General features: G+C 44.4%; 48 protein-coding genes, 7 tRNA genes and 1 rRNA gene (1 of these 56 running past the window's edge). 39 read left to right on the forward strand and 17 right to left on the reverse strand.

What is annotated here, in order from left to right; all coding sequences use genetic code 11:
* The first annotated feature begins 7 nt into the window (after positions 1-7).
* The 3 genes from rrf (at position 8) to HC752_RS16400 (ending at position 386) form a co-directional block, all read left to right on the forward strand.
* Positions 8-124, forward strand: a 5S ribosomal RNA gene (gene rrf / locus HC752_RS16390).
* A gap of 39 nt (positions 125-163) precedes the next feature.
* A tRNA-Asp gene (locus HC752_RS16395) sits at positions 164-240 on the forward strand.
* Between the two features lie 69 nt (positions 241-309).
* Positions 310-386 (forward strand) — tRNA-Trp (locus HC752_RS16400).
* Positions 387-500: 114 nt separating this feature from the next.
* Here the strand turns inward: HC752_RS16400 and ilvY are convergent.
* Positions 501-1,370: an HTH-type transcriptional activator IlvY gene (gene ilvY / locus HC752_RS16405; protein ID WP_190336251.1), complete on the reverse strand. Its 870-nt coding sequence runs from the start codon at positions 1,368-1,370 to the stop codon at positions 501-503.
* 160 nt (positions 1,371-1,530) lie between these two features.
* Between ilvY and ilvC the strand changes: the two genes are divergently transcribed.
* Positions 1,531-3,015, forward strand: a complete 1,485-nt coding sequence (gene ilvC / locus HC752_RS16410) for a ketol-acid reductoisomerase (protein WP_190336252.1) — start codon at positions 1,531-1,533, stop codon at positions 3,013-3,015.
* 225 nt (positions 3,016-3,240) lie between these two features.
* Here ilvC and ubiK read toward each other — a convergent pair whose 3' ends face one another.
* Positions 3,241-3,492, reverse strand: coding sequence for a ubiquinone biosynthesis accessory factor UbiK (gene ubiK, locus HC752_RS16415; protein WP_190336253.1), 252 nt, complete (start codon positions 3,490-3,492; stop codon positions 3,241-3,243).
* A gap of 183 nt (positions 3,493-3,675) precedes the next feature.
* On the opposite strand from ubiK, the gene rep reads away from it, so the two are divergent.
* Positions 3,676-5,691 carry a DNA helicase Rep gene (rep, locus tag HC752_RS16420; protein ID WP_190336254.1) on the forward strand — a complete coding sequence of 672 codons (2,016 nt, stop codon included), beginning with the start codon at positions 3,676-3,678 and terminating at the stop codon, positions 5,689-5,691.
* A 125-nt stretch (positions 5,692-5,816) separates the two neighbouring features.
* Here the strand turns inward: rep and HC752_RS16425 are convergent, their stop codons facing one another.
* The gene (locus HC752_RS16425; protein ID WP_190336255.1) at positions 5,817-6,230 is read right to left on the reverse strand and encodes a c-type cytochrome; all 414 of its coding nucleotides are present in this window, start codon (positions 6,228-6,230) and stop codon (positions 5,817-5,819) included.
* A gap of 365 nt (positions 6,231-6,595) precedes the next feature.
* Between HC752_RS16425 and HC752_RS16430 the strand changes: the two genes are divergently transcribed.
* The 10 genes from HC752_RS16430 (at position 6,596) to HC752_RS16475 (ending at position 14,532) form a co-directional block, all read left to right on the forward strand.
* Positions 6,596-6,672 (forward strand) — tRNA-Arg (locus HC752_RS16430).
* A 40-nt stretch (positions 6,673-6,712) separates the two neighbouring features.
* Positions 6,713-6,788 (forward strand) — tRNA-His (locus HC752_RS16435).
* Positions 6,789-6,873: 85 nt separating this feature from the next.
* Positions 6,874-6,950: transfer RNA gene (locus HC752_RS16440), tRNA-Pro, on the forward strand.
* Between the two features lie 43 nt (positions 6,951-6,993).
* Positions 6,994-7,069 (forward strand) — tRNA-His (locus HC752_RS16445).
* 52 nt (positions 7,070-7,121) lie between these two features.
* A tRNA-Pro gene (locus HC752_RS16450) sits at positions 7,122-7,198 on the forward strand.
* 835 nt (positions 7,199-8,033) lie between these two features.
* Positions 8,034-9,749 (forward strand): dipeptide ABC transporter ATP-binding protein, encoded by a 1,716-nt coding sequence (locus HC752_RS16455; protein WP_190336256.1) that lies wholly within the window; start codon positions 8,034-8,036, stop codon positions 9,747-9,749.
* Between the two features lie 77 nt (positions 9,750-9,826).
* Positions 9,827-11,377, forward strand: a complete 1,551-nt coding sequence (locus HC752_RS16460) for an ABC transporter substrate-binding protein (protein WP_190336257.1) — start codon at positions 9,827-9,829, stop codon at positions 11,375-11,377.
* Between the two features lie 188 nt (positions 11,378-11,565).
* Positions 11,566-12,543: an ABC transporter permease gene (locus HC752_RS16465; RefSeq protein WP_190336258.1), complete on the forward strand. Its 978-nt coding sequence runs from the start codon at positions 11,566-11,568 to the stop codon at positions 12,541-12,543.
* Between the two features lie 2 nt (positions 12,544-12,545).
* The gene (locus HC752_RS16470) at positions 12,546-13,484 is read left to right on the forward strand and encodes an ABC transporter permease (protein WP_190336259.1); all 939 of its coding nucleotides are present in this window, start codon (positions 12,546-12,548) and stop codon (positions 13,482-13,484) included.
* A 127-nt stretch (positions 13,485-13,611) separates the two neighbouring features.
* A complete protein-coding gene (locus HC752_RS16475; RefSeq protein WP_342029487.1) occupies positions 13,612-14,532 on the forward strand; it encodes an SPOR domain-containing protein in 921 nt (306 codons plus the stop codon).
* On the opposite strand, the gene HC752_RS16480 is transcribed toward HC752_RS16475, so the two are convergent.
* Together HC752_RS16480 and HC752_RS16485 are read right to left on the reverse strand one after the other, a co-directional pair.
* Entirely contained in the window at positions 14,529-15,059 is a 531-nt protein-coding gene (locus HC752_RS16480) for a phosphatase PAP2 family protein (RefSeq protein WP_190336260.1), read from the reverse strand. The two genes, HC752_RS16475 and HC752_RS16480, sit on opposite strands and share 4 nt — an antisense overlap.
* A gap of 164 nt (positions 15,060-15,223) precedes the next feature.
* Positions 15,224-15,844, reverse strand: coding sequence for an acyl-homoserine-lactone synthase (locus HC752_RS16485; RefSeq protein WP_190336261.1), 621 nt, complete (start codon positions 15,842-15,844; stop codon positions 15,224-15,226).
* A 155-nt stretch (positions 15,845-15,999) separates the two neighbouring features.
* On the opposite strand from HC752_RS16485, the gene HC752_RS16490 reads away from it, so the two are divergent.
* The 8 genes from HC752_RS16490 (at position 16,000) to HC752_RS25475 (ending at position 22,267) form a co-directional block, all read left to right on the forward strand.
* Positions 16,000-16,401: a hypothetical protein gene (locus HC752_RS16490; RefSeq protein WP_190336262.1), complete on the forward strand. Its 402-nt coding sequence runs from the start codon at positions 16,000-16,002 to the stop codon at positions 16,399-16,401.
* Between the two features lie 755 nt (positions 16,402-17,156).
* A complete protein-coding gene (locus HC752_RS16495) occupies positions 17,157-18,398 on the forward strand; it encodes an HlyD family secretion protein (RefSeq protein WP_190336263.1) in 1,242 nt (413 codons plus the stop codon).
* A complete protein-coding gene (locus HC752_RS16500; protein ID WP_190336264.1) occupies positions 18,395-20,536 on the forward strand; it encodes a peptidase domain-containing ABC transporter in 2,142 nt (713 codons plus the stop codon). The genes HC752_RS16495 and HC752_RS16500 overlap by 4 nt, the downstream gene beginning before the upstream one ends.
* 275 nt (positions 20,537-20,811) lie before the next feature.
* Positions 20,812-20,931 carry a bacteriocin gene (locus HC752_RS16505; RefSeq protein ID WP_190336265.1) on the forward strand — a complete coding sequence of 40 codons (120 nt, stop codon included), beginning with the start codon at positions 20,812-20,814 and terminating at the stop codon, positions 20,929-20,931.
* A 132-nt stretch (positions 20,932-21,063) separates the two neighbouring features.
* Positions 21,064-21,180 carry a bacteriocin gene (locus HC752_RS16510; RefSeq protein WP_190336266.1) on the forward strand — a complete coding sequence of 39 codons (117 nt, stop codon included), beginning with the start codon at positions 21,064-21,066 and terminating at the stop codon, positions 21,178-21,180.
* A 345-nt stretch (positions 21,181-21,525) separates the two neighbouring features.
* Positions 21,526-21,645, forward strand: coding sequence for a bacteriocin (locus tag HC752_RS16515; RefSeq protein WP_190336265.1), 120 nt, complete (start codon positions 21,526-21,528; stop codon positions 21,643-21,645).
* A 132-nt stretch (positions 21,646-21,777) separates the two neighbouring features.
* Entirely contained in the window at positions 21,778-21,894 is a 117-nt protein-coding gene (locus HC752_RS16520; RefSeq protein WP_190336266.1) for a bacteriocin, read from the forward strand.
* A gap of 253 nt (positions 21,895-22,147) precedes the next feature.
* Positions 22,148-22,267: a bacteriocin gene (locus HC752_RS25475; protein WP_190336267.1), complete on the forward strand. Its 120-nt coding sequence runs from the start codon at positions 22,148-22,150 to the stop codon at positions 22,265-22,267.
* Between the two features lie 414 nt (positions 22,268-22,681).
* Here HC752_RS25475 and HC752_RS16530 read toward each other — a convergent pair whose 3' ends face one another.
* Both HC752_RS16530 and HC752_RS16535 read right to left on the reverse strand, forming a co-directional pair.
* Complete coding sequence (locus HC752_RS16530; RefSeq protein WP_190336268.1) at positions 22,682-23,389, reverse strand: helix-turn-helix transcriptional regulator; 708 nt, start codon at positions 23,387-23,389, stop codon at positions 22,682-22,684.
* A gap of 232 nt (positions 23,390-23,621) precedes the next feature.
* The gene (locus HC752_RS16535) at positions 23,622-24,536 is read right to left on the reverse strand and encodes a LysR family transcriptional regulator (RefSeq protein WP_190336269.1); all 915 of its coding nucleotides are present in this window, start codon (positions 24,534-24,536) and stop codon (positions 23,622-23,624) included.
* Positions 24,537-24,686: 150 nt separating this feature from the next.
* On the opposite strand from HC752_RS16535, the gene HC752_RS16540 reads away from it, so the two are divergent.
* The 5 genes from HC752_RS16540 to HC752_RS16560 all read left to right on the forward strand — a co-directional run bounded on the left by HC752_RS16540 (position 24,687) and on the right by HC752_RS16560 (position 32,081).
* A complete protein-coding gene (locus HC752_RS16540) occupies positions 24,687-25,604 on the forward strand; it encodes an aldo/keto reductase (RefSeq protein WP_190336270.1) in 918 nt (305 codons plus the stop codon).
* 195 nt (positions 25,605-25,799) lie between these two features.
* A complete protein-coding gene (locus HC752_RS25480) occupies positions 25,800-26,732 on the forward strand; it encodes a PAAR domain-containing protein (protein ID WP_190336271.1) in 933 nt (310 codons plus the stop codon).
* A gap of 644 nt (positions 26,733-27,376) precedes the next feature.
* Entirely contained in the window at positions 27,377-30,382 is a 3,006-nt protein-coding gene (locus HC752_RS16550; RefSeq protein ID WP_190336272.1) for a hypothetical protein, read from the forward strand.
* A 2-nt stretch (positions 30,383-30,384) separates the two neighbouring features.
* Positions 30,385-31,908 carry a leucine-rich repeat domain-containing protein gene (locus tag HC752_RS16555; RefSeq protein ID WP_190336273.1) on the forward strand — a complete coding sequence of 508 codons (1,524 nt, stop codon included), beginning with the start codon at positions 30,385-30,387 and terminating at the stop codon, positions 31,906-31,908.
* Entirely contained in the window at positions 31,905-32,081 is a 177-nt protein-coding gene (locus HC752_RS16560; protein WP_190336274.1) for a hypothetical protein, read from the forward strand. Before HC752_RS16555 ends, HC752_RS16560 begins: the two co-directional genes overlap by 4 nt.
* A 59-nt stretch (positions 32,082-32,140) precedes the next feature.
* Here the strand turns inward: HC752_RS16560 and HC752_RS16565 are convergent, their stop codons facing one another.
* The 7 genes from HC752_RS16565 to glnA form a co-directional block, all read right to left on the reverse strand.
* The gene (locus HC752_RS16565) at positions 32,141-32,956 is read right to left on the reverse strand and encodes a hypothetical protein (protein WP_190336275.1); all 816 of its coding nucleotides are present in this window, start codon (positions 32,954-32,956) and stop codon (positions 32,141-32,143) included.
* Between the two features lie 166 nt (positions 32,957-33,122).
* Positions 33,123-34,124, reverse strand: a complete 1,002-nt coding sequence (gene add / locus HC752_RS16570) for an adenosine deaminase (protein WP_190336276.1) — start codon at positions 34,122-34,124, stop codon at positions 33,123-33,125.
* Between the two features lie 96 nt (positions 34,125-34,220).
* Positions 34,221-36,746: a bifunctional diguanylate cyclase/phosphodiesterase gene (locus HC752_RS16575; RefSeq protein ID WP_446751446.1), complete on the reverse strand. Its 2,526-nt coding sequence runs from the start codon at positions 36,744-36,746 to the stop codon at positions 34,221-34,223.
* 127 nt (positions 36,747-36,873) lie between these two features.
* The gene (glnG, locus tag HC752_RS16580) at positions 36,874-38,283 is read right to left on the reverse strand and encodes a nitrogen regulation protein NR(I) (protein ID WP_190336278.1); all 1,410 of its coding nucleotides are present in this window, start codon (positions 38,281-38,283) and stop codon (positions 36,874-36,876) included.
* A gap of 28 nt (positions 38,284-38,311) precedes the next feature.
* Positions 38,312-39,367, reverse strand: a complete 1,056-nt coding sequence (glnL, locus tag HC752_RS16585; protein ID WP_190336279.1) for a nitrogen regulation protein NR(II) — start codon at positions 39,365-39,367, stop codon at positions 38,312-38,314.
* A 106-nt stretch (positions 39,368-39,473) separates the two neighbouring features.
* Positions 39,474-40,040 (reverse strand): DUF4124 domain-containing protein, encoded by a 567-nt coding sequence (locus HC752_RS16590; protein ID WP_190336280.1) that lies wholly within the window; start codon positions 40,038-40,040, stop codon positions 39,474-39,476.
* A gap of 192 nt (positions 40,041-40,232) precedes the next feature.
* Entirely contained in the window at positions 40,233-41,642 is a 1,410-nt protein-coding gene (gene glnA, locus HC752_RS16595) for a glutamate--ammonia ligase (protein WP_190336281.1), read from the reverse strand.
* Between the two features lie 513 nt (positions 41,643-42,155).
* On the opposite strand from glnA, the gene typA reads away from it, so the two are divergent.
* The 3 genes from typA to HC752_RS16610 all read left to right on the forward strand — a co-directional run bounded on the left by typA (position 42,156) and on the right by HC752_RS16610 (position 47,861).
* The gene (typA, locus tag HC752_RS16600) at positions 42,156-43,985 is read left to right on the forward strand and encodes a translational GTPase TypA (RefSeq protein WP_190336282.1); all 1,830 of its coding nucleotides are present in this window, start codon (positions 42,156-42,158) and stop codon (positions 43,983-43,985) included.
* 383 nt (positions 43,986-44,368) lie between these two features.
* The gene (locus HC752_RS16605) at positions 44,369-46,279 is read left to right on the forward strand and encodes a M4 family metallopeptidase (RefSeq protein WP_190336283.1); all 1,911 of its coding nucleotides are present in this window, start codon (positions 44,369-44,371) and stop codon (positions 46,277-46,279) included.
* Between the two features lie 370 nt (positions 46,280-46,649).
* A complete protein-coding gene (locus HC752_RS16610) occupies positions 46,650-47,861 on the forward strand; it encodes a M20/M25/M40 family metallo-hydrolase (protein ID WP_190336284.1) in 1,212 nt (403 codons plus the stop codon).
* Between the two features lie 134 nt (positions 47,862-47,995).
* Here the strand turns inward: HC752_RS16610 and HC752_RS16615 are convergent, their stop codons facing one another.
* The 3 genes from HC752_RS16615 to HC752_RS16625 form a co-directional block, all read right to left on the reverse strand.
* Positions 47,996-48,724: an SDR family oxidoreductase gene (locus HC752_RS16615; RefSeq protein ID WP_190336285.1), complete on the reverse strand. Its 729-nt coding sequence runs from the start codon at positions 48,722-48,724 to the stop codon at positions 47,996-47,998.
* 31 nt (positions 48,725-48,755) lie between these two features.
* Positions 48,756-49,487, reverse strand: a complete 732-nt coding sequence (locus tag HC752_RS16620) for an SDR family oxidoreductase (protein ID WP_190336286.1) — start codon at positions 49,485-49,487, stop codon at positions 48,756-48,758.
* 114 nt (positions 49,488-49,601) lie between these two features.
* Positions 49,602-50,585, reverse strand: a complete 984-nt coding sequence (locus HC752_RS16625) for a sugar-binding transcriptional regulator (RefSeq protein WP_202987904.1) — start codon at positions 50,583-50,585, stop codon at positions 49,602-49,604.
* A gap of 220 nt (positions 50,586-50,805) precedes the next feature.
* Here HC752_RS16625 and HC752_RS16630 point away from each other — a divergent pair, with 220 nt between their 5' ends.
* From HC752_RS16630 to HC752_RS16665, 8 genes are all read left to right on the forward strand, one after another.
* Positions 50,806-52,245: an extracellular solute-binding protein gene (locus HC752_RS16630; RefSeq protein WP_190336287.1), complete on the forward strand. Its 1,440-nt coding sequence runs from the start codon at positions 50,806-50,808 to the stop codon at positions 52,243-52,245.
* Positions 52,246-52,368: 123 nt separating this feature from the next.
* Complete coding sequence (locus HC752_RS16635; protein WP_190336288.1) at positions 52,369-53,244, forward strand: carbohydrate ABC transporter permease; 876 nt, start codon at positions 52,369-52,371, stop codon at positions 53,242-53,244.
* A 5-nt stretch (positions 53,245-53,249) separates the two neighbouring features.
* A complete protein-coding gene (locus HC752_RS16640; protein ID WP_190336289.1) occupies positions 53,250-54,086 on the forward strand; it encodes a carbohydrate ABC transporter permease in 837 nt (278 codons plus the stop codon).
* Positions 54,087-54,090: 4 nt separating this feature from the next.
* Positions 54,091-54,342, forward strand: a complete 252-nt coding sequence (locus tag HC752_RS16645; protein ID WP_190336290.1) for a DUF2160 family membrane protein — start codon at positions 54,091-54,093, stop codon at positions 54,340-54,342.
* Between the two features lie 2 nt (positions 54,343-54,344).
* Positions 54,345-55,397, forward strand: coding sequence for an NAD(P)-dependent alcohol dehydrogenase (locus tag HC752_RS16650; protein WP_190336291.1), 1,053 nt, complete (start codon positions 54,345-54,347; stop codon positions 55,395-55,397).
* An 11-nt stretch (positions 55,398-55,408) separates the two neighbouring features.
* Positions 55,409-56,470, forward strand: coding sequence for an ABC transporter ATP-binding protein (locus HC752_RS16655; RefSeq protein ID WP_190336292.1), 1,062 nt, complete (start codon positions 55,409-55,411; stop codon positions 56,468-56,470).
* 40 nt (positions 56,471-56,510) lie between these two features.
* Entirely contained in the window at positions 56,511-57,212 is a 702-nt protein-coding gene (locus HC752_RS16660; RefSeq protein WP_190336293.1) for an HAD family hydrolase, read from the forward strand.
* Positions 57,209-57,671, forward strand: the 5' end (the start) of a protein-coding gene (locus HC752_RS16665; RefSeq protein WP_190336294.1) for a mannitol dehydrogenase family protein. It continues 1,010 nt past the right edge of the window; the window shows 463 of its 1,473 coding nt (coding positions 1-463); the start codon lies at positions 57,209-57,211; its stop codon lies beyond the right edge, outside the window. The genes HC752_RS16660 and HC752_RS16665 overlap by 4 nt, the downstream gene beginning before the upstream one ends.

Genomic DNA, 57,671 nt, shown 5'->3' on the forward strand with positions numbered 1-57,671 from the left:
GAATTTGCTTGGCGACCATAGCATTGTGGACCCACCTGATTTCCATGCCGAACTCAGAAGTGAAACGCAATAGCGCCGATGGTAGTGTGGGGTCTCCCCATGTGAGAGTAGGACATCGCCAGGCTTTGATTTTGAACACTTGCTAAGGCAAGTTTTCCACTGCGGAGTGGTAGTTCAGTTGGTTAGAATACCGGCCTGTCACGCCGGGGGTCGCGGGTTCGAGTCCCGTCCACTCCGCCATTTATTTAAGAAGCCTCACCTTGTGTGAGGTTTTTTTGAATCTGATCATTGAAGGTTCAATGCCGTTTTAGGGGTGTAGCTCCAATTGGCAGAGCAGCGGATTCCAAATCCGCGTGTTGGGAGTTCGAATCTCTCCACCCCTGCCATCTTCAAAGCTCTGACTTCGGTCAGAGCTTTTTTGTTTTGGTGCTTTTACAAAGTGTGCTATTGGGAGTTGGGGGGCTAACCTAATTGAATGGTTGTTTTTTGTATACCAAGATTTAGACCAAATCCCAAAGTGCTTTGATGAGCGGATTTGATATCTGTGCTTGCTGGCAGCACACGCCTAGCTGCAAAGGTTTGAGAGGCATAACTTTTAAACGTTCGACTTTGTCTCGCACTGGGCTATTGTTGATCACTACGTCAGGTGCGAAGCCGACACCACACCCTAATGCGACCATGCTGACGATGGCTTCATGCCCAGCGACTTGGGCGTAGACATTAGGCTTGAGTTTCATTTTTTTAAACCAGTGATTCGCTCTGTCTCTGGCGGTGCCTGCCTCTGGGACGATAAAGGGAATCTTAGACCAGTCTGGACTTTCACGGTTTAACTGGGAAGCGAAGCTGCTGATGCCAGAAGGCGCAATAACCGATAAAGGAATATCGCAGATGGTTTCGAACATCAATCGTGAAGGAAGCTGATCGGGCTTAGCCGAAATGGCGATATCGGCTTCATCATTCAAAACTTTATCAATAGCTTGGGCAGGATCCCCTGTAGAAAGCTTTAATTCGATATTAGGGTACTGCACTCGAAAGTCGCTGAGCAAATCCGGTAAATGTGAGTAGCTTGCCGTTACCGAACAGAATAACCTCAGCTCTCCCGCCAGCGAATCCGACTCCTCCGATATCGAAGAGCGAAATTGATTCCACTCCCCTATCATCTGAAGCGCGACAGGTAAGAGTTTTTTCCCTGCTGGCGTAACATCAACACTACGATTGTCTCTTAGAAACAATGTTTGCTCAATTTCGTCTTCTAGTTTTTGTATTTGACGGCTGAGGGCAGACGGACTGATATGCATCGCCGAGGATGTTTTGCTAAAGCTACGACTGTCGCAAAGGTGGACAAAGTATTGAAGGTTCTTGATGTTCATAATGGTGCCATTGAAGCGATATTAAGATAGCAATGTTGCATTTTATGCAACTACTGATTGTGAATATATCACTTTGAGCAATTAAATGTCTGAATTAGTATAAGGATATTCGACGTTATACCGTCGACCTAATGGATAAATTACACAGGAGCTCCGGAAAATGGCTAACTACTTCAACACTTTAAACTTGCGTGAGCAGCTAGACCAATTGGGTCGCTGCCGTTTTATGGATCGTAGCGAATTTGCTACAGAAGCGGATTACCTAAAAGGCAAGAAAGTGGTCATCGTTGGTTGTGGCGCACAGGGTCTGAACCAAGGTCTGAACATGCGTGATTCTGGCTTGGACGTTTCTTATGCGCTTCGTCAAGCAGCCATTGATGAGCAGCGCCAATCGTTCAAAAATGCAAAAGACAACGGTTTTGAAGTCGGCAGCTACGAGACGCTTATCCCGCAGGCAGATTTGGTTGTTAACCTGACTCCAGACAAGCAACACAGCAATGTTGTTGAGACGGTAATGCCTCTAATGAAAGAAGGCGCGGCATTGGGCTACTCTCATGGTTTCAACGTCGTTGAAGAGGGTATGCAGGTACGTAAAGACTTAACGGTTGTGATGGTTGCACCTAAGTGCCCTGGTACAGAAGTTCGTGAAGAATACAAACGTGGCTTTGGTGTACCGACCTTGATTGCTGTTCACCCTGAAAACGATCCGAAGGGCGAAGGCTGGGATATCGCAAAAGCTTGGGCTGCGGCAACGGGTGGTCACCGTGCAGGTTGTCTGGAGTCTTCATTTGTAGCGGAAGTGAAATCCGATCTTATGGGCGAGCAAACGATTCTGTGTGGCATGCTTCAAGCTGGTTCGATTGTCTGTTACGAGAAAATGATTGCTGATGGTATTGATGCTGGTTACGCAGGTAAGCTTCTGCAGTACGGTTGGGAAACCGTGACAGAAGCACTTAAGTTCGGTGGTATCACTCATATGATGGATCGCCTATCTAATCCTGCAAAAGTGAGAGCGTTTGAACTGTCTGAAGAGTTGAAAGATCTTATGCGTCCGCTTTACAACAAGCACATGGATGACATCATTACTGGTCACTTCTCTAGCACGATGATGGCAGATTGGGCAAATGATGATGCGAACCTGCTTGGTTGGCGTGAAGAGACAGGCGAAACCGCCTTTGAAAATTACCCTGAGTCTGACATTGAAATCCCTGAGCAAGAGTACTTCGACAACGGTATTCTCATGATTGCCATGGTACGTGCGGGTGTTGAGCTGGCTTTTGAAGCAATGACCGCGTCTGGCATTATTGATGAGTCTGCTTACTATGAATCTCTACACGAGCTCCCATTGATTGCGAACACTATCGCACGTAAGCGTCTGTACGAAATGAATGTCGTTATTTCAGATACAGCGGAATACGGTAACTATCTGTTTGCTAACGTAGCGACTCCGCTTTTACGCGAGAAATTCATGCCGTCAGTCAACACTGATGTTATCGGAAAGGGGTTAGGTGAAACTTCTAACCAAGTGGATAACGCTCGTTTAATTGAAGTGAATGACGCGATTCGTAACCACCCTGTTGAATACATCGGTGAAGAGCTACGCGGTTACATGACCGACATGAAACGCATTGCTGTTGGGGGTTAATGGGTGAATTAGGCTTCCAAACTCGTGTTGAAGGTGGGCATAAGTTTCAAACTGTGCACCTTCACCTAGAAGAGTGGATCTATTTCTACATAATCGACAACACTTATTCTTGCGATGAACTCCAGAAGACTGGAGTCGATACTACAAAAAGTCAACACAACACATAATAAAAGGCTTGCTTTGTCGTTAGAGCAAGCCTTTCTTTTTGCCTGAAGGAAGTGCTTTCTATTGATTGGTCAGCTTTTCTTCTAAATCCGCCAGTTTTTGCTCCATCTCTGTCAGCTTTTGGCGAGTGCGCAGCAATACTTGAGTTTGCACATCAAACTCTTCTCTGCTGACCACATCCAGCTTGTTGAGTTGACCTTGGATAACTTGGCGAACCTTTTGTTCTACGTCCGTACCGAGCTCTTTAACGGGTTGAGGCATTGACTCATGAATTTGTTTGGCGATTTGTTCGAGTTTCTTGGGATCAAACATGGGGGAACTCCTTTCAATTTAACCTCATTTTATGTAATTCGCTGGTCGTTGTCGTTAGTCTTTAGCAAGAAAGATGCATGCGACAATGAATTTCCAATCTTTGCTGAACGATTTCTTGTTGGTATAAAAACAAGGAGAGAATTACACTATGCTTCCTGAGATTGCATTTGAACGAGAGCCACAATGAAGCTGAACCCCAGACAAGATGAAGCCGTGAAATACGTATCAGGTCCCTGCTTGGTACTGGCAGGTGCAGGTTCTGGTAAAACTCGCGTGATCACTAACAAAATTGCTTACTTGGTTCAGCAGTGTGACTACAAAGCGCGGAATATTGCGGCGGTGACCTTTACCAATAAAGCGGCTCGTGAAATGAAAGAGCGAGTGGGTCAAACTCTGGGGAAGCAAGAGTCTAAAGGACTGATGGTTTCGACATTCCATACGTTGGGTTTGAATATCATTCGCCGTGAATACAAGGCGCTGGGTTTAAAAGCGGGTTTTTCTCTGTTTGATGATCAAGACCAGTTAGCATTGTTAAAAGAGCTTACTGAAAAGCAGCTTGATGGCGATAAGGACTTATTACGTTCTTTATTGAGCCATATTTCTAACTGGAAGAACGATATGCTTTCGCCAGCCCAAGCCATCGAGCGAGCGAGAGGCGAGCAGGAACAATTGTTTGGCCATTGCTTCGAGCTGTATCAGAAGCAAATGCAAGCCTACAATGCCTTAGACTTTGACGATCTCATTGCGTTGCCCGTTTTTCTACTGAAATCGAATGAAGAGGTGCGTCAACGTTGGCAAAGTCGCATTCGCTATTTGTTGGTCGATGAATATCAAGACACCAACACCAGCCAGTACGAGCTGGTTCGGTTAATCGTAGGGGAGCGTGGTCGATTGACCGTTGTCGGAGACGATGATCAGTCTATCTACTCTTGGCGCGGGGCTAAGCCTCAAAACCTTGTCTTGCTCGGGGAAGATTACCCCAATCTTCGTCTTATCAAACTCGAACAAAACTACCGTTCAACCAGCCGTATTTTGCGCAGCGCGAATATTTTGATTGCCAACAATCCGCATGTTTATGAAAAAAAACTGTTTTCTGAAATTCCAGATGGCGAAATGCTGAAAGTGTTGACCGCAAAGAATGAAGAGCATGAAGCGGAAAAAATCACCGGTGAGCTGATTGCGCATAAGTTCCTTAATCGGACAGAGTACAAAGACTACGCGATTTTGTACCGAGGCAATCATCAATCTAGATTGATTGAAAAGTCACTCATGCAAAACCGAGTGCCTTATAAAATCTCTGGTGGCACCTCCTTTTTTGCTCGTTCAGAAATTAAAGACATCATGGCTTACCTTCGTATTCTGGTGAATCCGGATGACGACAATGCATTCTTGCGAATCGTAAACACACCAAGGCGAGAAATTGGTCCTGTTACGTTGGAAAAGCTCGGCAGTTACGCCAATATGCGAGGAAAAAGTTTATTTGAAGCCAGCTTTGAGCTGGGGCTTGAGCAGCATCTTACTGGACGGGGGTTAGAAAACTTGCGTAAGTTTGTTCAGTGGGTTGTCGCGATATCCGACAATGCAGAAAGAGGCAATACGGTCGAAGCGGTTCGTTCATTGGTGAGAGACATTCACTATGAAGACTGGTTGTACGAAACGTCGCCAAGCCCGAAAGCGGCTGAAATGCGCATGAAAAACGTGTCGGACTTATACAGTTGGATAGTGGCGGATCTCGAAGGAGACAACTACGACAATGAAGAGAAAACATTAAAAGAAGTGGTTCAGCGACTGACGCTACGCGACATGATGGAGCGAGGTGAAGATAACGATGATGCCGATCAAGTCCAATTGATGACATTGCACGCGTCTAAAGGGTTGGAGTTTCCTTATGTCTACTTACTTGGTGTAGAAGAAGGTATCTTGCCCCATCAAACCAGTATTGATGAAGAAAACGTAGAAGAAGAAAGGCGTTTAATGTACGTAGGTATTACACGTGCGCAGCGAGAGCTCACGTTTACCATGTGTCGTGAACGTCGCCAGTATGGAGAGTTGATCAAGCCTCAGCACAGTCGCTTTCTCGATGAACTGCCATTCGACGATGTCGAGTGGGAACAAGCCAAAAAGAAAATGTCACAAGAAGAAAGAATGGAAAAAGGTCAGGCGCACATCGCTAATTTGAGGGCGATGTTTAAAAAGTAGATTATGGTTGTATCAATGATGCTCATGGTACACATGGTATCTGAGCCACGATTGTGGCTGTGTTCATGCAAAAAGAGCAACCGCTTGTCGCGCGTTGCTCTTTTTACTGAGATTCTCTTCGTTCGTTATAACCCTTCGATCATGTAGTTGATAGCCGCAACGATCTCTTCATCGGAACAATCCATACAAGCCCCTTTCGCTGGCATTGCGTTGAAACCATTGATGGCGTGATCCGTCAGGACATCCATTCCTTGCGCAATACGCGGAGCCCATTGCCCGGCATCTCCTTTGATCGGAGCACCGCTGACTCCCGTTCCGTGACAAGCGGTACAAAATACATTGTAAACCGAAGCGCCATCTCGAGGCCCTTTGGGCTCTGCTGAAACAGGCTCGCTCCCAGCAAGGTACACCTGGCCAACAGGCTTAATGCGATCTGAAATCGCATCGTATTCTTCTTGGCTGACTTTGGCTGCAAAAGAGAAATTTGAGAAGGTGATTGTAGCAGCCAATAGGCCAATAATTCGACGTGACATATCCATTACTCGCTATACATTTCCAGGCATTGATAAATACGATGTTTATCTCTAATTGGTTTATTATTCATCTAAGTCATTGACAGAGAGCCTTCACCGACGCACGGTTTATCAAAAAATACCGCAAATGATGCCTTTCTCTGTCGAAACTTACGTATTTTGATTGTCTAGGTGTAAAACACCTGTTAATTCATTATAAATAATAGGTGATTATAGCGACTCAAGTTGTTGCAATAAACAACAACTTGTTCGCGACATGGGTTTAATCACATCTCAATTGCCGAAAAAGGCAACAATCAATAAAAAAACTGCAAAAAACACTAGACGACACTTTGTGATATACGTATTATTCCACTCCGCCGATAGGGCATGCGCCCGTAGCTCAGCTGGATAGAGCGTTGGCCTCCGGAGCCAAAGGTCGAAGGTTCGAATCCTTTCGGGCGCGCCATCCGGATGCTTATGTAAATAGGTAATATTGGCAAGTAGTGGTGGCTATAGCTCAGTTGGTAGAGCCCTGGATTGTGATTCCGGTGGTCGCGAGTTCGAATCTCGTTAGCCACCCCATTATTTTGGTAGCTAAATCATTTAGTGATAGATTTGGTTCCCAGTTTTGATTGAGTTCGAAACAAAACACTCCTTGGAGTATCGTCGGTGAATAGCGCAGCTTGGTAGCGCATCTGGTTTGGGACCAGAGGGTCGGGGGTTCGAATCCCTCTTCACCGACCACTATTTCAATAGTTGTTGCTAACAGCTATGTAAAAAATTAGTGGTGGCTATAGCTCAGTTGGTAGAGCCCTGGATTGTGATTCCGGTGGTCGCGAGTTCGAATCTCGTTAGCCACCCCATTAATTTGGTAGCCTATAGGGTTCCCTGTTTTGACATCAAAACAAAATGTGTCGGTGAATAGCGCAGCTTGGTAGCGCATCTGGTTTGGGACCAGAGGGTCGGGGGTTCGAATCCCTCTTCACCGACCACTATTAAGAAGCCTCGTCAGAAATGACGAGGCTTTTTTGCGTTTCAACTTCACCAAATCTCAGAGCATAGGATCGTAGCTTGGGGGATCAGTCCGCAGGACGCCCTGTGTTGTATCCAACCCCTCTTCACCGATCACTATTTAGAAGTTTGTCAGAAATGACACGCTCAAGATATTGAGACCATCGCCGCTTCAAAATAGACCATACTTATTTTTTACTAAACATCAAAGTAACGTTGAAATGAACCTAAGTTCTTACTGAAAAATGGGCTACCTAACTTAATTTATGAGATTAAATACTTTTTAACTAGGTTTATTTGCTGAAAATAAGTTATGGAGCAATGAAAAATGCTTTTAATTTTGGAAGCTTAAAAACCACTTTGGATTTAAATGCCGTTATATCTGGTTTATTTGGTGTTCTGTGCTGTTCAATGGGTTTTTATATAGAGTTTGGATCTGAAAAACTGTGATTACTCGGATTATGTTTTTTATTTGTTAAAAAAGTAAGCGAATAAAAATTCCAAAATATGAATTGAGAATGTCTGATTAGTTAGCATATTTATGGTCGATACATTAGCATACCTTAATGAAATGCAAATAATAATTCTATTTCACATGGTTATTCACCTAGACTTACTAGTTTATTTTTTTGAATTATTATGCATTAATTCTGCTTTCTAACCTAGAATTTGCGCACATTTATGCTTTGTTTGTTGCTTTTGTGTGAAATTTTTGCCAAATTATTCGCCTGTTAAAAGCCGGATATAAAGCCGGATAGAGAATGGAATCAACTTACAGACAGGGCAGAAAACTGCCATAGCAGTAGAGGTCTGGTGATGTCACTATTAGAAGTTAAAAATCTTCGAATCGAATACCCGTCACGACATGGGGTTCATGCCGCCGTCAAATCGCTTTCTTTCAATATAGAGAGGGGAGAGATTGTGGGCGTTGTAGGCGAATCTGGTGCAGGTAAGTCTACCGTAGGAAACGCCGTTATTGACCTACTTAGCCCTCCTGGTGTGATTGCCAGTGGTGAGGTATTCCTTGATGGGAAAAAAGTGTCGGGGTTAAGCCCTGAGCAAATGCGCGGTGTGCGCGGATCAAAAATTGGATTTATCTTCCAAGATCCAATGACGTCACTTAATCCGTTATTTACGGTTGAACAACAACTGAAAGAAACCATTCATGCCAACATGAATGTCTCGGACACGGAAGCCTATAAGCGTGCGCTGTCTCTGATGAAACAGGTTGGTATCCCTCAACCTGAGAATCGCTTAAAGCAGTACCCTCACCAGTTCTCGGGTGGCATGCGCCAGCGCGTTGTGATCGCCATTGCTTTGGCGGGTGAGCCCGATTTGATCATCGCTGATGAACCCACCACCGCGTTAGATGTTTCGATTCAAGATCAAATCCTTAGCCTTATCCGTGATCTTTGCGTTGAGAAAAACGTGGGTTGTATGTTGGTTACGCATGATATGGGTGTGGTGTCGAACGTGACGGATCGAGTGGCGGTAATGTACCGTGGTGATCTGGTTGAGTTTGGGAAAACATCGAAAGTCCTTGGTGACCCAGACCATTCTTACACACGCAGTTTGATTTCTGCGGTTCCCCGTTCTGATGTGAAGCTGGATCGTTTTCCTTTGGTGAGCTACATCGAAGAAGCGCACGAGATGGCGCCATTAGACGTGAAAAATCACTGGTTGGGTCAAAGCCAAGACCACCGTGATTATAATGGACCGCTACTCAATGTGGAAAACGTCAACCTACGATTTGTTACCAAAGACTCTTTCTTTGAAAGTCGCCGTGAATACGTGCAAGCCTCTAATAATGTCAGCTTCGAAGTATTCGAGGGGGAAACATTTGGTCTTGTGGGCGAATCCGGTTCAGGTAAGTCGACCATTGCACGCATTATTGCGGGCTTGTACGCTCCTAACTCAGGTAAAGTTACGTTTGAAGGCATTGATTTAACCTCTCTAAAATCTGAAAACGAGCGTCGCCCTCTGCGTCGCCAGATGCAAATGGTCTTCCAAAACCCGTATACGTCAATGAACCCAAGGATGAAAATCTTTGACATTATTGCGGAGCCCATTCGCTTCCATAAACTGACGAGAAATGAGTCAGAAACGAAGCAGATAGTGGAAGATCTGCTTGAACATGTCGGCTTAGGTAAGATGGCTGGCGTGAAATACCCACATGAATTTTCCGGTGGGCAAAGACAACGAATTTCCATTGCACGAGCCTTGGCAACTCGCCCTAGGCTGCTTATTTGCGATGAACCCACTTCTGCATTGGATGTATCCGTGCAGGCACAGATTCTCAACCTCCTCAAAGATCTTCAAGATGAACTCAATTTGACAATGCTATTTATTAGCCATGATTTGCCGGTGATCCGCCAGATGTGTGACCGAATTGGTGTCATGCAAATGGGGACTTTGCTCGAAGTTGCTCCGACGGAACAGCTCTTTACTGATCCGCAGCATGAGTACAGTAAACAATTGATATCTTTGATGCCTGAGTTTACAGGCTTAAGAGAAGACATTAAATCCGCTTAACGGATTGATGAAAATGCAATAACACAACACAGACAACAACAAATAGGGATTTGGATTCCCGCATAAGGAGTTATGCAATGAAAACCATAAAGACTAAGTTAGCGATAGCCCTAATGGCTGCAGGCTTAAGTTTCAGTGTTGCGGCGGCAGACATTACCGTCGCTTATGATGCCGATCCAGTATCCTTGGATCCGCATGAGCAGCTGTCTGGCGGTACTTTGCAAATGTCTCACATGGTATTTGACCCTTTGGTACGCTACACACAAAGCTTGGATTTTGAAGCGAGATTGGCGGAAAAATGGGAGCGTGTTGATGACACAACATTCCGCTTCTCTATTCGTAAAGGTGTGAAGTTCCATTCGGGCAATGAGCTTTCTGCTGATGATGTAGTATGGACATTTGATCGTTTAAAAATTTCTCCAGACTTTAAAGCGATTTTTGAACCGTATGAAAAAATGGTAAAAGTGGACGATTACACGGTAGAAATTATTTCTAAAGGTGCGTATCCACTTGTGCTTCAAACGGCAACGTACATTTTCCCAATGGATAGCAAGTTCTACTCAGGTCAAACTGACGATGGAAAGGACAAAGCTGAAGTGGTGAAGCATGGTAACTCCTTTGCGTCAACTAACGTGTCAGGTACAGGTCCGTTTGTTGTTACTTCACGCGAGCAAGGTATAAAGGTCGTATTTGAGCGTTTTGATGACTACTGGGATAAAGATACAGGCAATGTAGACAAGCTAACCTTGGTTCCTATCAAAGAAGATGCAACGCGAGTGGCGGCTCTACTTTCTGGTGATGTGGACATGATCGCACCGGTTGCACCGAATGATCACGATCGTGTCGAGAAGGCTGATGGTGTGGATTTGGTGACTCTACCAGGTACGCGTATCATCACGTTCCAAATGAACCAAAACAGCAATGAAGCGCTGAAAGATGTGCGGGTTCGTCAGGCGATTGTTCACGCCATTAACAACGAAGGTATCGTGAAGAAAATCATGAAGGGCTTCGCGACGGCGGCTGGTCAGCAAGGACCTGTTGGTTACGCAGGCTATGATGCCAATTTGGTTCCACGCTATGACCTGAAAAAAGCGAAGCAGTTAATGAAAGAGGCGGGTTACGAAAACGGCTTTAGCCTTTCGATGATGGCTCCAAATAACCGCTATGTGAATGATGCAAAAATTGCTCAGGCTGCCGCCGCCATGCTTTCAAAGATTGGTATAAAGGTTGACCTGAAGACCATGCCTAAAGCGCAATATTGGCCCGAGTTCGATAAGTGTGCGGCAGATATGCTGATGATCGGTTGGCATTCAGATACAGAAGATTCAGCAAACTTCTCTGAATTCCTAACAATGACGCGTAACGAAGAAACGGGTCGTGGTCAGTACAACTGTGGTTACTATTCAAATGCGGAGGTGGATAAGTTGATTGAAGCCTCAAATGTTGAAACGGATCCTGCTAAGCGTGCAGCTATGCTCCAGAAAGTTGAAGCGACATTGTATAACGACGCGGCTTTTGTTCCTTTACACTGGCAAAACCTTGCTTGGGGTGCAAAGTCTAACGTAGATATCGCTCCAATTGTCAATGCGATGAATTACCCTTACTTTGGCGATCTAGTCGTTAAGTAAACGGAATGTTCACCACTTACGCCAGATGAGCATTGGCTTGTCTGGCGTATCATTAAAACAACCAACAGTCGGTGAATTTGAATAGATTCGTCTATTTGGTGCTTGGCTTTTTCTTTCGGTCGAGCCTAGTACCACTTTTGAGGCTGAAGGGTATTACATGAAAGTCATGGAAAGTTAAGGGGCAAGGAATGTTTACGTTTCTCGTCAAGCGCCTGTTTCAGGCACTGATAGTGATGTTTGTGATCAGTTTGGTGGCGTTTGCCATTCAGGATAACCTTGGCGACCCGTTACGGGAACTGGTCGGTCAATCCGTTTCGGAATCAGAACGACAAGTCTTGCGTGATGAGCTGGGGTTAAACGATCCTTTCATCACAAAATATACACGCTTCGTCGGTAATGCACTGCAAGGTGATTTAGGGACATCGTACTTCTTCAAGCGCCCTGCACTTGAAGTCATTTTAGATAAATTGGTCGCAACGCTAGAGTTGGTATTCGGCGCAACGCTGATCATCATTTTCTGTTCGATTCCACTCGGAGTGTATTCGGCGATACATCCAAAGAGCTTTTTCACTAAAGTTGTGATGGCGGGGAGTAGTATTGGTATCTCGGTCCCTGTTTTCTTAACGGCCATTATGCTGATGTATGTGTTTTCCATTGAATTGGGGTGGTTGCCCTCTTATGGACGAGGGGAAACCTCAAGCTTGCTAGGCTGGGAGTCGGGGTTCTTTACCCTCGATGGCTTAGCGCACTTAATCTTGCCATGTGTGGCTTTGTCTTCGATTATGTTGCCACTCTTTATCCGTTTGGTACGTTCAGAAATGCTGGAAGTACTGAGCTCTGAGTACATTAAGTTTGGTAAAGCCAAAGGGCTAGCACTGAACAAAATCTATTACCAGCACGCATTGAAGAATACGATGTTACCCGTACTGACGGTGGGGGGAGTTCAAATCGGTACGATGGTGGCGTACACCATTCTGACCGAAACGGTTTTCCAGTGGCCAGGTACAGGTTCCCTTTTCCTAGAAGCGATCCACCGCGTAGATACCCCTCTTATCACGGCATACGTGATTTTTGTTGGGCTGATTTTCGTGGTAACAAACACCATTGTTGACTTGCTGTACGGCGTTATCAACCCAACGGTTAACCTAACTGGAAAGGGAGCATAATTATGACGACTTCGACTGCTGTTCCTACTCGTTGGGAGCGATTTAAAAACTCGGACTTTTTGTACTACTTCCGTAGAGACAAAGTCGCGATGTTCAGTTTTACCGTGTTTATGCTGTTTTTAGTGATGGCATTGGCTGCACCCATCATTGCGCCTTCTGATCCTTATGACTTGTCGTCTATTGATATTATGGATTCAGAATTGCCTCCGTCTTGGATGGCGGACGGGGATGAACGATTCGTTTTGGGGACCGATGAGCAGGGACGCGATATTCTTTCCACCATTTTGTATGGTTCGCGCCTTTCCTTGGCTATTGGCTTTTTAGCGGTTGGCTTACAGCTGTTTCTCGGCGTTATTATCGGATTATCAGCAGGCTATTTTGGTGGTCGTATTGATAGTTTCTTGATGCGCTTTGCCGATGTTCAATTGTCATTTTCAACCATGATGGTAGCGATCATTGTCTCGGCTATTTTTAAAGCCAGCTTTGGTAGCGATTTTTACGCCCAATATGCGGTGGTGATGCTGGTGGTCATTATCGGTGTGGCGGAATGGCCGCAATATGCGCGCACCATTCGTGCGTCGGTATTGGCAGAGAAGAAAAAAGAATACGTTGAAGCAGCACGAGTCATGGGCTTTAAGTCTCCACGAATCATGTTCCGTCACATTCTCCCAAACTGCTTGTCACCGATTTTGGTGATTTCTACGGTACAGGTGGCAAACGCCATCATGTCGGAGGCGGCTCTATCTTTCTTAGGGTTGGGGCTTCCCGTTGACCAGCCTTCTTTGGGGGCGTTGATCAGTATCGGATTTAACTACATATTCTCTGGTGCTTGGTGGATCACCGCCTTCCCGGGATTGGTACTGGTTACATTGGTTCTTGTGATTAACATGCTTGGTGATTGGTTACGAGACGCATTTAACCCAAAAATTTATAAAGGGTGATCCAATACCATTGATTTCCCATCGGAAATATTCATAAACTTAAGAGCTGGCGTAAAGCGGGCTCTTTTTTTGCATTCACCTTTTTTTGCATTCACCTTTCTTTGCATTACATGGTTATGGAGGCAATGTGTGGGGTAAGTTAATGGGCACGGAACCAACAGTCAAAACCGTAACGGTATTGTTTGGCTTGCTGCTTGCAATGGTCAGTGCGATGAGCCCTGCTCAGGCTAGTGAGTATTTGTGTGATGCAACGCAGGCTTCCACGAACGAGTTGCCTATTCTTAAGGCTGAATGCCCAATCGGTGAAGGACTGTGGGGGAAACGTGGTCCTTCGCGAAATGCGGAACTGTTCTGGATCCAGTGCGGCATTGTAGGCAAACCCTTGCCGCTTTGGCATGCCAAAAAACTATACCGTTCAATCTCCACTGACGTTTGGATGATGCGTTATGGCAAAGAATATCGCTGCTTAATTGGCCCATACGACGATTACGCCATGGCGTTAAAAGAGTGGCGACAAGTGCGTAAAATCCCCAAATACAGTGATGCGTTTATCCGAGAAATTAAAAACCAGTCAACGGTTTCTGCGCCTGCTCAACCTGTGCCAGTCACGCCGACAAAGCCCGTCGCCCAATTATCATCATCTCCTGCTCCCACGCCAGAGGAGAGTAAAGCGATAGCACCGCCTCCACCGTCAACGGCTGCCAAAGCCGCAAAAATGGACATCATTGTCAGAAGACAGGCGAAGCTTGACGGTAAAGCTTATGCCATTCCTTTTATTCGTGATTACGAGCATTTCTATATGGAAAATGACAAGCCATGGAACCGCATGGATTATGACTCAGCGACTGAGGTGTGCGGCCTTTTGGGTATGCGTTTAGCGACACAAAGAGAATGGAAAGGCATATTGGAATCCAATGAGTTATCTCGATCGGAATGGCCGTTGCATTTGCCTTATTGGGGGATCAGTCAACAAGGGTTGTTTACCAGTGGTAAAGTCACCCAGTTGAAGGGATCATCACTGTTGAATGTGCTGTGCATCCAGTCTTAAAAGCGTACTTGTGCGGTGAAACCGGTTTCCTCTTCTGTGAAGTAAGGCAAAACCGTAACGGAATACCCTAGTTCTGTCACGGCATATTGAACCCCCGTCGCCAACGCCATCCCCGCAATGGCATCTCGCCAATAATGATGATTGGCATCCACTCTTGAGTACCCGACTAATGCCGCAGCACCGTACGCAGGAATGCCATAAGTGGAACCATATCGGAATTGCAAATACGCAGCGCCTTGGGTTGCGACAGACGTGTGCCCAGAAGGAAAAGAGTGGCCATCGCCATTAGGGCGCTCGGCGTTGACAGCAAACTTTATTGCTTGGGTAGCCAGTGCATTGTACAACGCCCCTTCAGTGAGCTGAATGAGCCCTTCTGTATCCTCTTTGTACCAAGAAATTATGGCTGCAGTAAGAGGTATGCCAATTTGGGCGACATCGCCATACGTTTCCAGTGCTTCATTTTTTGCTTGGGTTTGAAAGGTCACTAGAGAAGAGGTGATGATAGCCAAAGGTAACGATATTTTCATGTGTTTACAGCGTAATGGACGTTAGCGATATTCTACCGGAAATCACTAACCTAAGGCGTTGATCTGATGACATGAAACACTTTTCTCGGTTAGAAATGAAGTGTGTGTTTTTTCAGCCTTGAAGAGGAGGAAAGGGGTGACTGACTTCCCTCCTTATTGAGGGGTTACAGTTCAAGTTGGTTACGTAAGTTCGTAAAGTACTCTTCATTCAATTCAATTTTCAGCGCCACGGAGCGTGAGCCTCCTAAGTCGACGGATTTACCCAAGCCAAAGCGGGACGTTTTTACGTTCATTTTTCTGAGGTAGCGTTCAATCGAAGCGGTTGTGACAAAAACGAACTGCGTTGCCCCACCTTTTACCGCGAGCTCTCCAGCTTGCAGTAGTAAATCAAATGTGACCTTGCTGATACCTTGAGAGTTGTGGTTTCGATCTGACGTATCGACACCAAAACGGCTGATTTCCCAAACCGTATTACTGGTTGGTGCCGCTTCACCTTGAAGCAACTGAGGGAAGGTATCGCGCAGCATGTAGAAACCCGAACAGGGCAATAAACGTAGGCAACCATTGATATTGCCTTGAGCATCTTTCGAGTTGACGTAAATAGGGTTTAGCTGGTCATATTCATCCATTTCCTGACCCGTGCTATCCACTTTCACATTCCATTTTAGCCTTGCAGAAAAGACGGATGTTCTGAAACGAAACAGCTCGCGGCGGATTGCTGTTGCCATATTGGCAGCTGGCGTGCTCGAACATGAGGTTTGGTAGTGTGAAAGTAGCGCAGTCATTGTTTTCATCCCTGATTAATTGTTGTGCACTCATCGTACTGCGCATCACTTATTTATACAGCTACCTAATTTGTTAGTCGGTACCTATCACTTTAGGTAGTTACCCATGTTGAGAAAATAGATGAAGATGTAACAAATTAACATTTAGGTTGCGTATGCAAGACATTTACATTCTAAACCACACTAAGGTTTTAGAAGGCCTACCTTTAAACAAGCCCAACCCAATGGCGGTAGTGTTAACTGAGAATGGACGCTACGCTGGTGAGTTTTGGGGACAACATGCATGGAAAAATACGGTAGCCCATTTGAATGTGGTGCAGCTGGATTCCTTTTCGGTGTACGTTAATCGTTACCCGTTAGAGGATGAATGGGATGAGTTTCTCAAGGTGCTAGAGCTTAGCCCAATAAAGGTGGTGGTCTGCGATCAAGCGAGCCATCCCCAATGCATCTCCGCTATTAAAGCGAAAGGCATTATTTTTGAGAATATGGCGATCAATCTAAGTAAGATAAGACCAAGCCTATTGCCTTCCTGTCGGTATTTTCAACGCCTCATTTAGTTAAGACGAAGAAAGCCACCCACGAGTGGGATATTGATGTGACATCACCAAGGGGCAAAGACATTGCCCAACCCAATTTAACCAAAGAAACGGTTTCTCAGCGTTGAATATTCAAAAGAGGCGGGTGTTCCCTGCCTCTTTTTTTATGCCTGAAAGCCAGTTCTCTATTCCTCGGCAGAGAAGTCACAGAACCAAATGTATTAAGGTTATTTAGGTATATACCTACTAAATGTAATAGCTACTAAAAATAGGACTATAAGATTTGAGAGTTTTTATTTTTTCTGTTTTCAATAGAATGAAGACACTTAAGAAAAACGAGATGAATAAGGATTTAAAATGAAAGAAATACATTCGAAAGAATTAAATAGTGTAATGGGCGCATATATGATTGGCGGTTGTTTTCCATACCCAACTAAAACCCCAAAACTATTTTAATAGGGATTAAACATGAAAGTAATTAATAAAGAAACAACGAAAAAAGTCAATGGTGCCATTGTGGAAGGTGGCTGCGTTATTTTCCCATGGGAAATGAAGTTATGAAATCACTGAATCTGAACATGCTCAACACCGTTTCAGGCGGCAGCCAGTGGGTTGTGTGTGATTTTGGTGAAATCGCAGAGTAAGGGTAAAGCAATGGACAATGCGAATAGCATTAAGTCAGCCAACCACTACCCAGATAAGAACCAGCGCTCAGATTCACGTCTGTTCTTAAAAAACTTTGTAGTGGAATAGCCAAACGTTGAGCTGGAGGGAGTATGTCTGAAGAATCCATATTCAGAAAAAAAGCCAAGGACGCCTATTTTAAAAGGTTGGATGGCAAGGTCATTATTAATACGCATCTATCACATTGGTGGGTTACGTTGCTCATCGCCTTAATTGTTACTTCTGTGATGCTGTTTATTAGTTTTGGTTCCTACTCACCAAAGGCTCAGGCGACGGGGTATTTGCTCCCCGAAAATGGGCTAAGCGAGGTGTATTCAACGTCCAATGGGTACTTAAGTGAGGTGTACATAGAAGAGGGGCAGCTAGTCAAAAAAGGGCAGCCTTTGGCAACGATCAGCTATGAACGGTATGTTGAAACCGGTGAAGCCAGTAGCCACCAATTAAGAGCCCTTACGAAACAAATGATGACGACACTGAATCACCAAATTCAGACAACCAATGATATTTACCAATCTAAAATGTCATTGATTGATAATAGAAAGAATATTCAAGCGTCAACGATATCCCATAATAGTAGTCGGCTTAAGAATATAAATAATAAAATTAGAATAGAAAACAAAAAGTACAATAAATTAAATACTCTGTATAAAGATAATTATATATCTGAAGATGTCTTACTCCAACAGGAAGTATTACTTTCCACACTCAATATAGAGAGAGATGATCAGCTGTCGCTATTGGATATTGCCAAGCAAGAATTATTAGCACTGAGCGTGGAGCATGAACTCTTAGAGCGTCAGAGAAAAACGGAAATCGCGAGCCTAGAACAAAAAATCGATCAGCTAGAGCATTCAGAGATTGAAAGCCTGAGCAGTAAAGGGGAAACGTTAATCGCCAAAGTGTCTGGCAGGGTACGCTCTGTTGCCGTCAGACCCGGTGAGCGCATTGAACTCGACACACTGGCGATGACCATTGTGCCAGAAGAGAGTGAGTTGCATGTTGAAATGCAAGTGTCGTCAAACAGCTTAAAAATGGTGGAAGTCGGACAAGAAGTACAAGTGAAGCTGTCGGCTTTCCCATACCAAAAGTACGGAACCTTAACGGGCGTGGTCAGCTACATCGCCGATACCGCGAGCGTGGACAAAGATTCGACAAAAGCAGCAAGCTACAGGCTATTGGTGAGTTTACCCCAGCAAAGCATTGTGGATGGATCGATTCGGCATGATCTCACCGTAGGCATGCAGGCCATTATCGATATTAAAGGGAAATCCATGCCAATCATGACGTGGTTGTTGGAACCGATTCGGTACGCAAAGGAGCAGTTTGAGATATGAGTTTTTTAAGTAATCTGAATTTTTCATTCAAAAACAAATTGCCCGTCTATTACCAAAGTGAAGTGGCGGAATGTGGCCTGACGTGCATCGCGATGATTGCCACGTATCACGGATACAAAACAGACATCGATACATTGCGACAACGATTTCCATTGTCGCAGAAAGGAACGGGGTTAAACGTACTGATTGATATTGCTTCAACATTGAAATTGAGTACGCGCCCACTCCAATTGGACATGGAGCACCTAACGGAGCTGAAACTGCCTGCGCTGCTGCATTGGAACTTCGATCACTATGTAGTACTGAAATCCGTAGGCAAGAAGCACTGCATTATTCATGACCCAGCGCTGGGTGAGCAAAAGGTGTCGCTAGAGCAGGTTTCAGAACAATTTACCGGTGTCGCGCTGGAGTTTATGCCAGCAGAAGAATTTGAAGAAGTGAACGAGACAACGGAATTAGGCATCCGCCATCTGTGGTCGAGAATTCAAGGGTTGCTGCCATCCATTACACAAATTTTGGCACTAACGGCTTTTATTCAAATATTTGCTTTGCTAACACCTTACTTTATCCAGCTAACGATAGATGAAGTGATCACTACCGGAGACCGCGACTTATTGATGGTACTCGGTATCGCGTTTGTGAGCTTGCACCTCTTTAGGGCAATCACCTTCGCATTACGAAGCTGGGTGGTCACGTTTGTGGCAACGCAACTGAATTATCAGCTCAGCAATAACTTGTTTACGCACCTTATTCGATTGCCAGCAGACTTTTTTGCTAAGAGACACATTGGAGACATAACGAGCCGATTCTCATCGTTGGATGAGGTGAACCGAATGCTCTCTACCGGATTTGTTGAAGCCTTTATTGATGGCGTGATGATGCTGACCGCCATCGGCATCATGTACTACTACAACGCGTCTTTAGCCAACGTCGTCATGATTATGCTGGTGGCTTACGTTGTATTGAGAACCTTGCTCTTTAGACCGATTCGACGAGCAGTACGTAACAAGCTGATAAACCAAGCAAAAGAGGATTCCTATTTCTTAGAGAGTATTCGAGCAATCCAAACCGTCAAATGCTTTGGTCACGAAGCGGAACGAGTATCAGGGTGGCAAAACCGATACGCCGATCAAATGAACGCGTCGGTAAGAAGTGAAAGGCTTGGCATTATTCATAAATCGGCAGACTTGTTTATCACGGGTGTAGAACACGTATTGATTATTTGGTTAGGCAGCATGCTAGTGATGGATCATGCAATGACGATTGGTATGTTGTACGCCTTCTTAAACTACAGACAAATGTTCTCTGACCAATCGCGTTCATTAGTCGAGAAGTGGTTCGAGTTCAGAATGTTAAAGCTCCATTTGTCACGCGTCACTGACATTGTGATAGCGAAAAAAGAAGAACACGTACACAGCGAGCGCGCCAAATTAGAACCGATTAAAGGTGGCATTAAACTTGAGAACGTCGCGTTCAGATACAGCCCGAACGATGACGATGTGATTGATAACTTTCACTTAGAAATACAACCTGGTGAATCCGTGGTGCTGACTGGAAACTCAGGATGCGGCAAGTCCACATTAATGAGAATGCTCACAGGGTTGGATCAGCCGACAAAAGGCAAAGTATTGGTTGATAATATTCCTTTGCAGCACATGGGGTTAGCCGCTTATCGAGACGACATTGCAACAGTCATGCAAGATGACCAGTTACTCAGTGGCACGATACTAGACAACATCACCATGTTTGATAAATCGCCTAATCTCGAACAAGTAGGCAGAGCGGCTAGCTTAGCAGCCATTGGGCAAGAGATCATGAAGATGCCACTCGGGTTTCAAACCTTGATTGGGGACTTGGGTAGCACGCTTTCAGGTGGGCAAAAGCAACGAATTTTGTTGGCGAGAGCGCTGTATAAGCAACCGAAAATACTGTTTCTCGATGAAGCTACCAGCAGTCTAGACACAGAAAACGAAAAACACATTAACAACGTCATCAAAGAAATGGGTATCACCCGAATCTCCATAGCGCATCGCAAAGAGACCATCGAGATGCACGATCGAGTCATCAAGTTGGGGGAGAAAGGACAGATACTCAGCGATATCAGGCAGGAAAAACCAAGATTAGAAGCTTTGGCATAAGGAAATAACAATGAAACAACTGATTCAAACGCAAGTGAAAGACATTAATGGTGGTTCTAACCGAATTGATTTTGATAGAACGGTTTGTATTTAAAATTTCACTTAGTCGAAGAAACGCACAGTCAAAAATATAGGAGTAGAAATGAAAGAACTTAATAAACAAGATGTAAAAGCAATCTCAGGGGCAACTTGTATCTCATCACCTATCTTAGTTGTGGTTGATCATTTTACAGGTGTCTGTGTTGGAATAAAAATTAATTAAATAAGGGTTTAAAATGAAAGAATTAAATAAAAAAGAACTGAATAAAGTCAACGGTGCAACATGCATATCAGCACCTCTATTAATGGTTGTTGACCACTTTACTGGTGTTTGTGTTGGAATAAAAATTAACTAAATAAGGGTATTCAAATGAAAGAGATCAGCATTAGCCAAGTAAGCCATATTTTTGGTGCGGGCACTTGTTATGGCTTTGATATCAAAGCTGGAGACAGAAACGTTTGTATTGGCGTCCATGTGGAGTAATAAAATGAAAGAGTTAAATAAACAAGAGCTCATGGTGATCATTGGCGGTAAGTGCGTAGGCATCTGGCTGGGTACAAAGGATGGCGAGTACGGTCTTTGTGTTGGCATGTCTGAAAATTAAGATAAGTAAGGAATAAAAAATGAAAGAACTCAATAATTTTGAAGTGTTAAGCGTAAACGGCAGTGCCACATGCCATGGTATTTCAATTAAGGCGAATGATGGCGATTTAGTCTTGTGCATTGGTGTGATGGAGTAGAGTCAATGAAAGAATTAACAGATGTATCGTCTATTGTTGGTGGGAAGTGTTACACGCAAAAAATCAATTTGCTAGGTAATGAGTTTGCTATTTCTGTAGGCAGTTGTGCACTATAAAATGAAAGAGCTCAATGAAAAAGAAATTGCAATGATTTCTGGTGGGTTTCTAAGAAATCCTTTTGAAACAATTTGTTTAAAGTAGAGATGAAAATGAAAGAATTAAATAAAAAAGAACTGAATAAAGTCAACGGTGCAACATGCATATCAGCACCTCTATTAATGGTTGTTGACCACTTTACCGGTGTTTGTGTTGGAATAAAAATTAACTAAATAAGGGTATTCAAATGAAAGAGATCAGCATTAGCCAAGTAAGCCATATTTTTGGTGCGGGCACTTGTTATGGCTTTGATATCAAAGCTGGAGACAGAAACGTTTGTATTGGCGTCCATGTGGAGTAATAAAATGAAAGAGTTAAATAAACAAGAGCTCATGGTGATCATTGGCGGTAAGTGCGTAGGCATCTGGCTGGGTACAAAGGATGGCGAGTACGGTCTTTGTGTTGGCATGTCTGAAAATTAAGATAAGTAAGGAATAAAAAATGAAAGAACTCAATAATTTTGAAGTGTTAAGCGTAAACGGCAGTGCCACATGCCATGGTATTTCAATTAAGGCGAATGATGGCGATTTAGTCTTGTGCATTGGTGTGATGGAGTAGAGTCAATGAAAGAATTAACAGATGTATCGTCTATTGTTGGTGGGAAGTGTTACACGCAAACAGTTAACTTATTTGATAATGATTTTACTATTTCTATAGGTAGCTGTGAATTATAAAGTGAAAGAGTTAAATAAAAAAGAACTCAATAATATCAATGGTGCAACATGCGTATCCACGCCTATATTCATGGTTGTTGATCATTTTACCGGAGTTTGTGTCGGTATTAAAATTAATTAATAATAGAAAGTGTCTTAATATTTGCATTTATATAATGTTAATGTTTTTGGTAAGCCGTAAACTTTCAATGATAATAATATTGTATGGTGATGTTAATATTGCATTTGGTTATTATTAATGATGGGTTCATATATAAAAATTAAAATAATAAAATCTGGCTTTTTTGAGGTTTGATAGATCTGAAAATATTTTTTCAAAAAAGTTAGATTTAAATTCAATATGATTTTTTGAATAAAAATAAGGAAACAAATGAAAGAACTGAATACCCAAAATATACAAAACGTGAATGGTGCATGTCTGAACAACGTTTGTGTTTTCGACATTATCGACCGGTTGATTAACTAGTCACTTCAACTAGAGACAAGCCTGGAGCTTTTCCAGGCTCTCAATTCAACCAGACATCAGTGCTTGAAACTACAGCTTATCCGGTGCAATCACACCACTTATGATGGCCTTAGCGATAGCATGATGTCGGTTGACGGCATCCAATTTATTGATGCAATTCTTGATATGGAAATTGATAGTACTTTCAGATACTCCAATGATTTGGGACGCTTCCCAAGACGTTTTACCTTCGGCGGTCCAAGTCAGTACCTCTTTCTCTCGGTCGGTTAAGATTTTTGGTTCGCACACATTCACTCGGCTTATAGCCGAATGAAGATAAGGCCAAATAGACAGCATGTTGGCTTCAATTTCAAACGCTTTATCGTCCGGGATATGTTCACTGTTGGCGACAGAAAAAACACCGATAGTGCCGCCTTTGCCATGGATAGGAATAGAAATGCCATCTTTTAATCCGTACTCGACGGCTTTTTCCATGACTTCCTGTTGGTCCGCTGGCATGGCATCAAAATCTCGGTGCCACAAAATAGGAGCCACACCGCTTTTGGCATATTCCAATACCGGATCGCTTTGACGGTAATTGTGTTCGAAGTACCACTCCATCCAGTCTTCGGGATAGTTATTAATTAAAAACACATCATAATGCTGCGTGTTTAATGGGGTAAATAATGCGATCAGATAGTAATCGACGCTGAGTGTTTCAGTAATGTCTGCACATAGCCGTTTTAGCTGAGATTGAGTGGTCACTCCGTGACTACTTGAAATTAACTGTTTAACCATTCACCAGCTCCCTCTCTAATGGTTATTTATTTCCTGAATTTGTAGCATTCTTCAATGCTCAAGCGGGCGATAATTATAGTCTTGTCAATCCTTTAGATATTTATGTCATGCCGCTAATAGTATTGAAGTGCGAGTGATTTCACTGCATTTCGCTAAATCATGTGAAACGGGCTGAGTCTCAGCAAGGAGGTTGTCCAAAAACATCGGTTCGATTCTGTCTCTGGTTTTTCATTTAGTGTGTTGAGTGAGAACGTACCCAATCCTGCAAGAACTGAATGAAAGCCAAAAGCGCTTCACTGTGTTTGAGTTGCTGAGGGAAAATTAAATAGATCTCTCTTTGCTGGGTGAAATAAGACGTTAATATTGGAGATAACTGCCCACGATTCAGTGCCGGTCTGACCAGATAATCAGGCAGTTTGATGATGCCTTCACCGTCAATGGCGGCTTCATAAAGCAAAAAGTTATCATTGGCATAAAACTGCCCTTTTGTTTCAATTTCCCCTTCCATTCCTTGATAGGTGTATTGCCATGTAGTGAGGTGCAGTTCTGACATGCAATTGTGCGATCGCAAATCGTCCGGTGTCTGTGGTGTACCATAGATATTGAGATAATCGGGTGATGCGCAACATACGTGCTGGTAATCCATCAAATGTTTCGCAATCATATTTTTAGGGGGAGTCTTCGTGGCTCGTATAGCGAGATCGAAAGGCTGTTGGGTTAAATCCTGATTGGTGTAGCCAATATCGATATCGAAAGTGATTCCAGGGTGGAGTTTGCGAAAGGCTCTACACGCTGGCATTAGATAGCGTTGCCCAAAAATGGCCGCACAGGTGATTACCACTTTTCCTTCGATAGCAGAAGCAGACTGTCTGATTTCTCTTTCCATGGTATGAATCGAAGAAGTGACACCTTGCATTTGTGCTAATACTTTTTGACCTGCTTGTGTCAGCCTGACGCTGCGTGTTGTGCGTATCAGTAACGTCACATCGAGATCGCGTTCTAGTGCGTTGATCTGAGTGGATAAATAGCTGCGTGAAATCCCCAGTTTATCGGCAGCTTGCCCAAAATTCAGACACTCTGCCACGACGCTGAATAAATAATAACGTTCAAATCGCTTATGCAATCGTATTTCTTTCGGCAATTTCATTGTTCACCCAGATCATGATGCGCTTAGTGTTCCTTATATAGTACATTTTATTGTTCTCTATAGAGAATAGTTAATTCTTAATGTCAGGTTTAATCGCAGTAAGTCGGCGTATAATATCTAGGAATAGTTATTGTGAGACGAGAGGTCAAAATGTCTGAAAATCATACAGGTAATGCGAACACATATCGTAATGATCCGCTTGCTAATATCGAATTTATACAAGGATATTGGCGAATGGCAAGGTGGGGGATGTCCCCTGCACAGCGGCTAGAGTTTGTTAAACAGCACATAGAGTTGGGTGTAACCACCGTCGATCATGCTGCTATTTACGGTATTGATGTACCTTGCGAAACCTTGTTTGGTGAGGCGCTAGCATTGGATCCGTCTATCCGAGAACAGCTCCACATTATTACTAAGTTAGGCATTATTGCCCCCCAAGTTGAAGGCGGTATTGCATATTATGATAGCGGTCGTGGTGAGATAATTGGATCGGTTGAGCGCTCACTCAAACAGTTGGGTGTTGAGCATATTGATACACTGTTATTGCATCGCCCTGATATTTTGCTTCAACCTGAAGAAGTGGCAGAAGCATTTGAAGTGTTAAGGCGTTCGGGGAAAGTGCTGAACTTTGGGGTCTCTAACTTTACAACACACGAATTTGCTTCGCTCCAATCCTATTTAGATATCCCATTGGTGACCAACCAAGTCGAAATCAATCCGATCAATATGCACAGTCTCGAAGACGGAACCTTGCATCAACTGCAAGCTCAACGCCGCCGCCCAATGGCATGGTCATGTTTAGCTGGAGGTAGCCTGTTCAATCCTTTAACCGATCAAGACAACCGCGTATTAACCGTGTTGGAAGAGATTAAAGAAGAAGTGTCTGCTGAATCGATTGATCAGGTGGTGTTTGCTTGGATCATGGCGTTGCCATCTCGTCCTATCCCGATCATCGGCAGTGGCAAAATAGAACGCGTGAAAGCAGCCGTTGCTGCGAAAGACATCATTCTCACTCGCGAACAATGGTATCGAGTCTGGACAGCATCAAAAGGGCACGGCGTTGCATGATAAAGAGAAAGGCTGTAGAAAGCGTACTCATTTCTTCTCTTTGATTTTATTGCTACTTACATGCCTTTCATAATAAATGAGAGGTGCGCTTAATAAATTTTGCAGGATGCAATACGGTAGAGGTTGTCTCTTTAGTTAGGGTACGTGATGCATATATAATCATCTTCATTTTAAACTTCTAATGAGATGATTTTTATGGGGAAACCAGCTGCTAGGGTAGGCGACTCTCATTCTTGTCCAGATAAAACGGGTAAAATTCCACACGTAGGCGGACCAGTCTCATCAGGTTCCGGGAACGTGTTTATTGGCGGAATGCCAGCAGCACGTCAAGGCGATTCGATGGTGTGTATTGGTCCTCCTGATTCTATATCCGGAGGTTCAGGAAGTGTCTTTATCAATGGCAAGCCAGCGGCTCGTATGGGCGATGGTTCATCCCATGGCGGTATCATTGTATCTGGCTGCCCTACCGTTTTAATCGGCGATCAAGGTTCATCTAGCTCTGGCGATTCGAGCTCTCCTTCGTCATCCCAAAAACATTCCTCCCCCGATTCCAGCTCCAATGAAGCTCCTTCATCATCAGCTTGGACGTCATTATTAACACTTGCCACGCAAGGTGTTAATGAAAACGTCTCGCTAGACAGCGTTCCTAAAACATCGACTTCCAATATTGAAACGGAAAGCCAAAGCAATACCGAAGAGGAGAAAACACCTGGTATTGGACTCGCGATGAAAGACCAACACGGTTACGTTTATGCGAATAGAAAAGTGGTTATCGAGTCTGGTTCATCAACCGTCGATGCACGAACCAATCATTCAGGAGTACTCGATCTCGAAGAATTCAAAGACGAGAAAGAAGTTACCATCAAATTCTGGCTAAACGAAAAGGACGAAGCGAATTTCGATGTCTACAAAGTCAGCATCAAAACGTTAAAGCCACTTTCAGATACGACAGGGGTGCAGCAGCGATTGGCTAACCAAGGCATGGCATCGGGTAATTCTGATGGTCAACTGGGACCTAAAACTCAAAACGACATAAAAAACCTGCAATTTATCCAAGGTTTACCACTGACGGGGTCCATAGACGGCGATACCCAAGAGTGGCTAGAAAAGAACGAAAAACTTTCTTAGAGGCGACAATGTATAACCAGCTAAAAGACTACCAGTTAGACTATGACCATATGTTGTTCGACCTTGAATACTATCGGGCAATGCTGGAAAAAATAAATGGATACGCCGGAAGTATTAATGATAAGTATATAAAATACAAAGTAAGATATCGGGTTCAAACACTCAATCTAAGCATTCAAGCGTTAGAAGAAGAAATTGATCGCCAAATAACCTTTCATGAAAATATTTCACCCTACCCCAGTTATGCTGAAGATTTAGCCGCGAATAAAACGCGTTTAGAAGAGCGGCAAGCTTTTTATCAGGATTTGTTTTCAAACGCAGAGCTTAAGGTTTCTGACGAGCAAGAAAGCGAACCGTTAGAACCCAATTTTTGGGTTCTAACAGGGCACGAAAATGTTGAAATACCGACTTTTGAACCTCAATTTACGAGAGACATTACGACACACGACGAAGAAGACGGCGAGGTGCCTACCACACTGTTAGTCAGACCAAGAGAGTACGACTACAGCAATACCAAGTTCTACTACGCTGACGACGGCAGCGAGATTTATAATCGATTCATATTATGTTGGAACTACGACGATGACGAGCGCACAGCGGGTGAACCTGATGATTCAGGCTATCACGCCGATAGGCTGGAGGCGGTGTACACCAACGCCAATGCTGTCGCAACGAGGCTGAGTTACGAAAGTAGTAGCTTTACGATTGTAAGAAGTGAAAGCGGGAAAAAACAATTTGAGTTGAAAAAGCCGGTTTTGCCACAGTTTTTAGGTGAGAAGTGGCGAACACATTTGCGTGACTCAGGCAGGTTTACCCCTGAAATTGTAAACGAAAACCAATATTACGCTTATCAACTCACGAATTCTCGCATTAAGTTTTTCAAACCAGGCGCATTCTTTTTATATCCCCTTGATCAAAATGAGTTTAAAACCAAACCATTAAGAGAAATAGCGGATTTGAAAGCGCCTGTTTACCCTACAAGGTACACGCTGAAGCTGAATAAAGTGGTGTTTGATGTAGAAGAAGAAAGCGCTCCACCAAGGATCTATTTGCATTGTACGTTACCGGAATGGAATCACAGGTTAAAAGACGCGCTTGGAATTCTAGAGACACAAATCAACGAGTACAAGCTGGCGTGTTTACCACATTATAAAAAGCTGCACCAGTTGTCTCAAATGTCTCACCTGATGGATATGCACATACGTATGCCTTATCAAGGGCAAAGTGATTTCCTTACTGCTACCAATCCTTTTGTTAATATTGCGCAGCACCAGATATCGCGTTATCTCAGGCAATCAAGATTTACCGAAGAGTTGAAAGAGAGAGTTAAGCTCCAAGAGGCCATTTCGGATCTGGAAGAGGGGGTTTCCAATATTATTGAAAACCCTGTTGGGTTTGATATGAATACCCAAAAGCGTCATATTGACAGAGCCGCGAAAGAAGTTTGGAAGTTACTCCATTCAAAAGCGCTTCTCGCTGAAATCAAACACTATACCGCTTATATCAAAGAAAAATACGAAGCAGGCTTTGATGGGGAAGGTCATCCCGCAGGTCCATATATGGATGAAGAAAAAGACTGGGATACCATTCTATTCACTATATCAAGGTGTTATGAGGCGCTTTCCTATTCGGATGTGTATCGAGAAATGGCGTGGAAGTATGACTTATCACATGGGTTTGATGAGCTAGCTAAGATTTCTCCTGATGAAAATGTCAACGATCTAAACTTAGTCGAAATATGGGAAAAAAGCGTTGAAGAAAGTGAGGAGCCTGAACATTATCTTGGTGTACAGAGCGAAACCTTAAAAGAGCATGCCCCTCCTAAACAGGAACCAAAAGAAACCCTGTCAAGCTGGATATTGTCGAACTATGAAACATATGCGAAACCTTACTTAGGTCACGTCGTTCCCGGTCCAGGAGCCCCGTGTACGTTGCAAGTTATGCTCAGTTGGTACCAAACTGACTGTGTGCAGAAGATTTATCAAAGCTTAAAAAGCGATGCGGCTTATCATGTTAAGTACTTTAATAGTGTACTTAAGATTTTTGGTATTTTGCGTGGCGATGGCAGTTCGGTTATAGATGCATATAGTACTGATAAAGGTGCGGATATTATCAAAGCACTTATCGTTAACCAAAATCATTCAGCAAGTAAAAATAAGCTCCAGAAATCAAAAAATGCCATAAAATCATTTTTTGAAGAAATGAATATAAAGTTAGAAGCTTTAGAAGGTAATGGTAAAAACAGAAAAAAAGCCGTTTTTTACGGACAGTTTCGTTTTGATAGTGATGGAGCATCGGCACGCGCCGCGACTGCAGCGTATTCTCGAGTGGTATATTCTGCGTTAAATGTTTGCCTATCCGTTCAAAATATGAATTTACTTGCCGAACGGGCAGAAAAATACAATTGGTCCGAACAAGAGTTATACATCAGATACATGAATTTGCATATTCAAGGCATCATGGATATTGGAGGAGCTGCAAGCAGCGTGCTTGGGGCACTCAGAGTGGCGCAAATTCGCTATGGTGCAGTTAACAATATTGATGTCTCCCGCACTCGTTCGTTCAAAGCGATATCATTCACTCAAGGCTTTATTGGGAAATTTCTGGATAGGTTGGCGATTCCGCTGGGAATTTATCAAGGTATCACTGCATCTTATGATATAAGAGGCCTGCTTGAAGACAGAAAAACCGAAGAAGCACTAGTGGCGGCCACTACCGCTGCGGCGGGCATTATGTTGACGGTTGGCTTTACCGTCAGAATGATCAATACCGTTAAATGGGGCTCGCGTATTCCTCACCCAATGGTGTCTGGTTTACTTATCTCCGCGGGCACGTTCTTTAACATTATGATGTTTTTTTATGATCTGGTAAAACTGGCTAAACCCTTCTTCAGCAGTCAATCTCAGAATAATCTTGTTGGGTTATGGGAGGAGGTGAAGAGACCTGTTCATATACCTAAACAAACAGTGGAGGCATATGGCTTAAAAACAACGGGAAATTATTCAGTTTGGAGTATTGCCGCAAATCTCTCTTTTGATGGAGAGCATGATTTAAAAGTGCTACTGAATGAAAAGCCAATAGATACATATAAGTTGCTTTATGGGCAAACAGATAACCCTATCACAATAATAGAAGACTACCATCAAGACGGGGTCATAAGCAGCAAAGGTGTTAACCTTGGTAAGCTATCATGGAGAGCCATAATCCCTCTATATTTAAAGAGAGATAGAGAGGGTAACCTTCTTTACACTAGGCAGCAGATTATAGATTTGGTCGATTTTGATATCGCTTGGCTAAAAACATTGTGGTTTAACGGTATACACAGCGTCGAACAAGTGATTGACTATTACGAAGAGGTCAAAGCTCGAACTAAATACAATGAGGAGAGGTTTGGTCTCCACGAGTTACCTCATAATTTGACGTTTAATGAGGCAAACCTTGGTAATCAAAACCACCCTTCTCTACTGTATATTGGATTGCAAGAAACCTGTTATTCCAGTTTTGGATGTAAATTCTTAGAGCATCAGCCCATCTATGTTCTTTTAGAAATGGGGCTATTTACTCCACCTAATGATCAGCCATTCTACAAATCCCATCTTTGGCAGCATCCACATTTTCATTTAGACCCTATTTCGATTCCCAAGGACTGACTGTGTTAAAAAAACTACTGCTTATAACCTTTATCCTTTTCACTTTTCCTACTATGGGTTATGAAGATCAAGAGCGACAAACAATTGCCAATTCATCTGAAGAGGCAAAAAAATTCATTGAACTTTATAAAGGCTACAAAGGATATGCGTATGTCTTTTCGGAAGGCTTGGATGTTCGTTACCTCCCACAATCAGAAGGTTTGATTGACGACAAAGGCAGTGTAAGACGTAGATTTCAACAAACATCGATACGTGAAAGTCAATATAAGTATTTTTTCCGTCACAATAAATATAGGAATTATGCTGTTGTTAACTCGAAAGGTAAAATAACTCAATTAGTATTAGAGGTTGAATCTAGAAAATCAATTAACCATAGTCGGCTTATTGATTTTATTTCTAATCTTAATAGCTTAGAATATTTATCTATACGTTCTGGTTGGGAATCATTCAAAGAAGTTGATTTAGAAAATAATAGCAAACTGAAGCAGGTTTATTTTGATAAAATAAAAGTTGAAAAAATAATCTTGCCCCAAAATGGTTTGTTAGAAGTTATTGATTTTTATACAAAGAAAAATGTGATTTTTGAAAACTTAAAATATCAACGAAATTTGAAAGCAATGAATCTAATTGGAGGTAATATAGACCTATCAGAAATTTCTGTTCTAGACAAGATGGAGAATCTCTATATATCACATACCAAGCATATAAAAGGGGTGAACAATGATGATTTTGTTCTTTCGAAATTAAAAAATTTAGAGAGGCTTTATATACCCAACAGTGAAAATATCGAAATTATTGGTTTGGAAAAACTAAATAAGTTAAAAAAGCTATCTCTAGGGCAAGTGGTTGATTATTCTGGCGTAGTTATACCTCCCTCGGTGGAATATCTTTCAAGCGGAGGGAAGTTAAATACTAAACTACCTGACCTTTCAAGAAGTAAGAACCTAAAAACCTTCATATCTAAAAAAACATCGATTACAGATTTAAATGGATTAAGCGATCTCCCTTACTTAGAAGAAGTGATTATAGAAAATAGCAAGCTACAAAGTCTTAATGGTTTGAATAATCTCCCTTCTTTGAAAACTCTTACGATTCATTATGGAGAGTTAAAAACAATTGGTGATATTCATTCATTAAACGCTTTAGAGGAAATAGAGTTGGAATATCAGCAGTTCGAAAATTTAGATGGTTTGAAGAACCTCCCTTCCCTAAAATCATTAATTATTAATGGAGGAACTATTAAGAGTTTAGATAAGTTAGAAGGAATTGATAACTTGGAAAAATTGGGGATTATGAACCAAGAGATTAGAAAGGTAGAGAATATTGACCACTTTAAAAACCTAAAGTATGTATCTTATCGAGGAAATCCAATTGAAGAACTGGATTTCAAAAACATTGAAAGCTTAGCTTATTGTAAAGTTGATATTTCTGAAACAAAATTCTACGAATCAATGTCTGATATAGATAAGACAAAGTTGAAAAACTTACACAGAAAGGGAAACATCAACGGGAAACAAGGAATATGATTTATATTCAAGTTATCGCCGTTATTACGCTGCTCATTAACTTCCTAATGAGTACTATCCATGAGTTTTCAGATGGTGAAGAAACGTTTATGGATTACGCGAGTATTTTGGTGTTGAGTTATATTATTGTGCTGATAGTGAATCAGATTTTTTTTAAACGTGATGAATCATGATATTCACATATTATAGTAAAGGGTAGGGGGAATATGCTCTTACCCTTTGTATTGATAATTTAATTTATTAAATAAGTAGGGTATTTGAATTCTATGGATTCTAGTTTACTTAACTGACAAAGGCTTTTATGGTTTTCTTCTAATGATTTAAATATATTCTCATGCTCCAATATATTTCCAGTTATAAAGCTGTAGATCTGATACCATTTATTTTCTAATTCATTTTTAGCATATTCCATCTCACTTCGTTTGTAGTAATAAGTACTAAATGGAAGATGTACTTTTTTGGATAAATCTCCCTTAATAAGCTCCAGTACCATATAGAATCCCTTTGCTCGAGTAGAACTAGTAATACCATAGTTTACTGGTTCTACTAGATAGGCTTTCACATCACCCACATAAAACTCTTCCTTTATTAAATAGCTATTGTCCTTTTTACTGTAGTAGCCTATATACAGTTTGCTTGTGTTTCGGCTAAAGAGAAGGCTTTCACAGTTCTTCTCAAATTTATGTAATATAAATTTTGCATAAATAACAGATGAAGTAAAATAGATGAATAAGTTTATCTCTGACATTAAGATAACAGGTAATGTTAATATCCAAAGAATATAGTAGAAATAAATTTTAAAACCTAAGTGGTGTTTGCTTATTTCATAGAGAAGGAAATTTTTTGAGTATTTCAATCCACTTGATGGGTATATGTCTGCAGAATATTGGGTAGGATAGCCATTTTTAATCTCTTTTATTATTGTAGGTTCTGTTCTGGTTTTGTATTCTATTTTGCTAAATTGCTCCTTAAATGAATGTTTTACATAGTAATAATAAATAATATGACCGACTATTACAAATAACAGAAAATATAATATGAACATCATTGACTTTACAGTAGATAAAAAATCAATATCTTAGATTGAATTAATCTACACAAGTGTTTTAATTATGTTTTGCGAGCGGTTTAGTATGTTCGGGGTATAGATTTTTGATTTTTGTAATTTACAAAAAGGAGGCTTTCGCCTCCTTTGTTCTTTAACTTTCTAACTATCAGCGATTTTTCGCCATTTCGCGTAGCGCTTCTTTCTCGGCTTTGGATAAGAAGGCGATGTCTAAGCCGTTGATTTGTGCTTGGCGAATTTGCGCTTGGCTTAAGCCGGCTGCTGGTGCGGCTACTTCGAATTCGTAAGGTAGCTCAATGCCTTCAACGGCTGGGTCATCGGTGTTGATGCATGCTTTTACGCCATGCTCTAGGAACGTTTTTAGTGGGTGATTCGCCAGTGAATCAACGGTGCTGGTTTGGAGGTTCGATGTTAGGCAAGATTCAATACCGATACCGTGTTCAGCAAGGTAATCCATCAATTTAGGGTCGTGAATGGCTTTCACACCGTGGCCAATACGCACCGCGCCAAGTTTTTGAATCGCTTGCCACATGCTTTCTGCCCCCGCGGCTTCACCTGCGTGGATCGTGACTTGTAAGCCTGCGTCTTGAACCTGTTTGAAGTGATGGACAAAGCGATCACCTGGCTGACCAAGTTCATCACCCGCTAGGTCAATGGCAACCAATTTGTCTTTGTGCGCGAGTAAACCGTTCAGTTCTTGTTGGCAGGCATCTTGACCAAATGTACGGCTCATGATGCCGATAAGGTTGGTTTTTACACCGAAATCTCGTACGCCTGCTTGCACGCCATCAATAACCGCTTCTACGACGCCTTCTATCGGCAGCTTGTGCTTCATTGCCATGTAGTAAGGTGAAAAGCGAAGCTCGGCGTAATCAATTTGAGCGTTCAGTGCGTCTTCTATATTTTCGTAAGCAATGCGGCGGCAGGCGTCCAAATCACCCAGTACGGCGACACCCCAGTCGAGCTTGGATAGGAATGCAACGAGAGAGGGCTCGGCTTCAACAATTTGTACGTGCGGACGAAGCGCTGCCAAATCGTATGCAGGAAGTGCCACGCCAAATTTTTTGCCAAGATCTAGAATCGTCTGGCTACGGACGTTACCGTCGAGATGGCGGTGTATATCAGTTAAAGGCAGGTTTTTGGTGATCATGTTTACTTCCTAAATACGACGAGTTTCGGCTAATTCGCCTAAGTATAAAAATCATTTAGTAAACTGTCAGTACCGGAAGAGCAGATTATGGTTTGATCAGTGACGCTTTTCTTTTATGTTCACTAAATCTGTTGGCCATTCGGAGAATGGAACAGGTCGGCTGAACAAAAACCCCTGCGCCTGAGGGCAATCGAGTAAACGCAGCAGTTCGGCTTGTTCTGTGGTTTCGACCCCTTCGGCAACAAGATTCACCTTGAAGCCTTTTGTGATATTTACAATAGCGGCGACAACGGACGTTTCTATTTGCTCTCTTTCCATTTGAACAATAAAGGAACGGTCTATTTTCAAGCAGTCAAAGGGCAGCTTGTGAAGATAGGCAAGTGATGAATAACCGGTTCCAAAGTCGTCAATGGCGATCTTAATATTTAAGTCTTTAATGGCTTGCATGTTTTGCAAGATGACTGGGTCGTTATCGACGATTCTCGACTCTGTAATCTCAAGTGTTAGGTTTTGGGCGTTAAGACGTGTGTATTTCAGCACCATTTCCAATTCTTCGGTAAACCCTGGTTGGGATAACTGATTCACCGAAAGATTCACGTGTAAGCTGAAGTTGGGGTGCCATTGCCCATTTTGTATGGCACGGGCGGTATCACTGCATGCTTTCAATAAGATTTGAGAACCAATGTCGCCAATTAACCCACTTTCTTCTGCTAGAGGGATAAAGTCGAGCGGTGGTACCACGCCATTTTCTTCAGAAACCCAACGTGCCAAGGCTTCAGCACCTAGAATTTCGCCACTTTCTAAATCAATGATGGGCTGATAAAACGGGACAAATTCACTATTGGCAATCGCTTCATTCAAATGCGTCAGAGTCTGCGTTTTCTTGCGAGAAATATCGGCCATTTCAGGGCGGTAGTACACAACGCGAAGTGAGTCGTGTTTAGCATGGCTTAAGGCGATGCTGCTATTGCGCAGCCATGTGCTCATATCATTTTTATCGCATGATAAAACGATGCCAATGGAGATATTAACAACAACGGTTTCGGTGCCCATATTGAAGGGGGCACTAAACGATTGTTTAATTCGGCTGACTAATTGCTCGACGACTGCTTCAGAACCACTTCTAGGGTCATAAATGGCGAATTCATCGCCGGCTACTCTGGCAAGCAATACGCGTTCATGACAGATGTTCTTGAGACGCTGAGCGATAATGGTTAATAGCTGATCCCCACTGTAATGACCTAAGCTGTCGTTGATGTCTCGGAAGCGATCGATATCAATGAGTATCAGAGAGCCCGGTAGGGAAGAGTCCAAGCTGTGGCTGGTGTCAATCAGACCTTGGCGGCTGTATAGCTGAGTTAATGAGTCGTAGACCAATTGAGTTCGAAGCGCTTCAAATGATGCCTTCAAGTTTTGAGTCATGTTGTTGAATGCCGACACCAACATGCTGGTTTCAAAAATGTTCCCCGGTTCTGGCATAGGGCTATCCCAAGCGCCTTTGGCTATTTCTCGGGCGGCATTTGCCGTCGTTGTAATAGGGTGCGTAATGCGATTGAACACCAAAATACCGATCAAAAAGCCCAATAAGCTGAAGGTCATGCCAATAAGCCAACCACGCTGTTGCTGCTGGGGGATATCGCCTAATAAATCGTGCTCAGAGATGGTGACGACAACGTACCATTCCAGCCCATAAGGATTGATATAGCGGGATAGTCTATTGAAGTAGCGAGTACCATTAGCCACGTAGTCAAACATGATCGACTGGCTTTTGGTTTTCAAATTGTTGCTCTCGATATACTTCGCACTGGCTTGTACAACGGGATTGGGGCTTTCCGTTGTTTGCAGCCGTTGCCCTTTTATGGTCAGCGGCGTGCCTTTAGAAACCACGCTTGAACTGTCCGAATGCGCCACTAAGCGATTATTTTGATCGAAGATGAAGATGGACGCGGCCGTTCTTTGTTTTTGATCAATCAAGAAGTTGTTGAACGTGTCGATTTTTATATCAGCGACCATGACCCCGATCAGTTCATCGCTCACAATCACAGGAGTGGTTGCTGATAATGTGATTTCTCGGCGTTCATCCGCGTTGGTGTAGATGTTAGACCACATGGGCGAGCGTGATTCTGCCGCGGGGATATACCATGGACGAATTCTCGGATCGTAGTCTTGAAAAGTGGATTTGGCGCCTGATTCGATATTTCGACCAGAGTAGATCACCAAATTGTTGTCAGTGCGTTTGTCTTGGAGCATCAAGGTAAAATCAGAATTGGATTCTCGCCTAAAGCCGACAAACTCTCCTTCCTTGCCACCAAAACCCACGACATCTAAGTGAGGGATGTTTTTGTACAAATAGCTAAAACTGTTAGAGAGGAAATTCTCAATTTGGTTCAGGTTACCCGCCTGATACAGCTCGTTAAATTCAACAGACTTGCTTAAGACAATATTGGCTTGATAGGGCTCATCTAAAAAGATGGACAAACGGCTTTTCACATTCTCGGTAAATGCCATGAGCTGTTTATAGCTCAAGTTAGACACCATGTTCTCGAAGCTGCTTTTTTGAACGAAGGCAATTACCCCAAATGTGAACATGAATACGATCACAAAGGGTAAAATGACAGCCATTCGTAAAGTTATCTTTTTATTCGCCATTGCCCTACATACATTTAGTGAACAGCATGCTGTAGTCAAGGTAAGAGTCGCTATTGTAAAAGTCAGATATCAAACTAGCGAGTCTGTTTGAACAACCCGACTACATGTTTAACTCTTTTAGCTTTCTGGTGAGCGTGTTCCGTCCCCACCCTAGAACTTTAGCGGCATCCTGCTTATGACCGTTAGTATGATTTAGCGCTGTTTTTAAAAGTATACGTTCAAATTCAGGGAGTGCATAAGAAAGGAGCTCAGTTTCTCCAGAAGTCAGCGCTTCTTTCGCCCATTCTTCAAGTTGAGACTGCCAGCCATCATTTTCATGCAAATTGGGCAGTTTTCTTGTCTCTTCGAAGAGTTCTCTTGGTAAATCAGACGGCAACACTTCGTTACCGCTGGCCATGACCGTTAGCCATCGGCAAATATTTTCAAGTTGGCGAACGTTACCTGGCCAAGACAGTTGATTGAGATTAAGAATCGTGTCTGGGTGTAAGGTTTTCATTTCTACGCCCAGCTCTTCCGCGGCGAGTTTTAAAAAGTGTTGAGTGAGTTTCTCAATGTCTTGCTTGCGTTCACGTAGAGCAGGGATGTGTACCCGAATCACATTCAGGCGGTGAAAAAGGTCTTCTCGAAAATCACCATTATGAACCCGTTTTTCTAGGTTCTGGTGTGTGGCGGCGATGATGCGTACATCCACCTTGATAGGGGAGTGACCACCAACGCGGTAAAACTGCCCATCTGCCAAGACTCGCAACAGTCGAGTTTGGATATCGAGTGGCATGTCGCCAATTTCGTCTAGGAACAAGGTGCCACCGTTGGCTTGTTCAAAGCGCCCTTGCCTAACGGTGTTTGCGCCCGTAAAGGCCCCTTTTTCATGTCCAAACAACTCAGATTCGATCAAATCTTTAGGAATGGCGGCCATGTTCAAGGCGATGAAGGGTTTTTGAGCTCTGGGGCTATGACGATGAAGAGCATGCGCAACCAGTTCCTTACCTGTGCCTGATTCCCCGTTAATTAAGACCGAAATGGACGAACGAGATAACCGTCCGATGGCTCGAAACACCTCCTGCATGGCTGGGGCTTCGCCGATAATTTCAGGAGCGTTGCTAATCAGAGGATCGGTGTGTTGTTGATGCCGTTTCTGTTCATGGCTATGCGCGATAGCACGCTCGACGAGTGTGAGTGTTTCGTCGATATCGAAAGGTTTGGGCAAGTATTCAAACGCCCCTTTTTGATAGGCATTGACTGCGGCATCAAGATCAGAGTGTGCCGTCATAATAATCACGGGTAAGTCTGGGTATTGTTGGTGGATCTCTTTGAGCAGGTCTAATCCATCGATGCCGGGCATACGTATGTCCGATACCAGCACATCGGGTACTTGCCTTTCGAGTGCCATAAGAACGCTTTCCGCATCCGCAAACGTTTCGCACTGAATTTGTGCAGAAGATAAGGTTTTTTCCATAACCCAGCGGATAGAACTGTCGTCGTCAACGACCCATACAAAGCCTTTACTCATTGCGCTCTCTCCTAACAGCAATACCTGATCATTTGATTGGTAAAATGATGGTGAATGTGGTTTTTCCTGGCCAGCTTTCGACGTCGATTTTTCCCTGATGCTGGTCGATTAAGTTTTGTGAGATGGATAATCCAAGACCTGTGCCACCCTCACGCCCCGTCACCATAGGGTAAAAGAGCGTGTCTTGAAGCTCCCCAGGAATGCCTGGACCGTTATCGATAATGTCTAACTTGGCAGCCAGCTTGTAACACTGCCCATGAATATTGGCTTGATGCACCGTTCTGGTGCGAAGCACAATTTCCCCGTGTTCTTGATCGGCCAGAATTTGTGCCGCATTACTGACAATGTTCAGCAATGCTTGCTCAATTTGGTCTGAATCCATCATGAGTGGCGGTAAGCTGGGGTCGTAATCCCGCTGAATAGTCAGCGATGTTGTGGATTCTAATTCGACAAGCTGACGGACTTTTTCTAACGCTACGTGCAGATTCGCTTCACGCTTTTCCCCCGGTTTTTGTGGTCCAAGTAAGCGATCAACAAGGGCACGAAGCCGGTCGGCTTGCTCGATGATAATTTGTGTGTATTCATCGAGGCTTGGATCCGGCAACATTTTGGATAACAGCTGCGCTGCGCCGCGCAGCCCGCCTAAAGGGTTTTTGATTTCATGGGCAAGCCCACGCACTAACAACTTTGCTGCTTGTTGTTGGGCGTGTTGATTCAACTCTTGGCTTAGCCTGCGTTGCTGACCAATCTTACGAAGTTCAACCAATAAGAGCAGTTGCTTTTCCCAAGTGAAAGGACTGACCGTGACTTCAACCATCGTCGGTTTGCCATCAATGACAAAAGTGACATCGCTGTCCGTGATGCTTTGACCTGTCTGTAATGGTTGAGCCAGCATGCTTAAATCCATCGAAGCGTGTTGGATCAGATCGGCAAGTTGACAGGTTTGTAGGCGCTTGGCGCTCTGGGAGAAAAGCAACTCTGCGGCTGGATTGGCGTAGTGCACAGCCAAGTGCTCATCTAGAAGCATGGTGGCTGTGACGATGTTGTCGAGAATGGCGGTAGATCGCAGATCGAGGGAGCCCATGTCCTTACCTTATGGTTTGCACCAAATTGGTGCGACGCTTGTTTAGTATGGGGTATGAACCTGAAAAGAAAAAGGTAATAAGCCGAAATAAGCTCGTTAATCTTTATTATCCCGCGGATTTTACCCTCGCCCGATGCAAATGCACCGTCACTGGAGAGGTTGATGCAATAAGCTTGCCGTCTCTAACGGCTTGTACAGCAAGTACATGAGTCCCTCTATCTACATTGGTCAATTGCCACAGAGACTGGGTTTGGGGTGCACCGTAAGGCTTACCGTTGAGCATCAATTGAAGTTGTTCTCCAATGCCAAGTTTCCGGTTTTGATGCACTTGAATGTTGAGGATGCCGCGATTGCTACGAAGCGTTTGGTCTTGTTTTAGATTGCTAATGGATAAAGACAGAGGAACCGCGTTGTCGATTTTTTTCTTGTCCGCCGTTTTGGCGTTAGCGACCTGCTTACTTTTCAGTGGTTTGGTTGGCGCAAAAACAGGATCCGGAGCACGGGTTTTCGTGCTTGGCAAAACAAACGATTCTTTTTGGTGGGCGGGGCCGTCGGGTGGTGTGTCACTGATATGAAGGATGCCGTTATCATCGACCCATGAGTAGGCCGTTTGGGCAATGGAGGCCGGAACCATCATCAAACTAAGCACAGAAAGTAGGGTGATCAGTTTCATTGTAAGCACCAGTGTCGAATCACGTTAAAGGTTAAAAGCCGCACCTCTGATGGTGTTTTTAAGTAAGGTGGGGCGGTACGCTAAAATGCTGGAGTTGTAACCTAATGCTAAGGGCTTGTTAATTAAAGTGATATATAAAAAAGGCCCGCCTGCGAGGCGAGCCTAATAATTAGATAAGCAATTACATCAACTTTACACTGAGTAGTAAAGCTCAAACTCGAGTGGGTGAGTCGCCATGTTGATTTGTTCAACCTCTTTCGACTTCAATGCGATGTAAGAATCGATAAAGTCATTAGAGAATACGCCACCCGCCGTTAGGAACTCACGGTCTTCGTCTAGCGCTTTCAGAGCCACTTCTAGGGATTCCGCCACTTTTGGAATCTCTGCCGCTTCTTCAGCTGGAAGGTCGTACAAGTCTTTGTCCATTGCTTCGCCAGGGTGGATCTTGTTCTTAATGCCGTCAAGACCAGCCATTAGCATACAAGCAAACGCTAGGTATGGGTTTGCTGTTGGGTCTGGGAAACGCACTTCGATACGACGTGCTTTCGGACTTGGTACCACAGGGATACGGATAGAGGCACTGCGGTTACGTGCAGAGTATGCCAGCATAACAGGTGCTTCGAAGCCAGGTACAAGACGTTTGTATGAGTTCGTAGAAGCGTTCGCGAATGCGTTGATTGCGCGAGCGTGCTTGATGATACCGCCAATGTAGTGAAGCGCCATTTCAGATAGACCGCCGTACTTGTCGCCAGCGAACAGGTTAACCCCGTCTTTCGCTAGAGATTGGTGTACGTGCATGCCGCTACCGTTGTCACCAACCAGTGGTTTAGGCATGAATGTCGCTGTTTTACCAAATGCGTGAGCCACGTTATGTACCACGTATTTGTATATTTGGATTTCATCCGCTTTTTCTGTCAACGTGTTGAAACGTGTCGCGATTTCATTCTGACCCGCGGTTGCCACTTCGTGGTGATGCGCTTCAACGACTAGACCCATTTCTTCCATGATCAAACACATAGCAGAACGGATGTCTTGAGAAGAATCGACAGGTGCAACTGGGAAGTAACCCCCTTTAACGCCAGGACGATGACCTTTGTTACCGCCTTCAACGTCAGAACCTGTGTTCCAAGCCGCTTCAATGTCGTCAATCTTAAAGAAAGAACCTGACATGTCCGTGTTGAATTTCACGTCGTCAAATAAGAAGAACTCTGGCTCTGGACCAACAAGAACGGTGTCTGCTACGCCAGTCGAACGCATGTATTCTTCGGCGCGCTTAGCAATAGAGCGAGGGTCGCGGTCGTAGCCTTGCATTGTAGCAGGCTCTAGAATGTCACAACGTATGTTTAGCGTTGCATCTTCAGTGAATGGGTCAAGAACGGCGCTTGATGCATCCGGCATCATCACCATGTCTGACTCGTTGATGCCTTTCCAGCCAGCAACAGAAGAACCATCGAACATTTTACCTTCTTCGAAGAAGTCTGCATCGATTTGGTGAGCAGGGATAGAAATATGCTGTTCTTTACCTTTTGTGTCGGTAAAGCGCAGATCAACAAACTTAACTTCGTTTTCTTGGATTAACGATAGAACGTTTTCTACTGACATCTTGGATAACCTCCAGTGTTATTAAAGCGTTGGTGCACAAGTTTAGTGAAACCGGCATTGATTAATATAAACAGTTAATGGCATTAATCGATGACAGTTCTGGGTAAGCTAAAAATGTGCCAAAAAATAGTTCCGTTAAATATCATGCACTTACAAGATTATTTGCGATATTGACACTTCGTATCGCACCATAATGATCCGCAATTGCACCATATTAGTGCGATTGAAATGAGCTTGCGTACACAATAGAGTTAAACCTATTCAGCGATCAATTAGCCTGTTTGTCAATCGACTTTTTATGCCCCAAAAATCAAGTTTTTTGGCATCAAAATGGTTTAATTAACTCAAATGTTACAAATGGCGCCACTTTTCACCGCTTGAGATCACATATTCCTAGGCTTTTCCCTAAAATCTGGTACATTATTGACCGTTTTTTAAATCAAGTAAGCGGCTATTCGTCATGACACAAATGTGATGGGGGAGGCGGCTTCTTTTATAAGTGAATCTAGATCCATGGCTACCCCACAGATTGAAAAATTGAGAAATATCGCGATCATCGCGCACGTTGACCACGGTAAAACGACTCTGGTTGATAAACTGCTACAGCAATCAGGCACCCTTGAGTCTCGCGGTGAAGCGGAAGAGCGAGTCATGGACTCGAACGACATCGAGAAAGAGCGTGGCATTACCATTCTTGCTAAAAACACAGCAATTAACTGGAATGACTACCGCATCAACATCGTAGATACGCCAGGACACGCCGACTTCGGTGGTGAAGTTGAGCGTATTATGTCGATGGTTGATTCTGTACTTCTGATCGTCGATGCGGTTGATGGTCCAATGCCTCAAACGCGTTTCGTTACGCAAAAAGCGTTCGCACACGGACTTAAGCCGATTGTTGTTATCAACAAAATTGACCGCCCAGGAGCTCGTCCTGATTGGGTTATGGATCAAGTCTTCGACCTATTCGACAACCTAGGTGCGACCGACGAACAGCTAGATTTCCAAGTGGTATACGCATCCGCATTGAACGGTTGGGCTACGCTAGAAGAAGGCGAAGAAGGCGAAAACATGGAACCCTTGTTCCAAGCTGTCGTCGACACAGTTGAAGCGCCTAACGTTGATGTTAACGGCTCACTGCAAATGCAAATTTCGCAGCTTGATTACAGCTCGTATGTTGGCGTGATTGGTGTTGCTCGTGTGACTCGTGGTTCGGTTAAACCAAACCAACAAGTGACCATTGTGAGTGCTGATGGCAAGCAGCGTAATGGCAAAGTGGGTACGGTACTGGGTTACTTAGGCCTTGAGCGCCATGAAGTGGAACAAGCGAATGCGGGTGACATCGTCGCCATTACTGGTCTAGGTGAACTGAAAATTTCAGACACCATTTGTGATCAAAACAACGTTGAAGCCATGAAGCCGCTTTCGGTTGATGAGCCAACCGTTACCATGACGTTCCAAGTCAACACTTCTCCGTTCGCGGGTAAAGAAGGTAAGTTTGTGACGTCTCGTAATATTCTTGAGCGTCTTGAGAAAGAATTGGTTCACAACGTAGCACTGCGTGTGGAAGAAACGGATAACCCAGATCGTTTCCGCGTATCGGGTCGTGGTGAGCTTCACCTGTCTATCTTGATCGAAAATATGCGTCGTGAAGGTTTCGAGCTCGCGGTATCACGCCCTGAAGTGATCATCAAAGAAGAAGATGGTCAGCGAATGGAGCCGTATGAAACGGTCACCATCGATGTGTTAGAAGAACACCAAGGTGGCATTATGGAGAACATCGGCTTGCGTAAAGGTGAGCTCACAGACATGTCTCCAGACGGTAAAGGTCGTGTGCGTTTGGACTTTATGATGCCTTCGCGTGGTTTGATTGGTTTCCAAACGGAATTCCTAACGCTCACGTCGGGTTCTGGTCTTCTTTACCATACGTTTGATCACTATGGTCCACACAAAGGTGGCGTCATCGGTCAACGTAACAATGGCGTATTGGTTTCGAACGCAACGGGTAAGGCGCTGACTTACGCACTGTTCAACCTGCAAGACCGTGGTCGCCTGTTTGCTGAGCACGCAGACGAAGTGTACGAAGGTCAAATCATCGGTATTCATAACCGTTCGAACGACCTAACGGTGAACTGTTTGAAGGGTAAACAGCTCACCAACGTTCGCGCGTCGGGTACAGATGATGCACAGGTTCTGTCTCCACCTATCAAGTACACACTAGAGCAAGCGCTTGAGTTTATTGATGAAGATGAGCTGGTAGAAGTGACGCCAGAAAACATCCGTATCCGTAAGAAGCTACTGACTGAAAACGAACGTAAGCGTGCGGCACGTCCAGCGAAATAATTTTCGTAACGCTGAAAAGTCATGAAGCCCTGCCCGTTTTTCTGGTGGGGCTTTTTGCATCAATAGGGCGTATCTTTTTGATGATGCCCTCCATCGTAACCCCTTCAAATATCAAAATTTTTGAGTTTCTATTCAGTCAATGTCTTTGGTTGAATTTTGTCCTAAATTAGATGTACTTCATGCTCCATAATCAATGATGTCTTTGTCACTTTCACATTCTGCATATCGTCGACACAGATTTCTTAAAAAGCTCTAAACCAAATTTGTTGAATCGACATTCTCCTTCTAATGATTAATAGCCTTTGGGTAGTAGGCAGGTGCATTGGGCATGAGCAAATAATCGACAGAGTGTCCTAATTTCAAAGAAATCAATGGAGTGCAGAATGAAACTCAACACCACTGGGCTATTTTTAGCCCTTTCAGTCACAAGTGCGTTAACGTCCCAGGCTATCGCTGCCAATCGAGTCAACTTGGATGACGGTGCGGAACAAAACCAGCTAATTTCTATTTCAGAGCTGGTGGAGCAACATCAATTTGAAACAACGGCTTCAGTAACGCTCAATCATGACATTTCAAAAACCAAGCTACAGCAAATGTACAAAGGGATCCCTGTGTACGGCGAAAGCTTAGTCTCAACGGTCAGTGCCTCTCGTTCGGCGGAAACCTTTTCCGGCGAGCTGATCACGGGAATCGAGCAAGACCTTGCCGATGTGATTCCATCCATATCAGAAAATGAAAGTGTTTCCATATTGGCTCAGCATTGGAATCACGACCTGATAAAAGTGTCCCAACCAGAGAAGAAGTTGGTGGTATGGCTGGATAAGAAAGACACAGCCCACTTAGCGTGGCAAGTATCTTATGTTGTTTATGCCAAAGCCCCTTCTCGCCCTTATGCGTTTATCGATGCAAAAAGTGGCGCCATTCTTGATACGTGGGACGCGATCGCTTTCGCACAAGGAACGGGGCCTGGGGGAAACACAAAAACAGGTCGGTATCATTTTGGTACAGACTACCCATCTTTTAATATCGCAGAAATAAACGGTTCGTGTTATCTCGACTCACCTAATGTGGAAACCTTGGACATGAAGCACCAAACAGTAGGCGGTGCGATCCACACCTTTAACTGTTATGAAAACACCTCCCGTGAGGTAAACGGCGCGTATTCTCCCATGAATGATGCCCATGCTTTTGGACAAGTGGTTTTTAATATGTTCAAAGATTGGTATCAAACGGCACCGCTCACCCAAAAACTTCGATTACGTGTTCATTATGGTAGCAGCTACGAAAATGCATTTTGGGATGGTCGCCAGATGACCTTTGGTGATGGTGCGACGCGCTTTTATCCATTGGTGAGCCTAGATGTGGTCGCTCACGAAGTCAGCCATGGTTTCACTCAGCAAAATTCCAACTTGGAGTACAAAAACCAGTCTGGCGGTATGAATGAAGCGTTTTCCGATATTTCAGCGGCAGCAGCAGTGTATTACCACACCGGCAGCTTCAATTGGAAAATTGGAGACGAAATATTCAAAGGTGCAGGGTCTATGCGCTATATGAATACCCCATCTCTTGACGGAAAATCCATCGATCACGCGAAAGACTATTATCAAGGTCTCAATGTTCACTACAGCTCAGGGGTGTACAACCGAGCATTTTATCTATTGGCCAATACGTCAGGTTGGGATATTCGTAAAGCATTCAATGCGTATGTGTTAGCCAACCAAATCTATTGGACACCGCGTTCTACTTACGACCAAGGTGCTGTAGGCGTGGTGAAAGCGGCGGTGGATTTAGGGTACTGTGTCGATGACATTGTGTATGCCTTTAACAAAGTCGGGGTCAATGCTGGTGCACTGACAGGGCAAGGATGTAAGGACGTACCGGCAGATCGCCCTCCTCTGGCGGCATTTGACGTTTCGGTATCAGGCAAACAAGTCACGGTGACGGATCGCTCATCGGATGACAAAGGGGTGGTTGCCCACCAATGGTCATTTGGGGATGGAGCCACGTCCACTCAGCCTAATACCGCGCATACCTACAATGCGGCGGGCAGCTATACGGTTACGTTAACGGTTACAGACGGGATAGGGCAAACCCATTCATCGAGCCAGTCTGTTACCATTGTGGATAATGGGAACTGTACGGCACCGTTATGGAATGCTAGCACCGTCTATTTGCAAGGCGACAAAGTATCTCAAGCGGGTAAAAACTACGAAGCCAAATGGTGGACTCAAGGTGAAGACCCGACTCAAACGGGCGCATGGGGATCGTGGCGCGACTTGGGGGTTTGTCCGTAACTGACCGAGAGGGGGCATTGCTGCTCCCTCTATGTTGTACTCCAAGCAAGATCGTACTCCCAGCAATCGGTGGGTTAGGCTGTGTCTTATCTGAGCTCCCAATTTCTTCATTCAGCGCCGATACCATGGGTCTCCTAGTAGTCAATCCATGATGGAGATTTTTGCTGCATTTTTGAAACAAATTGGATCAATATATTCAATCTATTGTTGTTTAAATCGTAATTATTCGCAGTGACACTTGATAAGATAGTGGAAAGTTCTTAATGTAAAGAATTAATTTCGACCTGTTCGAATCGACTCTCCTTTGAGTCTGCTTGGCAGGAAGCCAAGTAAACTCGGTTTTCACTTATTTCATTTCGACGAGTTTTCAATGAGTTCCGATAAAAACACCAACGCATGGCAAGCACCTATGCCAGCTTCTCAGTTTGAATTTATGGCTGATATCTTAGACGCTCCATCTCCTATTGGCTTTGAAGCCGCGATGAGCTACGGCGTGATCAAGCCTGAATTTGAATCTTTCATGCCAAAAGAGTGGGGCATTCACCAATTCAAAGGCAATGCTGGATTGGTCTTCGACTCACACCCTGGGCGTGATGATTTGGTCAGCGTCATGATCGTGGGTCACGCGGACAAAATTCGCATGCAAGTTCGTAAGATCGACAGCGATGGCAAAGTGTGGATCAACACCGATTCTTTCCTACCAACCACGCTGATTGGTCATGAAGTCAAAGTCTTCTGCCAGAACCCTGAGCAACCAGGTCAATACAAAACGATTGAAGGTTGTACGGTGGAAGCACTTGGTGCGATTCACTTCTCGACCCCAAGTCAGCGCTCGGGCGAGCAAGGCATCAAGCCAGAATCCATCTACTTAGAACTGCATACTCACGGTAAAGATCGTAAAAAGCAGGTTGAAGCACTCGGCTTACGTGCGGGCGACCCCATTCTTCTTGATCGCCGTATTAAGCGTGGTGTCTCTCCAGACACTTTTTACGGTGCGTACTTAGATAACGGCTTAGGTTGTTTCTCAGTAACCGAAATCGCCCGTATTCTAGCAAAAGAAGGCTTAAACAACGTTCGTGTGCTTTACACCATTGCGACGCATGAAGAGATCGGTCGTTTCGGTTCCACTGCCGTTGTGGGTGAGCTTAAGCCAGACGTGCTGATCGCAACCGACGTGAACCACGACTACGAAGCCGCGCCAGGCATTGGTGCTCGAAATATGAACCCGCTGAAAATGGGTGACGGCTTTACCATCGGTCGTGGTTCTGTGGTGTCTGAGTTCTTAGTACAAGCGCTTGAGAAAGTGTGTAAAGAAAAAGACATCCCGTACCAGCTAGACTTCAGTGGTCGCGATATGGGCACAGATGGCATGGCGGCAGTATTGGCTGGTGTTGATAGTGCAGCCATCACGGTAGGTTACCCTATCCGTAACATGCACACGGCATCGGAGTCGGCGCACACGGGCGACCTATTGGCGTCTATTCACGGCTTGACTGAATTGCTTCGTCACTTCAACAGCCTGAACGATGGTAAAGGCATCACGCGTGATGACCTGCTTAATAGCCATATCCGCTTGGACTAAGTTTTGCCTAAATAAAGCAAATTATCTGACACTAATCTGTCCAAAACGCATTTAGGGACGACGTCAGTCCTTGAACAAAAAATCCCCTCGCGTTTCTGATGAGGGGATTTTTATTGTTATGTAAAACGGGTCAATTAGACATCGAATGCTGTCGGAAGAACTATCATGTCTCTGATAGTGACATTGCGAGTCCGCGTGAGCGCAAAAATAAGTGCATCTGAGACTTCGGAAGGCTCAATGAGAGAGCCGCTATCTTTGGCTTTTTGTAGTCGATCTGCGGGCCAATCTGCCAGCAGTGCAGACACTACAGGACCAGGGGAGACTTGACCAACGCGGATACCACTCTCACGCAACTGTCTACGCATCGTCTGTACGAAGCATGTTATCGCCCACTTGGATCCTGAATATACGGGTTCCCATGGAATAGCTGAGTGACCAGCTACGGAACAGGTCACCCAAATATCACCAATACCACGGCTCTTCATGTGTGGGATAACTGCATGAACGTTTTTCATGACCGCGTTAACGTTAAGGTTCAACATCCGGTCAATGGTTTCAGGGGTGGTATCATCTAGGTTGCCTCCGATATAGGTGCCGGCGTTACAATAGAGAATATCGATATGGTCCACTTTCTTTAGAATCGATGGGATCATTGCGTTGCAGCTATCGGTATCAAGTAGGTTAGTTACCTGTGCAATGGCCTTATCACCTAGGCGGTCGGTGCAATGTGCTAGTGCATTCTCGTCGCGATCCACCATAACAACGGTGGCACCCTCTGCAAGTAATGCTTCTGAAGCCGCAAGGCCGATACCAGAAGCGGCGCCAGTGACGACTGCAATTTTTCCATTTAGAGATTCCGTCATTAGAGACTCCTATTGAATTGAGTTAAAAAGATCAGACGCTAAGAAAGCCACCATCGATTGGAAGAACGGCACCGGTAATCATTGGGGCATCCTCAGAAAGGAGCATCACGATGGACTTTGCTACCTCTTCTACCTCTGCAAAGCGACCAATTGGGTGCCTTGCCATCATTGGATCTTTCTTTTTAGAGTCGGACCATGCAGCGACAGCAAGCTCCGTCATTGTTACTGTTGGGGCAACTGCGTTGACGCGAATACCATAAGCGCCAAGCTCTTTTGCCATCACACGCGTTGCTCCTTCTAGCCCTGCTTTAGAGGCGGCGTAGCACATGTGCTCATTGAATCCACGGTGGCCGGCAATCGACGTCACATTTAAAATGGACCCACCGCCTCCAACATCGACTCGTGCACGCGCGAATTCTTGTGCGCAGATGAGGGCTGCACGAAGGTTAATCCCCATGACTGCTTCATAGCCATCATCTGTCATCTCAAGTACGGACTCGAGAACGTTAGTACCGGCGCAATTGATTAAAAAGTCGCACGTTCCGGCCTCTCTCATTGCTGCTCGCGCAGCGCCATTATTTAACAAGTCAACGATGATCGACGTGCAACCGGTTTTATCCCTTAGGCTTTCGAGATCTGACTCTGTTCTCGCCATTGCGATTACTGTTGCCCCTCGCTTAGCCATCTCGATCACGCAGGCTCGCCCAATACCTTTACCTGCGCCAGTCACAATGACGCTTTTCCCTTCGAATTGGGTACTCATTTCTGTCATCCTATCAATGTGAGTTGTGTTGAATGATCCGTCGCAGTTAGCGTCGCAGTTAACAATATCTATTGGTGACCAGGGAGACTTCTTAGCTGCGGATGATAAAAATGCCTAGCGATCTTTCATCGTCAGGTTGGCTGAATCATATTCAAGAATAAGCTCTGCGGTTACATCATCAGTTACTAACGTGTCAACAAGACCTCGTTGGCATGCAACTCTAATAACTTCCACTTTATGCGGTCCAGCGGCAGCTAGAATTTTCTCCGGAACACTCATGACGTCGCTAAGCGGCATCCCAACTGTTCGGTTGTCCACGTCTTCTGAAACAGAGCATCCTTGTCTATCCAAGAATTGTCCAAGTACGTCTCCAATCGCCCCTGAACTGATCAGCTCTTCAGGTGTAAGCCCTTTAGGCAGACCATGCTCGATAAGGAAAGATTTGTTTGAAACGTTCGAGCAGGTAAGTAAGACGGCATCTAACGACTTGAATTTTTGGATGTGCTGGCTAAGTTCATGCTGAGAGAGAAATAGGTCACGGTCTATGCCCTCGGACAGGTAAATAGGCGCGGCTAAAAGGGAGAACTTTGCGCCGAGGACATTCGCAAACCCGGATGCAACCCCAAACGCGTTTAACGTTGACCCCTTTGCTGTCCCTCCCAGAATCGAGACAACATCAAGGTTTGGGTACTTTAGGGAAGGGAGTTTTCGAATAGCAGAATCCAATGTTAATCCCCAAGAAACACCGAGAGATTTCCATTCACCTGTTGCTAGCCTTTCGACTAAAAGTTCTGCAAGTGCTGCCCCCACAGGCTTGTGGTAGTCGTATGCCGCTTTATTGGCAGGACCAACAATGGCGCGCTTGAGTCCTAAAACTTGCTTCAACTGTTCTTGCAGCTGAATCTTTTGGGTAAACGGCGATTCAATTTTAATTTTTACAAACCCAAGCGATTTCGCTCGTTGAATTGCCTGATTGACCCTAAGTCTCGTCACGTTCATTTGACGTGCGATCTCTGCTTGTGTCATTTCGTTGACGTAATAATGCCAGCACACTTCTGTAACAAAGGCGTCGCTGTCTTCTATAAGCTCACGTGGCAAAACAATTCTCCAAGTTATTCAATAATTGCTAACAATATTATATTACTAAAAATATGAGTTTTACAATTGTTAGCTTGAAAATACATTTGAATATTTACACTTGCATCTTTAAAAATACAAAGGTATAACTTGTTAGGTAGGAAGTGGCGCGAACCAGTCGCATGGAGCGAATGATTCGTACCGCTGTATTCTGTTCAATAATAATAGTTGGAGAAAATCAGTGAACTCTATATTGGAAAAGAGCGCGATCGCGCTGGCACTTACCGTCGCTGCTACGTCCGCATATGCTGAGATCGATAAAGCTTGGTGGAAGGAAGCGGCAAAACCCTATCAAGGTGTAACTATTCGCGGTGTAACTGAATCGTCACCTCCGTCTCTGTACATTCGAGAAGTACTTGCTCCAGAATTTGAAGAACTGACCGGAATTCGCGTTGATGTTGAAACTACTTCTTGGGACCAAATGTTTGATAAAGCCATCAAAGATATGGAAGCTGGAACGGGTATTTACGACATGGCATATATCGAACAGGACATTATCTACTCCTACCTGTCTCGTAACTTTTTAACCGATTTGACCCAGTTTTTAGAAGACAACCCTAAGTTAAATGCGGCCACGTTCGACGAGAGCAAATTCACCACGTTCGCTGATTATTTCAAGGGCGCTTCTGGCCATCTTTTTGGCGTACCGATGGAAGCATTCTTAAAAGTGTACTTGTATCGTACCGACCTCTTTAATGATCCTAAGATCAAAGCGGCATTCAAAAAAGAGACAGGTCGCGACCTTGTGCCCGCAACAACACACGCAGAATATTCTGAAATTGCACAGTTCTTTACCGATTATGGTAAGAAAAACGACTTGGAACTTTGGGGTACGACTGCTCAAGCGCACACTGGTCACGTCGCGTCTTGGTATGAGTATTTTGAATCAGTAGCGCCTACTTTTGGTGTGTATAACTGGGGTATCGATGCCAGTAATAACTACGCCGCATCGTCAAAGAATGGCGGTGAAATGAATGGACCAGAAGCGGTCGAGGCAATGAATTGGTGGTTATCAATGCGTGATATTGCGCCACCAGAAAGCCCCGCTTCTACTTGGACAGAAGTCGGAACGACATTTGGTGCTGGTCGCGCAGCTCAAGGTTTAGTGTATGGCGAAAACGCGGGCTGGATTGCCACTGACAAAAATAAATCTCTTGTTGTCGGTAAAGTAGGCGTTGCCTTACCACCGTTAAAAGAAGGGGTTTTAGCCGAAGCTGAAAGGGGCGATGGATACATCGGTTACTACGATGGTGGCGCTTTTGGTATGCCACATTCTTCCAAAAATAAGGAAGCGACTGCGCTCTTCCTTCAATACATAGGCCAGGATGAAGTTCAACCTGATTGGGCCGTTGCTGCTCCGCGTGTCACTAACACTGCGACCTATAGTGATCCTAAGGTTCAGGCCATGAATGAAAAGCTGAGTGGCTATTATGATCTGATCAAGGATAAAGGCTACCTCTTCGCAGGTGCTCCAGCTTATCCATTCCATGCCCAGGTTCGTGAGGCAACAGCCCCCATTTTCTACCAGATCCTGACCGGTGATCTGGATACCCAAGCAGGTTTGGATAAGATGGCCGCTGCTGCTGAAGCAACGCTCAAAGAATTGGGCTACCGCAAATAAGTTGTCCTCTTCATAAACATCCATCCAGTCGCCGCCAGCTTTGGTGGTGACTATATTGGAAGGAATAATCCGCTGAGCTCGACGGATGTCTCAGTCGGGTACAGATATAAGCAGAGGCTCTTCATGCAATCAACAAGACTTGGTTGGATTTTTCTTGCTCCGACAATGGTCATCCTGTTCTTTTTCGGGGTACTCCCATTTTTTTACGTCGTCTTTGTGTCTTTCCATCAATGGAACCCATTCGCGGTTAATCCGGAGATGGTATTCAACGCAGCCGACAACTTTCGTCAAATCGTGTTTGACCCTGCAGTCCTCAATTCGCTTGCTGTGACTGTGACGTTTGTATTTTTTGCCGTTTTATCAGAATTGATCCTCGGGTATTTATTGGCGCAGGCTTTCATGCGTGAGTTTCCTGGTAAAGCCATCTTCAGAACTATTCATACGCTTCCACTGATCATGGCACCTATCATTGTTGGTTCTGTTTGGAAACTGATGACAACACCATCAATAGGGATAATTCCGCACTTTTTAGACGAATGGTTTGGAATAACCATGAACATTGGTACCTCCACCACGGCAGCCTTTATCACCGTGGTAATCATGGATATATGGCACTGGACACCACTCGTTACACTAACGCTGATCGCTGCACTGGTCTCGTTGCCCCCTGATCCATTTGAGCAAGCGCAGATTGATGGTGCGAATAAGCGTCAGATATTTTGGCATATTACGTTGCCGATGATCACTCCCGCTGTCGTCGCTACCGTATTTATCCGTCTCATGGATGCATTACGGACAGTGGATGAGGTTTGGATGCTCACCGGTGGGGGGCCCGGATCCGCAACAAGATTTGTGGGGGTACATATATTTAAAGAGGTGTTCCCCAAAACCAACTACGGATACGGATCTACTATTTCCGTCATCGTCCTCTATTTAACTATCGTCGTTTGCTGGTTGCTTTATGTCACCATGCTTGCGCCACGCAACAAAAAGGACTGAAGCCAATGAAAAAGCAAAGCCCAATTGTCGGAATTGTTTTTTGGAGTTTAGTCAGCTTCTTGACACTGTTTCCGATTTACTGGCTGTTCGTTATTTCGGTAAAGCCAGCGGTTCAATTGTTTTCAACACCAGAGCTCATTCTATCGGACCCTTTTTGGGGCAATTACACCAAGGTTTGGGGTGATCGTCTGTTAAGAAGCTACATGCTGAACTCAGTAATCATTTCGACTGGCAACGCCGTGCTTTGTACAGTACTCGGTTTTTTTGCCTGCTATGCGCTCTCGCGCTTCAAAATGACCGGTAAAGAATCAATTTTCTTCTGGACCATTACCAATCGTATGGCACCACCCGCCGTGTTCCTTCTTCCACTCTTTATCTTGATGACACAGGTTTATACGGTTGGCGATTGGAATCTTTTGGATACCCGCATTGGCATGATACTGGTTTATTGTACGTTCAACCTGCCATTCGCGATTTGGACACTTCGACCGACGCTAGACAGTATCCCGAGAGAACTGGATGAAGCGGCTTATGTTGATGGTGCGAGCTCTTGGAAAGTCATTACCGAAGTCGTATTCCCACTTTGTCGTCCAGGACTGGCTGTGACCTTGATATTGACTTGGGTCTTTGCCTGGAACGAATACCTCTTAGCTGCGACGTTGACCAACTTTAGTGCACGCACGCTCACTACGGGCCTTTCAGAGTATGTGACCACAACCGGCACCGAATGGGGAGTAATGGCAGCAATCTCAGTCTTTACACTTATCCCTGCTCTGATCGTTTTTGGTTTAGTACAAAAGCACATTGTCGCTGGTCTGACTTTCGGTGCTGTTAAGGGATAAAACTATGAGTCACCAAAAAAATGAGCCTCTCGCAACAGTGCGTAAAGAAGAGGAGATCCAACAGCCCATCCCTAGTGAGGATACAGGCTTCTTGCCAATCGAAACGAACTGGTTTGATAGGTTATTCATTTCGGTCGTAATCTGGATTGCTCTGTCACTATTCTGGTTCCGTTTTATTGAACCTGCTGGGATTTCCATTTGGGTATCAAACGCCATATCGCTGGCATTGGCATACATAATTATCAAAAGGGGTTGAATATGAAATCGCTTGTTCTCGAAAGGAAAGAAGAACTTAGCCTGAGGGACTTTCCTGCAATCGATAAAATAGAAGAGACACTGGGTGCTCGTGATGTTCGCATTAAACTTCATACCGTTGGCATTTGTGGATCGGATGTTCATTACTATACCAAAGGACGCGTTGGTCCTTTTGTTGTCAACGCACCAATGATACTGGGACATGAAGCATCTGGGACAGTAATTGAAACTGGTTCGAGCGTTACAACGCTGAAAGTCGGTGATCGCGTTTGTATGGAACCGGGTATTCCGGATCCTCATAGTAAAGCGACCCAATTGGGCATGTATAACGTTGACCCTGCAGTGCGGTTTTGGGCAACGCCGCCTGTGCATGGCATTTTACGCTCTACTTGTGTTCACCCTGAAGCTTTCACATTTAAACTTCCCGATAACATTAGTTATGCTGAGGCCGCTATGGTTGAGCCGTTGGCTACCGGCGTTCATGCTTCTACAAAGGCAAAAATTAAGCCTGGTGATAATGCGTTGGTGATGGGGGCTGGAACCATTGGGCTTGTCACGGCACTCTCGGCATTAGCCGTGGGTTGTGCCAAAGTGTACGTAGCAGATTTAGCTGAAAAGAAACTCGAAATTGCGGCATCACTTCACCCCGCTATTGTTCCGATAAATATTAAGTCAACGAAGATCACCGATGTGATAAGACGAGACACTGACGGCTGGGGCGTTGACGTGGTCTTTGAGGCGTCTGGATCTCCCCAAGCTGCCGCGATGGTTTTCGAGCCACTGTGCCCAGGTGGCTGTGTCGTGATGATAGGCGGACAGGCTGATCCCATTGCTTACGACGGCGGCGCGGCTATGGTTCGCGAAGCTCGTGTCGAGAATGTTTTCCGCTATGCGCATGTCTTTCCACGCTGTGTGGGCATGCTTAGCTCAGGCGCGATCAACATAAAACCGCTTATCACAAGAACCTTTGAATTTTCAGACAGTGTGAATGCATTTGACATCGCTGCATCTGCTCCACCGGCAGATGTGAAGATGCAAATCGTACTTCCGCAATAGGGGAACAAAATATGGCTAGCTTGGCAATTAAAGACATCATCAAACGCTATGGAAAAGTGCAGGTAATGCATGGTGTTAGTGTTGATATTGAAGATGGTGAGTTCGTTGTGCTTGTCGGCCCTTCAGGCTGCGGCAAGTCTACTCTACTGAGAATGCTCGCTGGTCTAGAAGAGATTAGCGATGGAACGATTTCTATCGGAGATCGAGTGGTAAATGATGTACCACCCAAGGAACGCGATATCGCGATGGTTTTTCAGAGTTATGCTCTGTATCCACACAAAACGGTCTATGACAATATTGGTTTCCCATTAAAAATGGCTAAAAGACCAAAAAGCGAGATTGAAGACAAAGTCAATAAAGCAGCAGAGATACTTGATCTCTCAAAATACCTAAAGCGTTATCCAAAGGAACTTTCTGGTGGTCAACGGCAGCGGGTAGCAATGGGGCGAGCCATCGTACGTGATCCGCAAGTGTTTCTGTTTGATGAGCCTCTTTCTAATCTTGATGCCAAATTGCGTGTAACGATGCGTATCGAAATTAAAGAGCTCCACCAGCGCTTGGGTACCACCATTGTCTATGTCACGCACGATCAGATTGAAGCGATGACAATGGCAGACAAAATTGTTGTTATGCGTGACGGTCGTGTAGAGCAAATTGGCAGCCCATTGGACCTTTACGACAACCCGAACAATTTATTTGTCGCGGGGTTCATTGGATCGCCTTCTATGAATTTCATTCACGGGAAAGTCTCATCCGAGGATGGAACGCGCGTGTTCATTTCAGACAGTGGTCTGACGCTACCTCTGCCGGAAACGACAGTATCCGACGGTCAAGAAGTCATCTACGGTATTCGCCCTGAGCATATTCAGATTGGGGAATCGGGAGTACCCATGGAAGTGGTTGTCGTCGAGTCAACCGGCTCAGAAACTCAGATTTTTTCCAAGTCTGGTAGCGATTTGATTGATGCGCTGGTTAAGGAACGTATCAATGCCCGTATTGGTTCTCAATTGGGCTTTGTGATCAATCCTGATGACGTCCATTTATTTGATCGTAAGACAGAGCAGCGGATTTAAGCCGCTATAACATGAGACTCCTTAGAAAGAGGTAAGCTTTATGACCATGATCAAGGCTGTCATCTTTGATCTCGATGGCTGCCTCGTTGACAGTGAGCCGTTAATGCTGGAGGCGATAGCCATCGAAATGCGAGCATTGGGGATCCGAGATGCGACTGCTCGTGAAATTGGAGACCAATTCTTGGGCATTGCTATGCCAGTCATTATGGACTACGTATCCAAGAGGCTGGGAAGAGCGATTCCTGAGGATTTCGCGAATCGAATAGAAAACCGTGTCCTTGCTACTTATCGGACCGAACTTAGACCGGTTTATGGAGCCAAGACACTGTTGTCTAGTCTGCAACAACGCGGTGTTGCAATGGCTATCGCTACTGGTGGCTCACTACGCCGTATGACGAGCACACTTGAATTGTCGGGTCTTGCTGATTACTTCAAGGGTAAGTCTTCTAGCGCAGAAGAGGTCGAACACGGTAAGCCCGCGCCTGATCTTTTTAAGCTCGCTCTGGATAGATTGGGTCTGAAGCCATCTGAATGTTTGGTTGTTGAAGACTCTCCACATGGCATAGTTGGCGCTCGTGCGGCTGGAATAGCGGCAATCGGTTTTGTTGGCGGGAGTCATCTTAATGAGAAAAGACAGCAGCATTCTATTCTCCTGCGGGAAGCAGATGCCCTTGAGGTCTTTGATACGCTCTCAGATGTAGAGACGTTTATCCAATCATATGCGGGAGGAGCGATCAAATGATCGTGCTTTCTAATAAAGCGGTCAGTTCTTTGCCAGAGGGTATTGAAGGCCCCAATTATGATCGAAAAATGCTAACGCTAGGCATTGTCCATATTGGGTTGGGTAATTTTCATAGAGCACACCAGTCTTGGTACTTGCACCGTCTTATGCAGCATGGGTTAGCGTTAGATTGGGCCATCATAGGTGCGAGCGTTCGGCAAGACGACCATGAAATGCGCGCTAGGCTTTTAGCTCAAGACTGTCTAACGACGCTTATCGAGCTGGATCCTGAAGGTATATCTGCGGAAGTGACTGGATCTATGATTGGATACGTTCCTATTGAAGAGGGTAACCGGCCACTGATTCAACAGCTCGCGGCGCCTAATATACGTATTGTCTCTCTTACTGTGACCGAGGGTGGCTACTACATCGACTCTGTGACAAAGCAGCTCGATGAGCAACACGCGGACATCCAGCACG

This window comes from Vibrio sp. S9_S30 (assembly GCF_014694455.1).
GTDB lineage: Bacteria > Pseudomonadota > Gammaproteobacteria > Enterobacterales > Vibrionaceae > Vibrio.

Bases quoted from the DNA above. Each gene is read 5' to 3' on its own strand.
- HC752_RS16455 (WP_190336256.1), top strand. From the start codon at position 8,034: ATGTCACTATTAGAAGTTAAAAATCTTCGAATCGAATACCCGTCACGA.
- HC752_RS16520 (WP_190336266.1), top strand. From the start codon at position 21,778: ATGAAAGAGTTAAATAAACAAGAGCTCATGGTGATCATTGGCGGTAAG.
- ilvY (WP_190336251.1), bottom strand. From the start codon at position 1,370: ATGAACATCAAGAACCTTCAATACTTTGTCCACCTTTGCGACAGTCGT.
- HC752_RS16490 (WP_190336262.1), top strand. From the start codon at position 16,000: ATGCAAGACATTTACATTCTAAACCACACTAAGGTTTTAGAAGGCCTA.
- HC752_RS16515 (WP_190336265.1), top strand. From the start codon at position 21,526: ATGAAAGAATTAAATAAAAAAGAACTGAATAAAGTCAACGGTGCAACA.
- HC752_RS16495 (WP_190336263.1), top strand. From the start codon at position 17,157: ATGTCTGAAGAATCCATATTCAGAAAAAAAGCCAAGGACGCCTATTTT.
- HC752_RS16560 (WP_190336274.1), top strand. From the start codon at position 31,905: ATGATTTATATTCAAGTTATCGCCGTTATTACGCTGCTCATTAACTTC.
- HC752_RS16540 (WP_190336270.1), top strand. From the start codon at position 24,687: ATGTCTGAAAATCATACAGGTAATGCGAACACATATCGTAATGATCCG.
- glnA (WP_190336281.1), bottom strand. From the start codon at position 41,642: ATGTCAGTAGAAAACGTTCTATCGTTAATCCAAGAAAACGAAGTTAAG.
- HC752_RS16635 (WP_190336288.1), top strand. From the start codon at position 52,369: ATGCAATCAACAAGACTTGGTTGGATTTTTCTTGCTCCGACAATGGTC.
- HC752_RS16500 (WP_190336264.1), top strand. From the start codon at position 18,395: ATGAGTTTTTTAAGTAATCTGAATTTTTCATTCAAAAACAAATTGCCC.
- HC752_RS16590 (WP_190336280.1), bottom strand. From the start codon at position 40,040: ATGAAACTGATCACCCTACTTTCTGTGCTTAGTTTGATGATGGTTCCG.
- HC752_RS16510 (WP_190336266.1), top strand. From the start codon at position 21,064: ATGAAAGAGTTAAATAAACAAGAGCTCATGGTGATCATTGGCGGTAAG.
- HC752_RS16565 (WP_190336275.1), bottom strand. From the start codon at position 32,956: ATGATGTTCATATTATATTTTCTGTTATTTGTAATAGTCGGTCATATT.
- HC752_RS16660 (WP_190336293.1), top strand. From the start codon at position 56,511: ATGACCATGATCAAGGCTGTCATCTTTGATCTCGATGGCTGCCTCGTT.
- HC752_RS16535 (WP_190336269.1), bottom strand. From the start codon at position 24,536: ATGAAATTGCCGAAAGAAATACGATTGCATAAGCGATTTGAACGTTAT.
- ubiK (WP_190336253.1), bottom strand. From the start codon at position 3,492: ATGTTTGATCCCAAGAAACTCGAACAAATCGCCAAACAAATTCATGAG.
- HC752_RS16530 (WP_190336268.1), bottom strand. From the start codon at position 23,389: ATGGTTAAACAGTTAATTTCAAGTAGTCACGGAGTGACCACTCAATCT.
- HC752_RS16645 (WP_190336290.1), top strand. From the start codon at position 54,091: ATGAGTCACCAAAAAAATGAGCCTCTCGCAACAGTGCGTAAAGAAGAG.
- HC752_RS16615 (WP_190336285.1), bottom strand. From the start codon at position 48,724: ATGACGGAATCTCTAAATGGAAAAATTGCAGTCGTCACTGGCGCCGCT.
- HC752_RS25480 (WP_190336271.1), top strand. From the start codon at position 25,800: ATGGGGAAACCAGCTGCTAGGGTAGGCGACTCTCATTCTTGTCCAGAT.
- HC752_RS16460 (WP_190336257.1), top strand. From the start codon at position 9,827: ATGAAAACCATAAAGACTAAGTTAGCGATAGCCCTAATGGCTGCAGGC.
- HC752_RS16505 (WP_190336265.1), top strand. From the start codon at position 20,812: ATGAAAGAATTAAATAAAAAAGAACTGAATAAAGTCAACGGTGCAACA.
- HC752_RS16610 (WP_190336284.1), top strand. From the start codon at position 46,650: ATGAGTTCCGATAAAAACACCAACGCATGGCAAGCACCTATGCCAGCT.
- HC752_RS16480 (WP_190336260.1), bottom strand. From the start codon at position 15,059: ATGAAAATATCGTTACCTTTGGCTATCATCACCTCTTCTCTAGTGACC.
- typA (WP_190336282.1), top strand. From the start codon at position 42,156: ATGGCTACCCCACAGATTGAAAAATTGAGAAATATCGCGATCATCGCG.
- add (WP_190336276.1), bottom strand. From the start codon at position 34,124: ATGATCACCAAAAACCTGCCTTTAACTGATATACACCGCCATCTCGAC.
- HC752_RS16465 (WP_190336258.1), top strand. From the start codon at position 11,566: ATGTTTACGTTTCTCGTCAAGCGCCTGTTTCAGGCACTGATAGTGATG.
- HC752_RS16655 (WP_190336292.1), top strand. From the start codon at position 55,409: ATGGCTAGCTTGGCAATTAAAGACATCATCAAACGCTATGGAAAAGTG.
- HC752_RS16640 (WP_190336289.1), top strand. From the start codon at position 53,250: ATGAAAAAGCAAAGCCCAATTGTCGGAATTGTTTTTTGGAGTTTAGTC.
- rep (WP_190336254.1), top strand. From the start codon at position 3,676: ATGAAGCTGAACCCCAGACAAGATGAAGCCGTGAAATACGTATCAGGT.
- HC752_RS16620 (WP_190336286.1), bottom strand. From the start codon at position 49,487: ATGAGTACCCAATTCGAAGGGAAAAGCGTCATTGTGACTGGCGCAGGT.
- HC752_RS16485 (WP_190336261.1), bottom strand. From the start codon at position 15,844: ATGACTGCGCTACTTTCACACTACCAAACCTCATGTTCGAGCACGCCA.
- HC752_RS16470 (WP_190336259.1), top strand. From the start codon at position 12,546: ATGACGACTTCGACTGCTGTTCCTACTCGTTGGGAGCGATTTAAAAAC.
- glnG (WP_190336278.1), bottom strand. From the start codon at position 38,283: ATGAGTAAAGGCTTTGTATGGGTCGTTGACGACGACAGTTCTATCCGC.
- HC752_RS16575 (WP_446751446.1), bottom strand. From the start codon at position 36,746: ATGGCTGTCATTTTACCCTTTGTGATCGTATTCATGTTCACATTTGGG.
- HC752_RS16425 (WP_190336255.1), bottom strand. From the start codon at position 6,230: ATGGATATGTCACGTCGAATTATTGGCCTATTGGCTGCTACAATCACC.
- ilvC (WP_190336252.1), top strand. From the start codon at position 1,531: ATGGCTAACTACTTCAACACTTTAAACTTGCGTGAGCAGCTAGACCAA.
- HC752_RS16605 (WP_190336283.1), top strand. From the start codon at position 44,369: ATGAAACTCAACACCACTGGGCTATTTTTAGCCCTTTCAGTCACAAGT.
- glnL (WP_190336279.1), bottom strand. From the start codon at position 39,367: ATGGGCTCCCTCGATCTGCGATCTACCGCCATTCTCGACAACATCGTC.
- HC752_RS16650 (WP_190336291.1), top strand. From the start codon at position 54,345: ATGAAATCGCTTGTTCTCGAAAGGAAAGAAGAACTTAGCCTGAGGGAC.